The organism is Sulfitobacter sp. HI0027 (genome assembly GCF_001634775.1).
Lineage (GTDB): Bacteria > Pseudomonadota > Alphaproteobacteria > Rhodobacterales > Rhodobacteraceae > Sulfitobacter.
In genome coordinates, this window is record NZ_LWER01000339.1 from 1 (window position 1) to 55757 (window position 55757).

General features: G+C 61.9%; 57 protein-coding genes (1 of these 57 running past the window's edge). 25 read left to right on the forward strand and 32 right to left on the reverse strand.

All coding sequences use genetic code 11. The features are described 5' to 3' along the window. Nucleotides 1–268: 268 nt before the first annotated feature. Nucleotides 269–1054, reverse strand: a complete 786-nt coding sequence (locus A3722_RS16270) for an enoyl-CoA hydratase (protein WP_082849520.1) — start codon at nucleotides 1052–1054, stop codon at nucleotides 269–271. A gap of 58 nt (nucleotides 1055–1112) precedes the next feature. On the opposite strand from A3722_RS16270, the gene A3722_RS16275 reads away from it, so the two are divergent. Then, nucleotides 1113–1541, forward strand: a complete 429-nt coding sequence (locus A3722_RS16275) for a PaaI family thioesterase (RefSeq protein ID WP_067629887.1) — start codon at nucleotides 1113–1115, stop codon at nucleotides 1539–1541. A gap of 235 nt (nucleotides 1542–1776) precedes the next feature. Here A3722_RS16275 and A3722_RS16280 read toward each other — a convergent pair whose 3' ends face one another. Continuing rightward, nucleotides 1777–2007: a DUF1127 domain-containing protein gene (locus tag A3722_RS16280; protein ID WP_067629884.1), complete on the reverse strand. Its 231-nt coding sequence runs from the start codon at nucleotides 2005–2007 to the stop codon at nucleotides 1777–1779. A gap of 110 nt (nucleotides 2008–2117) precedes the next feature. On the opposite strand from A3722_RS16280, the gene A3722_RS16285 reads away from it, so the two are divergent. The 3 genes from A3722_RS16285 to rpsI all read left to right on the forward strand — a co-directional run bounded on the left by A3722_RS16285 (nucleotide 2118) and on the right by rpsI (nucleotide 4658). Continuing rightward, nucleotides 2118–3533: an aminotransferase-like domain-containing protein gene (locus A3722_RS16285; protein ID WP_067629881.1), complete on the forward strand. Its 1416-nt coding sequence runs from the start codon at nucleotides 2118–2120 to the stop codon at nucleotides 3531–3533. Between the two features lie 160 nt (nucleotides 3534–3693). After that, on the forward strand, nucleotides 3694–4155 hold the full coding sequence (rplM, locus tag A3722_RS16290) for a 50S ribosomal protein L13 (protein WP_067629878.1): 462 nt from the start codon (nucleotides 3694–3696) through the stop codon (nucleotides 4153–4155). A gap of 2 nt (nucleotides 4156–4157) precedes the next feature. Further along, a complete protein-coding gene (gene rpsI / locus A3722_RS16295; RefSeq protein WP_067629875.1) occupies nucleotides 4158–4658 on the forward strand; it encodes a 30S ribosomal protein S9 in 501 nt (166 codons plus the stop codon). Between the two features lie 135 nt (nucleotides 4659–4793). Here rpsI and A3722_RS16300 read toward each other — a convergent pair whose 3' ends face one another. Both A3722_RS16300 and A3722_RS16305 read right to left on the reverse strand, forming a co-directional pair. Next, the gene (locus A3722_RS16300) at nucleotides 4794–5054 is read right to left on the reverse strand and encodes a hypothetical protein (protein WP_150120310.1); all 261 of its coding nucleotides are present in this window, start codon (nucleotides 5052–5054) and stop codon (nucleotides 4794–4796) included. An 80-nt stretch (nucleotides 5055–5134) separates the two neighbouring features. Beyond that, nucleotides 5135–5482, reverse strand: a complete 348-nt coding sequence (locus tag A3722_RS16305; RefSeq protein ID WP_067629870.1) for a hypothetical protein — start codon at nucleotides 5480–5482, stop codon at nucleotides 5135–5137. A 236-nt stretch (nucleotides 5483–5718) separates the two neighbouring features. Between A3722_RS16305 and A3722_RS16310 the strand changes: the two genes are divergently transcribed. Further along, nucleotides 5719–6714, forward strand: coding sequence for an LLM class flavin-dependent oxidoreductase (locus A3722_RS16310; RefSeq protein WP_067629867.1), 996 nt, complete (start codon nucleotides 5719–5721; stop codon nucleotides 6712–6714). A gap of 302 nt (nucleotides 6715–7016) precedes the next feature. On the opposite strand, the gene A3722_RS16315 is transcribed toward A3722_RS16310, so the two are convergent. The 10 genes from A3722_RS16315 to guaA form a co-directional block, all read right to left on the reverse strand. After that, complete coding sequence (locus tag A3722_RS16315; protein WP_067629863.1) at nucleotides 7017–7634, reverse strand: TetR/AcrR family transcriptional regulator; 618 nt, start codon at nucleotides 7632–7634, stop codon at nucleotides 7017–7019. Then, entirely contained in the window at nucleotides 7627–8496 is an 870-nt protein-coding gene (gene ppk2 / locus A3722_RS16320) for a polyphosphate kinase 2 (RefSeq protein WP_067629861.1), read from the reverse strand. Before ppk2 ends, A3722_RS16315 begins: the two co-directional genes overlap by 8 nt. Before the next feature lie 48 nt (nucleotides 8497–8544). Then, nucleotides 8545–9525, reverse strand: coding sequence for an alpha/beta fold hydrolase (locus tag A3722_RS16325; protein WP_067629859.1), 981 nt, complete (start codon nucleotides 9523–9525; stop codon nucleotides 8545–8547). Beyond that, entirely contained in the window at nucleotides 9509–10426 is a 918-nt protein-coding gene (metA, locus tag A3722_RS16330) for a homoserine O-acetyltransferase MetA (RefSeq protein WP_067629856.1), read from the reverse strand. Before metA ends, A3722_RS16325 begins: the two co-directional genes overlap by 17 nt. A 56-nt stretch (nucleotides 10427–10482) precedes the next feature. Beyond that, complete coding sequence (locus A3722_RS16335; RefSeq protein ID WP_067629853.1) at nucleotides 10483–11343, reverse strand: ATPase; 861 nt, start codon at nucleotides 11341–11343, stop codon at nucleotides 10483–10485. A 12-nt stretch (nucleotides 11344–11355) separates the two neighbouring features. Beyond that, on the reverse strand, nucleotides 11356–12288 hold the full coding sequence (locus tag A3722_RS16340) for a DMT family transporter (RefSeq protein ID WP_067916305.1): 933 nt from the start codon (nucleotides 12286–12288) through the stop codon (nucleotides 11356–11358). 111 nt (nucleotides 12289–12399) lie between these two features. Continuing rightward, nucleotides 12400–13488 carry an OmpP1/FadL family transporter gene (locus tag A3722_RS16345; protein ID WP_067628685.1) on the reverse strand — a complete coding sequence of 363 codons (1089 nt, stop codon included), beginning with the start codon at nucleotides 13486–13488 and terminating at the stop codon, nucleotides 12400–12402. A gap of 121 nt (nucleotides 13489–13609) precedes the next feature. Continuing rightward, nucleotides 13610–14479, reverse strand: coding sequence for a DMT family transporter (locus tag A3722_RS16350; protein WP_067628682.1), 870 nt, complete (start codon nucleotides 14477–14479; stop codon nucleotides 13610–13612). Next, the gene (locus A3722_RS16355) at nucleotides 14476–14817 is read right to left on the reverse strand and encodes a putative quinol monooxygenase (RefSeq protein ID WP_082849521.1); all 342 of its coding nucleotides are present in this window, start codon (nucleotides 14815–14817) and stop codon (nucleotides 14476–14478) included. Before A3722_RS16355 ends, A3722_RS16350 begins: the two co-directional genes overlap by 4 nt. Nucleotides 14818–14819: 2 nt before the next feature. After that, nucleotides 14820–16382: a glutamine-hydrolyzing GMP synthase gene (gene guaA / locus A3722_RS16360; RefSeq protein ID WP_067628681.1), complete on the reverse strand. Its 1563-nt coding sequence runs from the start codon at nucleotides 16380–16382 to the stop codon at nucleotides 14820–14822. A 199-nt stretch (nucleotides 16383–16581) separates the two neighbouring features. Between guaA and A3722_RS16365 the strand changes: the two genes are divergently transcribed. Beyond that, entirely contained in the window at nucleotides 16582–18120 is a 1539-nt protein-coding gene (locus A3722_RS16365) for a trimethylamine methyltransferase family protein (RefSeq protein ID WP_067628679.1), read from the forward strand. A gap of 36 nt (nucleotides 18121–18156) precedes the next feature. Here the strand turns inward: A3722_RS16365 and A3722_RS16370 are convergent, their stop codons facing one another. Further along, complete coding sequence (locus A3722_RS16370; RefSeq protein ID WP_067628677.1) at nucleotides 18157–18453, reverse strand: DUF6477 family protein; 297 nt, start codon at nucleotides 18451–18453, stop codon at nucleotides 18157–18159. Nucleotides 18454–18733: 280 nt separating this feature from the next. Here A3722_RS16370 and A3722_RS16375 point away from each other — a divergent pair, with 280 nt between their 5' ends. Continuing rightward, entirely contained in the window at nucleotides 18734–19822 is a 1089-nt protein-coding gene (locus A3722_RS16375) for a DUF6456 domain-containing protein (RefSeq protein WP_067628688.1), read from the forward strand. Nucleotides 19823–19863: 41 nt separating this feature from the next. On the opposite strand, the gene A3722_RS16380 is transcribed toward A3722_RS16375, so the two are convergent. Further along, a complete protein-coding gene (locus A3722_RS16380) occupies nucleotides 19864–21360 on the reverse strand; it encodes a catalase (protein ID WP_067628674.1) in 1497 nt (498 codons plus the stop codon). Nucleotides 21361–21455: 95 nt separating this feature from the next. Here A3722_RS16380 and A3722_RS16385 point away from each other — a divergent pair, with 95 nt between their 5' ends. Continuing rightward, entirely contained in the window at nucleotides 21456–22373 is a 918-nt protein-coding gene (locus A3722_RS16385) for a hydrogen peroxide-inducible genes activator (RefSeq protein WP_067916307.1), read from the forward strand. 67 nt (nucleotides 22374–22440) lie between these two features. Here A3722_RS16385 and A3722_RS16390 read toward each other — a convergent pair whose 3' ends face one another. Beyond that, the gene (locus tag A3722_RS16390) at nucleotides 22441–22989 is read right to left on the reverse strand and encodes a peroxiredoxin (protein ID WP_067630582.1); all 549 of its coding nucleotides are present in this window, start codon (nucleotides 22987–22989) and stop codon (nucleotides 22441–22443) included. Nucleotides 22990–23231: 242 nt separating this feature from the next. Here A3722_RS16390 and lipA point away from each other — a divergent pair, with 242 nt between their 5' ends. Then, on the forward strand, nucleotides 23232–24185 hold the full coding sequence (gene lipA, locus A3722_RS16395; protein WP_067630585.1) for a lipoyl synthase: 954 nt from the start codon (nucleotides 23232–23234) through the stop codon (nucleotides 24183–24185). Between the two features lie 21 nt (nucleotides 24186–24206). Here the strand turns inward: lipA and A3722_RS16400 are convergent, their stop codons facing one another. From A3722_RS16400 to hpt, 4 genes are all read right to left on the reverse strand, one after another. Continuing rightward, complete coding sequence (locus tag A3722_RS16400) at nucleotides 24207–25094, reverse strand: c-type cytochrome (protein WP_067630588.1); 888 nt, start codon at nucleotides 25092–25094, stop codon at nucleotides 24207–24209. 3 nt (nucleotides 25095–25097) lie between these two features. Then, on the reverse strand, nucleotides 25098–25577 hold the full coding sequence (locus tag A3722_RS16405) for a c-type cytochrome (protein ID WP_161487677.1): 480 nt from the start codon (nucleotides 25575–25577) through the stop codon (nucleotides 25098–25100). A 93-nt stretch (nucleotides 25578–25670) separates the two neighbouring features. Next, nucleotides 25671–25847 carry a hypothetical protein gene (locus A3722_RS24590; protein WP_201722055.1) on the reverse strand — a complete coding sequence of 59 codons (177 nt, stop codon included), beginning with the start codon at nucleotides 25845–25847 and terminating at the stop codon, nucleotides 25671–25673. Next, nucleotides 25844–26380, reverse strand: a complete 537-nt coding sequence (gene hpt, locus A3722_RS16410; protein ID WP_067630594.1) for a hypoxanthine phosphoribosyltransferase — start codon at nucleotides 26378–26380, stop codon at nucleotides 25844–25846. The genes A3722_RS24590 and hpt overlap by 4 nt, the downstream gene beginning before the upstream one ends. A 68-nt stretch (nucleotides 26381–26448) precedes the next feature. Between hpt and A3722_RS16415 the strand changes: the two genes are divergently transcribed. Then, nucleotides 26449–26901 (forward strand): type II toxin-antitoxin system RatA family toxin, encoded by a 453-nt coding sequence (locus tag A3722_RS16415; protein WP_067630597.1) that lies wholly within the window; start codon nucleotides 26449–26451, stop codon nucleotides 26899–26901. Here the strand turns inward: A3722_RS16415 and A3722_RS16420 are convergent. The 3 genes from A3722_RS16420 to A3722_RS16430 are packed head-to-tail and all read right to left on the reverse strand — an operon-like array spanning nucleotide 26898 to nucleotide 28990. Then, a complete protein-coding gene (locus A3722_RS16420) occupies nucleotides 26898–27371 on the reverse strand; it encodes a CinA family protein (RefSeq protein ID WP_067630600.1) in 474 nt (157 codons plus the stop codon). The two genes, A3722_RS16415 and A3722_RS16420, sit on opposite strands and share 4 nt — an antisense overlap. Next, on the reverse strand, nucleotides 27372–27863 hold the full coding sequence (locus A3722_RS16425; RefSeq protein ID WP_067630602.1) for a phosphatidylglycerophosphatase A family protein: 492 nt from the start codon (nucleotides 27861–27863) through the stop codon (nucleotides 27372–27374). After that, entirely contained in the window at nucleotides 27860–28990 is a 1131-nt protein-coding gene (locus tag A3722_RS16430) for a bifunctional 2-C-methyl-D-erythritol 4-phosphate cytidylyltransferase/2-C-methyl-D-erythritol 2,4-cyclodiphosphate synthase (RefSeq protein ID WP_067630605.1), read from the reverse strand. The genes A3722_RS16425 and A3722_RS16430 overlap by 4 nt, the downstream gene beginning before the upstream one ends. 232 nt (nucleotides 28991–29222) lie before the next feature. Between A3722_RS16430 and dusB the strand changes: the two genes are divergently transcribed. The 5 genes from dusB (at nucleotide 29223) to ntrX (ending at nucleotide 36386) form a co-directional block, all read left to right on the forward strand. After that, entirely contained in the window at nucleotides 29223–30167 is a 945-nt protein-coding gene (gene dusB / locus A3722_RS16435) for a tRNA dihydrouridine synthase DusB (RefSeq protein WP_067630622.1), read from the forward strand. Next, nucleotides 30164–31249 (forward strand): two-component system sensor histidine kinase NtrB, encoded by a 1086-nt coding sequence (locus A3722_RS16440; RefSeq protein ID WP_067630608.1) that lies wholly within the window; start codon nucleotides 30164–30166, stop codon nucleotides 31247–31249. Before dusB ends, A3722_RS16440 begins: the two co-directional genes overlap by 4 nt. Before the next feature lies 1 nt (nucleotide 31250). Beyond that, nucleotides 31251–32630, forward strand: a complete 1380-nt coding sequence (locus tag A3722_RS16445; RefSeq protein WP_067630610.1) for a response regulator — start codon at nucleotides 31251–31253, stop codon at nucleotides 32628–32630. A 95-nt stretch (nucleotides 32631–32725) separates the two neighbouring features. After that, the gene (locus tag A3722_RS16450; RefSeq protein ID WP_067630613.1) at nucleotides 32726–34981 is read left to right on the forward strand and encodes a sensor histidine kinase NtrY-like; all 2256 of its coding nucleotides are present in this window, start codon (nucleotides 32726–32728) and stop codon (nucleotides 34979–34981) included. After that, nucleotides 34974–36386, forward strand: a complete 1413-nt coding sequence (gene ntrX / locus A3722_RS16455) for a nitrogen assimilation response regulator NtrX (protein WP_067630616.1) — start codon at nucleotides 34974–34976, stop codon at nucleotides 36384–36386. Before A3722_RS16450 ends, ntrX begins: the two co-directional genes overlap by 8 nt. A gap of 45 nt (nucleotides 36387–36431) precedes the next feature. On the opposite strand, the gene A3722_RS16460 is transcribed toward ntrX, so the two are convergent. Beyond that, a complete protein-coding gene (locus A3722_RS16460) occupies nucleotides 36432–36926 on the reverse strand; it encodes a hypothetical protein (protein ID WP_236627460.1) in 495 nt (164 codons plus the stop codon). Nucleotides 36927–37052: 126 nt separating this feature from the next. On the opposite strand from A3722_RS16460, the gene trkA reads away from it, so the two are divergent. The 6 genes from trkA (at nucleotide 37053) to A3722_RS16490 (ending at nucleotide 42698) form a co-directional block, all read left to right on the forward strand. Then, on the forward strand, nucleotides 37053–38429 hold the full coding sequence (gene trkA, locus A3722_RS16465; RefSeq protein ID WP_067630619.1) for a Trk system potassium transporter TrkA: 1377 nt from the start codon (nucleotides 37053–37055) through the stop codon (nucleotides 38427–38429). A 16-nt stretch (nucleotides 38430–38445) separates the two neighbouring features. Further along, nucleotides 38446–39996, forward strand: a complete 1551-nt coding sequence (locus A3722_RS16470; RefSeq protein WP_416153237.1) for a TrkH family potassium uptake protein — start codon at nucleotides 38446–38448, stop codon at nucleotides 39994–39996. A gap of 130 nt (nucleotides 39997–40126) precedes the next feature. Next, nucleotides 40127–40366, forward strand: coding sequence for an RNA chaperone Hfq (hfq, locus tag A3722_RS16475; RefSeq protein ID WP_007119530.1), 240 nt, complete (start codon nucleotides 40127–40129; stop codon nucleotides 40364–40366). Next, a complete protein-coding gene (gene hflX, locus A3722_RS16480; protein WP_067628174.1) occupies nucleotides 40363–41661 on the forward strand; it encodes a GTPase HflX in 1299 nt (432 codons plus the stop codon). The genes hfq and hflX overlap by 4 nt, the downstream gene beginning before the upstream one ends. Before the next feature lie 33 nt (nucleotides 41662–41694). Continuing rightward, nucleotides 41695–42186: a GNAT family N-acetyltransferase gene (locus A3722_RS16485; RefSeq protein WP_067628171.1), complete on the forward strand. Its 492-nt coding sequence runs from the start codon at nucleotides 41695–41697 to the stop codon at nucleotides 42184–42186. Between the two features lie 110 nt (nucleotides 42187–42296). Continuing rightward, entirely contained in the window at nucleotides 42297–42698 is a 402-nt protein-coding gene (locus tag A3722_RS16490) for a DUF2177 family protein (protein WP_067628167.1), read from the forward strand. On the opposite strand, the gene A3722_RS16495 is transcribed toward A3722_RS16490, so the two are convergent. Both A3722_RS16495 and A3722_RS16500 read right to left on the reverse strand, forming a co-directional pair. Beyond that, nucleotides 42695–43261: a pseudouridine synthase gene (locus A3722_RS16495; protein WP_067628164.1), complete on the reverse strand. Its 567-nt coding sequence runs from the start codon at nucleotides 43259–43261 to the stop codon at nucleotides 42695–42697. The genes A3722_RS16490 and A3722_RS16495 overlap by 4 nt on opposite strands. Next, nucleotides 43258–45726 carry a penicillin acylase family protein gene (locus A3722_RS16500; RefSeq protein ID WP_067628161.1) on the reverse strand — a complete coding sequence of 823 codons (2469 nt, stop codon included), beginning with the start codon at nucleotides 45724–45726 and terminating at the stop codon, nucleotides 43258–43260. Before A3722_RS16500 ends, A3722_RS16495 begins: the two co-directional genes overlap by 4 nt. 96 nt (nucleotides 45727–45822) lie before the next feature. Here A3722_RS16500 and A3722_RS16505 point away from each other — a divergent pair, with 96 nt between their 5' ends. Further along, nucleotides 45823–46695, forward strand: coding sequence for an NAD(P)-dependent oxidoreductase (locus A3722_RS16505; protein ID WP_067628158.1), 873 nt, complete (start codon nucleotides 45823–45825; stop codon nucleotides 46693–46695). Between the two features lie 75 nt (nucleotides 46696–46770). On the opposite strand, the gene A3722_RS16510 is transcribed toward A3722_RS16505, so the two are convergent. Together A3722_RS16510 and hemB are read right to left on the reverse strand one after the other, a co-directional pair. Beyond that, entirely contained in the window at nucleotides 46771–47337 is a 567-nt protein-coding gene (locus A3722_RS16510) for a YSC84-related protein (RefSeq protein WP_067628155.1), read from the reverse strand. A gap of 126 nt (nucleotides 47338–47463) precedes the next feature. Beyond that, nucleotides 47464–48468 (reverse strand): porphobilinogen synthase, encoded by a 1005-nt coding sequence (hemB, locus tag A3722_RS16515; protein ID WP_067628183.1) that lies wholly within the window; start codon nucleotides 48466–48468, stop codon nucleotides 47464–47466. A 119-nt stretch (nucleotides 48469–48587) separates the two neighbouring features. Between hemB and A3722_RS16520 the strand changes: the two genes are divergently transcribed. Then, nucleotides 48588–49115 (forward strand): component of SufBCD complex, encoded by a 528-nt coding sequence (locus A3722_RS16520; protein WP_150120204.1) that lies wholly within the window; start codon nucleotides 48588–48590, stop codon nucleotides 49113–49115. Nucleotides 49116–49146: 31 nt separating this feature from the next. Then, nucleotides 49147–52617 (forward strand): transcription-repair coupling factor, encoded by a 3471-nt coding sequence (mfd, locus tag A3722_RS16525; RefSeq protein WP_067628149.1) that lies wholly within the window; start codon nucleotides 49147–49149, stop codon nucleotides 52615–52617. 18 nt (nucleotides 52618–52635) lie between these two features. Here mfd and A3722_RS16530 read toward each other — a convergent pair whose 3' ends face one another. Beyond that, nucleotides 52636–53841, reverse strand: coding sequence for a multidrug effflux MFS transporter (locus A3722_RS16530; RefSeq protein WP_201722057.1), 1206 nt, complete (start codon nucleotides 53839–53841; stop codon nucleotides 52636–52638). Between the two features lie 148 nt (nucleotides 53842–53989). Next, nucleotides 53990–54634 carry a DsbA family oxidoreductase gene (locus A3722_RS16535; protein WP_067628143.1) on the reverse strand — a complete coding sequence of 215 codons (645 nt, stop codon included), beginning with the start codon at nucleotides 54632–54634 and terminating at the stop codon, nucleotides 53990–53992. Nucleotides 54635–54736: 102 nt separating this feature from the next. On the opposite strand from A3722_RS16535, the gene A3722_RS16540 reads away from it, so the two are divergent. Beyond that, nucleotides 54737–55360: a helix-turn-helix domain-containing protein gene (locus A3722_RS16540; protein WP_067628140.1), complete on the forward strand. Its 624-nt coding sequence runs from the start codon at nucleotides 54737–54739 to the stop codon at nucleotides 55358–55360. Here the strand turns inward: A3722_RS16540 and A3722_RS16545 are convergent. Continuing rightward, nucleotides 55349–55757, reverse strand: the 3' end of a protein-coding gene (locus A3722_RS16545) for an extracellular solute-binding protein (RefSeq protein WP_067628180.1). The gene runs 1322 nt beyond the window's last position; the window shows 409 of its 1731 coding nt (coding positions 1323–1731); the start codon falls outside the window, past its right edge; it ends in the stop codon at nucleotides 55349–55351. The two genes, A3722_RS16540 and A3722_RS16545, sit on opposite strands and share 12 nt — an antisense overlap.

Here is a 55757-nt window from a genome sequence, read left to right on the forward strand (position 1 = left end):
TAGGGCAGGGCGGGTTCGCGCGCAACAGGCAAGAGCGGGGGCGGGCTGATGCGCGCTGAAATATCGCGGCACGCGCGCTTGGCCGGGCATGGTTTTGGGGTCGCCGCTGCGGGAATAGTCGGTCAGTGAGAGGCTAACCCGGAGGGACCTTCCGCCGTCGGCGACCCAAAAATCATCAGGGTTTCTATACCCTAATATAACAGTGCCCCGATTTTGCCAGATTTGCCAGCCCCTGCGCGGCAACACTGTTGCGCGGATTTGGAAACAATCACTGCTTCCAATCAGGGGTACGTTTTTCCAAGAAGGCGTCGATGCCTTCGCGGGTTTCTGCATCGAGCATGTTGCGCACCATAACCTCGCCGGTGAAGGCATAGGCTTGGTCGGTGGGCAGGTGCATCTGTTGGTAGAAGGCGCCTTTGCCGTGGGCGACGGCGGTGCCGAGTTTGGCGGCGATCTTTTCGGCTAGGGCGTTGGTTTCAGTAGCCAGTTGGTCGTCCGGCACGGCGCGGTTGATCAGGCCCAGTTCTGCAGCGCGGGGGGCTGAGATGAATTCGCCGGTGGTCAGCATCTCAAGCGCTTGTTTGCGCGGGATGCTGCGGGTCAGGGCGACCATGGGGGTTGAACAGAAAAGGCCGATGTTCACGCCGTTGACGCCAAAGCGGGTGTCCTCGGCGGCGATGGCCATGTCGCAGGTGGCGACAAGCTGGCAGCCAGCGGCGGTGGCGATGCCGTGGACTTGGGCGATGACGGGCTGCGGCAGGCTTTGAATGCGGGCCATGAGGGCAGCGCAGCGGTCGAAGAGGTCTTTGAAGGCGGCGGCTCCGCCGTCTTCGGCTTGGCGCATGGCGGTCATCTGGCGCAGGTCGTGCCCCGCGCAAAAGGCTTTGCCCGCGCCCGATAGGATAATGACACGGGTTTGCCGATCTTCGGCCAAGGCGTCGAGTTTGCTGTGCAGGGCGGCCAGCATTTCGTCCGACAGTGCGTTCAGCCGCTCGGGTGCGTTCATGCGCAGGTGGGTCACCGGCCCTTGTGCCGTAACGTCAAGAATTGTCACCTTGCCCTCCCAAGCTGGTCGCGCCAACGTTACGCCGAGGAAAGCAGGGAGGACAAGTATGGCCGTGGTGATGGATGCAGAGGCGTTGGAAGCCTTCATGCGGGAGGTTTTCGATCAGGTGGCGGATGATTTCGCCGTGGATCACGTGGCCGAGAATGAGATCACCATGCGTCTGTTGACCAGCCGCCGCCATCTGCGGCCCGGAGGGACGGTGTCGGGCCCGTCGATGTTCGCGCTGGCGGATGTGGCGGCCTATCTCGCGACGCTTGCGATGATCGGGCCCAAGGCGCTGGCGGTGACGACGAATTGCTCGATCGATTTCATGCGCAAGCCGCTGGCGGATGTGCCGCTGGTCGCCCATGCCAAGTTGCTTAAACTGGGGCGGCAGTTGTCGGTGACGGATGTGCTGATCTATTCCGAAGGGTCGGATAAGCCGGTGGCGCGGGCGAGCCTGACCTATGCGATTCCGCCTGCGTCGATGGGATAAGGGAAGGCCCGGAATCAAGCCGTAGGCGCCGGGCCATCGCCTGCCCGTTCGGGCGGGTAGGCGATTTGGTTGGCCTATGCTCGACCTAGAGAGCGCTCATCATAGCTGAGAGATAAAGTGGTACAAGCCGGGGTTGGTTCGCCGACCCACGGGCAGGCGATGGCCCTTGGTTTACACGAAAAAGGGGCCGGGAAAACCCGGCCCAGGAAGAGGTCTGGCGAACGCCACAGGGAAGTTACGCCTGCCAGAACACGCGGGAAGCCTCGGCTGAGGCTTGTTCCGGTGTAAGTCCCGCATCATCAAGCTCCCACGGCTCAAGCGCAGCAAGCGCGAGGCGGGTGCGTCGGCGGGCCGCCCATGTGGTCACGACCGCCGCAAAGCGCAGCGCGATCATCGCAGGGACCGGCAGAGCGCGGTATGTCATCAATGTCATTGCATCGGCGCTGATAGGGCGAGCCTGTGTCATGGGAGAACTCCTTGAATTTGTATTGGCGAAATTGTATTGACACAAAGTGTAGAAAGCCTACAGGTGTAAGGGTACAAAGTGCGATACAATTTGACCACAGGAATATTGTAATGGGTACAATTTGGCAGCCAACCCTCGCCGAAGGGCAGGGACCGAAGTACAAACTCGTCGCCCTCACGATCCGCGAGGGGGTCACATCCGGTGCACTGGCCGTGGGGGACAAGCTGCCGCCTGTGCGCGAGCTAGCGTGGCAATTGGGGATCACCCCCGGCACCGTGGCGCGGGCCTATACCATTCTTACGGACGAAGGTTTGCTGGAGGCCGAGGTCGGCCGGGGCACTTTTGTCGCCCCGCCGCAGGCCGCCATTCGCGAAGATGTCTGGAACCGCGAACAAGATAGCTGGATCAAAGAGTTAGAGATCTCAGATACCGATGCGGTCAGCCTTTTTAGCCCGCGCTTACCAGACATGGGGCAAGTGGCCCTGATCCGCAGCGCCCTGCGGCAAGTGGCGGATGTGCCGGGCGAAGACCTGATGAATTATCCCACCCGCGATGCCTATGCCCCGGTGCGCCAAGCGGTGGTCGACTGGCTGTCGCATCTGGCCCTCGGGCCGCTGAGCGAGCGCGACGTTGTGCTGTCACACGGCGGGCAAAGCGCGATTGTATTGGTACTTCAGGCCATCTTGTCGGGGCCAAAGCCGGTGATGCTGGTCGAAGACCTCTCCTACGCCGGGTTCCGCCGGGCTGCGGAGGTGCTGCGCGCCGAAGTGGTTGGCGTGGCGATGGACAAAGACGGCGTGTTGCCCGAGGCGTTGGACAAGGCCGCGCGCGACAGTGGGGCGCAGGTGTTTTGCACCACGCCGGAGGTGCACAATCCCACCGGCAGCCACACAAGCCTCGAACGGCGGCGCGCGCTGCTGGAGGTCGCCAAGCGGCACGGGTTGGAGATTTTGGAGGATGATTGCTACCGCATGGGCTCTGCCCGCGCGCCGAGCTACCGCTCGCTCTGGCCGGAACATGTCTGGCACGTCTCTTCGATTTCAAAGGAACTGACCCCCGCGCTGCGTGTCGGCTTTGCGCTGGCCCCGGCGGGGCGCTCGGCGGACCTGCGGCGGGTGGCGGAATACGGGTACTTCGGCCTTGCCCGCCCTTTGGCCGAGGCGACGCGGATTCTGCTCACCGATCCGCGGCTGAAGGGCATCTGTGCCGACATCCGCGAAAGACTGGCGGAATATGTCGAGGTCGCGGTCAACCATCTGGGCGGGCATGAATTGCAATGGTCGCGTGACGTGCCCTTCTTATGGCTGCACCTGCCGCCGGGTTGGCGCGCAGCGGGCTTCTGCCGCGCGGCAGAGGCGCAGGGCGTGCAGATCCGTTCCGCCGATGAATTCGCCCTGCGCGATGGCCGCGCGCCCCATGCGGTGCGCATCGCGGTGAACGCCCATGTCTCTCTGCGCTCATTTGAGGCGGCGATGCAGCGGCTGCGCTGTCTCTTGGACAATCCGCCAGAGCAGATCAGCGTGTAGAAATATGGGGTATTATTGTACCTAAATCATAAGCCACTGATTTTGCTTACGTAATCCGTGATTGCTGCGCTTGACCCGGCGATGCAGGTGGTTATAACCCCTCCATCAGACACCGGGCGGGGATTCCTCGTTCCGACCAACCTTAAACGGGAATTCATCCATGAAAACCTTTTCTGCGACACCGGCAGATATCGACAAGAAATGGATCATCATCGACGCCGAAGGCGTCGTGCTGGGCCGTCTCGCTTCGATCATCGCCACGCGCCTGCGCGGCAAGCACAAGCCGTCCTTCACTCCGCATATGGATTGCGGCGACAACGTGATCGTCATCAACGCCGACAAGGTGCAGATGACCGGCAAGAAGCGCGAAGAGCACTTCTACTGGCACACCGGCCACCCCGGTGGCATCAAGTCGCGCACCAAGGCACAGATCCTTGAGGGCGCGCATCCTGAGCGTGTTGTGACCCAAGCGGTCAAGCGCATGCTGCCCGGCAACCGCCTGAGCCGCCAGATCATGACCAACCTGCGCGTCTATGCAGGTAGCGATCACCCCCATGAGGCGCAGAGCCCCGAAGTTCTGGATGTTAAATCCTTGAACAAGAAAAACACGCGGAGTGCATGAGCATGGCTGACGAAATCAAATCCCTCGACGGTCTCGAAGCAGCCGTGACCGAGAACATCGGCGGCGTGCAGGGCACCGAAACCGAAATGACCCCGCGTGAGCCGGTTCGTGACGAACTGGGCCGCGCCTATGCCACCGGCAAACGTAAAGACGCGGTCGCCCGCGTTTGGATCAAGCCCGGCTCCGGCAAGGTTATCGTGAACGGCAAGCCGCAGAACGAATACTTCGCGCGCCCCGTGCAGCAGCTGATCCTCGCGCAGCCTTTCGGCATCACCAACACCGAAGGCCAGTTCGACGTGTTCGCAACTGTCAAAGGCGGCGGTCTGTCCGGTCAAGCGGGCGCGGTCAAGCACGGCATCTCCAAAGCGCTGCAGCTTTACGATCCCTCCCTGCGCGGTGCGCTGAAAGCGGCAGGCTTCCTGACCCGTGACAGCCGCGTCGTCGAGCGGAAGAAATACGGTAAGGCCAAAGCGCGCCGGAGCTTCCAGTTCTCCAAGCGTTAAGCTTACCGATCAGATTTGCGAAAGGGCTGCCCTCCGGGGTGGCCCTTTTTCGTTGGGGGCGGGCAGTGGGCATGGCTGGCCACGGGGTCATGAGAAAAGGCCGCTGCGGTTTCCCGCAACGGCCCTTGGTCAAGATCAGGGATGATCCCTTGCGGGATTAGCCGCCGATTTCGTAGCTCGCGGTGAAGCCCAGAACGCCGTCACCATCGTTGGTGTCTTCGTAGAGCGCTTCAAAGCTGACGCCATCGCCGAAGTCATAGACGGCACCGCTTCGGCATAGATATTATCATCGCGGTCGCTGTTGCCGATCAGGCCAACGGCGGTCCAACGCTCGGACAGGGGCGCCTCGAACGCCACTTCTTGATCGCTTTCGCCATTGTCGGGGTCGATGATCACGGCGAATGCGCCCGTCACGTCACGGCCAACAGGGAAACCCAACGTCGCGGTGATTTCTTCGCCGTGGTCTTTGGACCCAATCAGCCAGGCGTAGTGCCCTGACCAAAGTCCGCGCCATAGCCGAGGTCGACTTCGATTTCGACATCATCTGTGGGGTCTTGGTACAGCGAAGTCGCGCTGAGACCAGTGTGGAAGCCGCCGTAGGTCAGCTCAACGAAACCTTCGACCTCGTTGTCGAGGTGGTCAAAATCATCCGACGTGTTGAAACGTGTCGCAGCGGAAACGCCGGCGGTCCAGCCGATGGCCGATACGGAAGGACGGTCTTCGATCACCGGGTCAAAGCCCGTGGTGATGTTGTCCTGCGCATAGGCGGCAGAAGAGAGCAGTCCAGCGGTGATGCCGAACCCGATAAGGTGTTTAATGTTCATGGCTTTGCCTAGTTTTGGACCGTGACTTGTCGGAGACTGGCGAGGTCTGGTTGTGAAGGTCTTTCGGATATGCCCGCCATGGGGGAGCCGCAAGGACCGTCTGCGCATAGCTGGCATGCGTTATAATATAACATTGGGAATGTCGCTAAATTCGCCCAAGTGTTTGGTTTTTCTGCGCCTTGCGGTTCCGGGCGGGGGGGAGGCTGCCTATATCAGGCGGAACACAGGAGACAGACATGCAATATTCGGTTCTAGACCTTGCCCCGGTGCCCGAAGGGTCAGACACCGCCACCGCCATCGCCAATTCCGTCGCGTTGGCCCAATTGGCCGAAGCCAAGGGCTATCACCGCTTCTGGATGGCAGAGCATCACAACATGCCGGGCATCGCCTCGGCGGCGACATCGGTTTTGCTGGGGCATGTGGCGGATCACACGCAGCATATTCGCGTTGGGGCGGGCGGGGTGATGCTGCCCAACCACGCGCCTTTGGCGATTGCCGAGCAGTTTGGGACCTTGGCGGCGATCCATGGCGACCGGATTGATCTGGGACTGGGCCGTGCGCCGGGCGGCGATCAGGCGGTGATGCGTGCCATGCGGCGCGGCATGAGTGGCGGCGATCATTTCCCCGATGATGTGGCCGAGTTGATGGCCTATCTGGGCGACGCCGATCCGCGCTCGCCCGTCCGTGCGCATCCGGGTGAGGGGACGCATGTGCCGATCTGGATCCTCGGGTCCTCGCTATACGGTGCGCAACTGGCGGCGCATTTTGGGCTGCCTTATGCCTTTGCCTCTCACTTTGCGCCCGATGCGTTGGAGGAGGCCACGGCCATCTACCGTCGTGATTTCAAACCTTCCGAAGCCTGCCCCGCGCCGCGCTTCATGCTCGCGGTTAACGTATTCGCCGCCGATACGGATGAAGAGGGCGCCTATCTGCGCACCACCATGCAGCAGGCATTCGCCCGTCTGCGCACTGGCCGCCCCGGCAAGCTGCCACGGCCGGTGCGTGACATAGACGCCGAGATTGGCGCAGGGATGCGGCAGGGGGTGGATCATGCGCTGCGGGTGTCCGCCGTGGGCAGTCCTGAAACCGTGAAACGTCAGCTAGAGGCGATGATCGCGCAGCACCGCCCGGATGAGTTGATCCTGACCGGGCAAATCCACGATCACGCGGCGCGGTTGCGCTCGTTTGAGATTGCGGCGGATGTGATGCAAGACATGAGGGTGGGTCAGTGAAAGACGGCCCGGAAATAAGTCCTGTCCCGAAAAGAACTACAGGATGCGCCAGATTACATCTATTCTTACTATTTTAGGATCTTCTAGGTAGTGAAATGCATCGTAACGAACTGTGACTTGGTCAACCACTGTTGTCCGTTCAATGCAGTTCGGTAGCATGATTTGGGATCCTGGTCTCAGACTTCGTCCGAATGCTAATTCAGACGGTGTCTGCAATTTGGTTAAGATAGGCATCTCTCATCTCCTTGTGGTGAGAATCAGAGATTAAAGGCTTCGATGATACCTGTGCGGCAGATCGACCGTCACTCGTCGGGGCTGACCAATCCCAGCCCGCGCAGGTAAATCCCGATCCCGGTTTCCAGCAGGTCGTCTGCTGGGAAGGGCGAGGCGCGGCCGGGGGAGTTGCGGGCGAAAAGTTCGACCACGCCGTGGCTCATCGCCCAGATATGGGCCGAAAACATCGAAGCTGGCGGGCGTTTGTCTGCCGGGATATGCTGGCTGAGGTCGGATGCTGCGCGCTCCAGCACGCCGTTGGCGCGGTTGGCGGCATGGGCCAGTTCCGGGGTGCGGTTGACCGAGATGCCGGATTCGAACATGGCGATGTAATGGCCGGGGTATTTGCGCGCGAATGCCAGATAGGCGCGGCCCGTGGCCTCGAAGGCTTTGAGGGCTGAGGGCTGGCCGGATTCGTAAGCAAATTCCATCAATTCGGCAAAGATATCATAGCCTTGATGCGCGGCCTCGGCGATCAGGTCTTCGCGGCCTTCGAAGTGGCGATAGACCGCAGCCGGGGTGACGCCCGCGCGTTTGGCGGCCTCGGAGAGGGTAAAGCCCGTGGGGCCGCGCTGCTCGATCAACTCAAGTGCTGCGTCGATCAAGGCTTGGCGCAGGTTGCCGTGATGATAGCCGCGCTTAGGCATCCCAGATGTCCGGCCCGCCGCAGATTTCATCGTCGATTTTGCCAATCGCTTTGGCGTCTTTCTGGGGATAGTCGAAGCGGTTCAGCAGGTGGCGCATGGCGGCCAGACGGGCGCGGCGCTTGTCGTCGGATCGGATCACCGTCCAAGGGGTCTCATCCGTATGGCTGCGCAGCAGGGTCTCGGCGATGGCGCTCGAATATTCTTCCCATTTGGCAAGACCTTTGACGTCGATCGGGCTGAGCTTCCATTGCTTCAACGGATCGGATTCGCGCGACAACATGCGGCGCAACTGCTCGGCCCGGCCCACGTTGAGCCAGAACTTGATCAGGTGAATGCCGTCTTCGACGAGCATCTGTTCAAACGGGGTGACTTGTTCAAAGAAATGCGCGCGCTGTTCGGGGGTGCAAAAGTCGAAAACCTTTTCCACCACCCCGCGATTGTACCAAGAGCGGTCATAAAACACCATCTCGCCCGCGGTGGGCAAGTGTTTGATATAGCGTTGAAAATACCATTCGCCCTGTTCCGTCTCAGTGGGTTTCGACAGGGCGACGACACGGGCGGAACGGGGGCTTAGGTTCTCGCGCATACGGCGGATCGTGCCGCCTTTTCCGGCGGCGTCGCGGCCCTCAAACACCATGACGACGCGCTGGCCCGTTTCGCGCACCCAAGATTGCAATTTGACCATTTCGATCTGCAACCGCTCATAGTCGCGCTCATAGGTTTTGCGCGACAAGCGCTCGTCATGCGGATAGCTGGGCGAAAGGATATCGTCCTTGTCGGAGCGGCGGATCGCTTGGCGGATGTCCTCGGGGGCGTCATTGTCGAAAAAGGCGCTGATTGCGCCGTCAAAGGGCAGGTCCATGGGCGCTCCTCGCGGGTGTTCTTGTTTCAATATGGGATGTTAAGGCGCTTAACGCAAACCCGCACGGGTAGCGGCGCGGTCGATTGTGTCGACCACGGCCTGCGGGTCGGCATGATGGGGCATATGGCCCATGCCGGGCAGTCGGGTGAGCGCGCCGTTCGGGATGTCTTTGATCAATTCCTCGGCGTGGATATGCATTGGCACAATGGTATCGGCATCGCCATGAATGATCTCAACCGGCATGGTCAGGCGGTCATATTGTGCGGCCATTTCAACAACATGGGGGCGAAGCTGGTGCACCTGCTGGGCGTTGGCGCGACTGGCGCTGCGGCGCAGGGTCAGACCGGTGCCGATGTGTTCGGCATAGCCTTCGGGCGCGGTCTGCGGGGCAAAGATCGCCTCAATACTGCTTTGCACCACGCTTTCGGGGACAAAGGCGGTGACGGCAGGGACAAACAGCGCACCGCCAAGCCGTGAGGCGCTGACGTTATAAAGCCAGCCCAGCCCGCCCGGCCAAGGCTCGGACACGGCAGAGACAAGCACCAGTGCGGCGGTGTCTTTAGGGCGCTGAAGCCCCCAGGCCAGCGCCACAGCGCCGCCAAAGGAATGGCCCAGAACAATGGGGTTTTCGACGCCCAGTTGATCGGCGGCCTTTTGCAGCAGCGCGGCCTGCTCTTGCGGCGATTCCCCCAACGGGTTCCACGCGCCGCGCGCGCCGGGTAGGCGGGCGGTATAGCCCATGCCGGGCCGGTCGAAGATGATGACGCGGTAGCGATCGCTCAGCCGTTCCGCGAACCCCATGGTGAAATCACGCAGGTTGCCGCTGGCCCCGTGGATCAGCACCAGATCCGGCCCGCTGCCGATAACCTTGGCATGGACCGGCAAGCCGTCCACCTTAATGATCTCACCCTCGGGCGGATGGCTCGCCTCGGCCCGCGCCTCATGCCGCGCGGCGCGCCATTGGACAAGCGCCACCAGCAGCGCCAGCCCGAGGAGGAGGGCGAGCAGCAGTTTAATGGCCAATCTCATTCATATCGAAGGGGGTGGTCTGGTATATCTCGTTGATCCAATTGCCATAAAGCAGATGCGCGTGGCTGCGCCAGCGGTTCACCGGCGTGCGCGATGGGTCATCCTCGGGGTAGTAATTGCAGGGCACGTTGATCGGCACGCCATTCTCAACGTCGCGGTCATACTCTTGTTTCAGCGTGTCGCGGTCGTATTCAAAGTGGTTAAAGACATAGAGCGCGCGGTGCGCGGGGTCTTCGATCAAACAGGGGCCGACCTCATCACTGCCCAGAAGCGTGGTGAGGCCGGGATGGGCGTCGACTTCGTTTTGGCGCATCTCGGTCCAGCGAGAGACGGGCACGGTACAATCATCCGAGAACCCGCGCAGATAGGGCGAGGCGGGCGCGAGATTGCGGTGCCGGAAACAGCCGAAAGCCTTGTCGGGCAGGATGTGTTTCTTGACCCCATGAAAATGGTTGATCATCGCCATGCCGCCCCAGCAAACGCCAAAGGTGGAGTGGATGTTGGTCTGGGTCCATTCCATCACCTCGCGCAGCTCGTCCCAATAGGTCACTTCGTCGAACTCAAGATGCTCAATTGGTGCGCCGGTGATGATCAGCCCGTCGAATTTCTCGGCCTTCATTTCCTCGAAGGGGCGGTAGAAGCTTTCCATATGCTCTGCTGCCGTATTGCGGGCTTGGTGGTCGGACATGCGGATGAGGCTCAGTTCGATCTGCAAGGGGGTGGCGCCGATCAGCCGGGCGAACTGGTTCTCGGTCTGAATTTTCTTAGGCATCAGGTTCAGCAGCGCGATGCGCAGGGGGCGGATGTCCTGCCGCGATGCCAGTTCCTCGTCCAGCACCATGACCCCTTCGTTGCGCAGAACGTCGAAGGCGGGCAGGCGGGAGGGGATCTTGATGGGCATGAGACAGGTCTTTCAGGGGTAGCCAGTGCAGTCAGATAATCTTGGACGGGGCGGGTTCAACCGCCCACAGGCAGGTGGCGGGCGATGAGGTCGGTAAAGTCTTCGGGAGCGTTCAGTGCGTCGATGTCGGCAGGGGTGATGGTGACGCCCCATTTCGACATGGCAGCATAGCGCGGTTGGCGGTGCGACAGGGCGGCGGCATAGGTCCAGCGGATGAAATCATCGGGGTTTACCGTGTCTTCGCGGATATTCTTTTCCACAAGATAGTCGGCCCACGCACGCGCGAGGAATTCAGGCTGGTAGGCCATCGGCTTGGGGGCTTTGTCGAAGCGGCGGATGAGTTCCTCGGTATGGGCCTCATCGCCTTTGATCCAGACCAGCAGGCATTCCTCGGCCAATTGCTGCAACAGCGGGTCGTTGGGGTCTTCGGGGTCGACCCATTCGCAGATCGACCCACCGGTGTCGCAGATGAAATGCGGATAGCCGTAGAGCGCTTCGGCGCGGGTGGCGAAATAGGCAGTGTCTTGCAGGGCGTTGATCTCGGCCCGGCGAAAGGCCTCTTGGCGTTTAGCGTATTCCTCCATCGGCAGACCGCCGCGCGCGGGATCGCCGGGTTTGCCAAGCCACGTGGCCACGGGCGAGAGGTTGTCGAAGGTGATGTTGGACCCGATGTAAATGCTATCGCTGAGCAGCAGATCGCGCAGAAATGGCACCTTCATCGCCTCGGCCTTGGCGTTGTCGGCGATAAGCTCGCCCAGATAGCGGGTGCCGATGCGGTAGTCGATGGAGTAGTGAAACCAATCGCCGCTGGCGCGCAGCAGGCTGGACAGATGGGTTTTGCCCAAGCCCGACATGCCAAAGATCAGAACTTTGCGGCGCGGGGCCGCGCGCCAGTCGTCAGCCGTGGGGTAGAGCATGTATCACCAAGGTTAAGTGCTTCGTTTCCCCTGACTACCCCAGTGTTTGACCAGACGCCAGATGCGGCCATCCAGCACCAAAAGCCCAAGCGCCAGAAGGGCAAAGCCGCTGTAGGCGGCAGAGCGCAGAGTTTCATCGCGCAGCCAAGCGCCCAGCAGGATCGCCACGGGCGCAACCAACAGCGTCACCAGCATCAGGTTGCTGCTGCCCGCCATGCCCAGCACCCGGTAATAGAGCAGATAGGCCAGCGCCGTGGCAGCCAGCGCGTAATAGGCAATGGCCATGAGCGTGGCCGGGGCAAGGTCGAGCGTCAGCGGCCCTTCGACCACCCATGCCAGCGGCAGCATGATCAGCGTGGCCCCTGTCAGCATCCCGGCGGCGGCCAGTTGCGGCGGCTGGCCCGGCAGCAGTTTGCGCGCACAGACACCGGCCATGGCATAGGACATTGCCCCGCCCAGCACGGCAAGCTGCGCAAGGCTGCCGAGGTCGAAATTCGTGAGGTTTTCCAACCCGATGGCGGTGCTGACCCCGGCAAAGCCAAGGCAAACGCCGATCGCCTTACGCAGGGTGATGCGCTCATCCGCGAGAAAGATCGCGGCGGCCAGCACGCCAAAGACCGCCGTGGCGGCATTGAGAATTGAGGTCAGGCCAGAGGGGATATGCAGCTGCCCCCATGCCATCAGCGAGAAGGGGATCACATTATTTAACAGCCCCATCAGCAGGAAGGCTGCCCAGATGCGCGGGTCGCGCGGCAGCGGCAGGCGCATAACGGCGACCGCGCCCCAAAGCACCAGCATCGCCCAGAACACCCGATGCGCGACTGAGGTCAGCGGCCCGATCTCATCCAGTGCCACCCGCACGGCGACAAAGGACGCGCCCCAAAGCAGAGCGAGAAAGCCCATTTCGATCCAAGCACGCGGGGGAATGGTTTTTTGTGTGATCATGACCTCGGGTTTAGGGCGTTCCACGGATCGGGACGACCCGAAAGATGCGCATGCATAAAAAACGCCGCCCGAGGGGATCGGGCGGCGTGATCTCGACAGCTACGGTGTGGATTAGAAAGTGAAACCTACTTTGACACCAAAGGCCACGGCATCGTTGTCTTCGAAGTCCGCGGCCGGTGCAAAGCCCGGAATGGCCGTCTCTGCGTCGCCGATGTTGACGTAGCGCACGCCGGTGGTGATTTTCATATTGTCGCGGGTATAGACGGCGGCCAGCGCGAGGCTTTTGTTGCCATCGGTTGGCCCGAGGTTGGAAGCAAAGCCGCCTTCGGACTTCTCATAGCCGACGGAAGCAGAGACCGACCAGTTGTCGTTCAGACGGCGGCCCACACCCAGCGAGTAGGTGAAAACATCGTTCTCATAGCTCACGAGGGAAGCGCCACCCGTGGCGCCTGCATAGGCAGCCGGAGAGATGTCGAAGGAAGACCAATCAACCCAGCGGATGCCACCGAACAGAAGCGTGTCAGCCGCGATACCGGTCTGGAAATCGAGGTTAACCGACTGCGGCGTTTCGATTTCGGTTGTGCTCATGACTGCGCCGAACTCGGTGGTGTCAACGTCATGGTCGATGCTGGAATTATAGGTCAGCGCCACGCGCATGGCGATGTCGGGGCGCTCATAGGCGACACCAGCGACATAGCCGACGCCTGTGTCGCGATCCCCATCAACCGTATAGCCGCCCACGAAGGGGACAGCTGCCGTGGCTTCGATGGTTTGCACGCGCAGACCGCCGTGAACGCTGAAGTTGTCGTTCATCCGGTAGCGCAGCAGGCCGGTCAGAGCGTGCGCGTCAAGATCAGCCTGCGCCCCTGCGGCGTAGTAGCCGGTCCCTGTGGGATAATCGATGTCAGCGCCAAAGGGCTGGTCATAGATGATCGCATAGGACAGCTTGTCGTTGATGTCTGCCTTATAGGCGGCGCCAAACTGCATGTAGCTTTCTGTGGCATTGCCTGAATTGCGGCTGCCGAGGGCCGCGACCGAGGTGCCCGAGGTGTCGGGCGAGATATGCCCGAAGCTGAACTCGGCATAGCGCCCGTTTTCAAACAGGGCGTTGATGGATTGGCCGGACCGATCGATGCCGCCAGCGTGAACGAGTGCCGTAGATGCCAACAGTGCCGGAATTGCCAAGAAATAGGTTTTCATTTGCTTTCCTCCCAAGACTTCTGTGCGGTTCCTCCCCGGCACAGGTTAGAAATAATCTAAGCGGATAGCTGCCGTTTGCGTCAATCACTGACCTTGGGTCAGGTTGAAATCTGGGCAAACATTACTTGGGGTGTGCTTTGCGGGTCTCAAACCAGATGTTGAGGTAATTGCCCGCAAAAATGATCGCGGCCCCGACGAAGACCCAGACATCGAGCGCTTCGGCATAGAGGAGCATCCCGACGACCGCGATCGCCGGAAGGCGGACGAAATCAATCGGCACCACCACGGTCGCGGGGGCAAGGCTCAGCGGGTTGGTTAGACAGTAATGCGCAAGCAACCCACAGGCGCCGACGAGCAACAGAAAGGGCATCGTCTCGACCGTAGGTCCGGCGATATCGCCGTCGTAGCCCGCAGAGATCAGGCCAAAGATCAGTTGCAGCGTTGTGAGGTAGAACAGGATCGTGGTGATCCCTTGGCTGCGCGTCAGCCGCTTGGTCAGCACATTGGTCAGGGCGAAGAAGACCGCACAGCCCGCCGCCGCCAGAATGCCGGTGTTGAGGTTGCCAATATCGGGCCGTGCGACGATCAGAATGCCGATGAACCCCATGATGGCGGCCAGCGCCCGCGTGGCGGTCAACCGTTCGCCCAGCAGAAAGATCGACAGAACGATGACCCAAAGCGGTGAAGTGAACTCAAGCGCGAAAACCTGCGCCAGCGGGATCAGCGACACGGCGAGGAACCATAGGTTCTGCCCGGTGAAATGCGCGAGGTTGCGGATAAGTTGTAGGCCAAAGTTGCGGGTGTTGATCTGCCGCCACGCCCCGGTGGCCCAAGCGAGCGACAGGACGATGATCACGCCGATCACACTGCGGTAGAGCATCACCTCAAAGGTATCGAACCGCGCCGAGAGTTCACGCCCCGCCACAGCCATGGTCGAGAAAGAGCCGATGGAGCCGATCATCCAGAGTGCAGCGCGGACGGTGGGGGTCATGTGGGGTCGATCAAGTGGTCATCGCCCTTGGCCTCGTCGCCGATGATCTGGCGGTCGGTGATCGGAATGTCGGTGATCTTGTAGTCGCGTGTGATCCCGGCGGTGAGCCTTGCCCAGTCTGAAGCCGCCGTGCGGTTCTGATGCGCCGCAAAGGCTGCGCGGTCGGTGAAAAGTTCCGATACCTGCCACAAAAGGGGATCGTCGGTTGGGGTCACGTCGAAGCGTAAACATCCCGGCTCGGCACGGGTGAGGCGCAGATGCGCGTCAAGCCCCGCGCGCACCCGGTCCGCCTCGGCCCGGGTGGCGCAGCGAAGGTGGCCGTTGAGGGCCACCCGCATGTTTATTCCCACTCGATGGTGCCCGGAGGTTTCGAGGTGATGTCATAGGTGACGCGGTTGATGCCCGGCACCTCGTTGATGATCCGCGTGGCGGTTTCACCAAGGAAGTCATGGGAGAACGGGTAGTAGTCCGCCGTCATGCCATCCACAGAGGTCACCGCGCGCAGGGCGCAGGCGAAGTCGTAAGTACGGCCATCGCCCATCACGCCCACCGTGCGCACAGGCAGGATCGCCACAAAGGCTTGCCAGATATCGTCATAGAGACCGTGGCGGCGGATCTGATCGATATAGACCGCATCGGCCTCGCGCAGAATCGCCAGCTTCTCGCGGGTGATCTCACCGGGGCAGCGGATCGCAAGGCCCGGCCCGGGGAAGGGGTGGCGGCCAATGAACGAAGGCGGCAGGCCCAACTCGCGGCCCAACTCGCGCACCTCGTCCTTGAAGAGTTCGCGCAGCGGTTCGACCAGTTTCAGGCCCATCTTTTCGGGCAGGCCGCCGACATTGTGGTGGCTTTTGATCGTCACCGAAGGACCACCCGAGAAGCTGACGCTTTCGATCACATCCGGGTAGAGCGTGCCTTGGGCCAAGAAAGTCGCATCGCCCACGTCTTTCGCGTGTTTTTGGAACACGTCGATAAAGAGCTTGCCGATGATCTTGCGCTTGGTCTCGGGGTCCGAGACACCGTCGAGCTCGCCCAAGAACAACTCTTGCTCGTCAGCGTGGATCAGCGGCATGTTGTAGTGGTCGCGGAACATGGTGACGACCTCTTCGGCCTCACCCTTGCGCAGCAGACCGTGGTCAACGAAGACGCAGGTCAACTGATCGCCGATGGCTTCGTGGATCAGCACGGCGGCGACGGAGGAGTCCACGCCGCCGGAAAGGCCACAGATCACCTTCTGGTCGCCAACCTGCTCGCGGATCGCGGCAATGGCTTCCTCACGGTAGGCGCTCATCGTCCAGTCGCCTTTGAACCCTGCCAGACGCACGAAGTTCTCATAAAGGCGCGGGCCGTTGGGCGTGTGGTGCACCTCGGGGTGGAATTGCACCGCGTAGAAGTGACGTTCAACATCCGCGGTAATGGCGAAAGGCGCGTTGGGGGAGGTGCCGTAGACCTCAAACCCCGGAGCGATCTTGCTGACGTGGTCGCCGTGGCTCATCCAGACCTGTTCGCGGTCGGTGGCAAACCAACCCTCCAGCAGATCAAGCTGTTGGCCTGTGGGGGTTACGAAAGCCCGTCCAAATTCGGCGGTGCCGTGACCACGCTCCACATGACCGCCAAGGCAATGCATCATGACCTGTTGGCCATAGCAGATGCCCAAGATCGGCACGCCCAGTTCAAACACAGCCTGCGGCGGACGCGGTGCGCCTTCGGCAAACACAGAGGACGGGCCGCCCGACAGGATCACCGCCTTAGGCGCGAATTCCTTGAGGAAGGCTTCGTCCACCGTGTTGAACGGGTGGATTTCGCAAAAGACGTTCAGCTCCCGCAGGCGACGCGCGATAAGCTGCGTGACCTGGCTGCCGAAGTCGATGATGAGGAGGCGGTCATGGGTGATATCTGTCATGGGGGTGTGATTAGGCCCGAGAGGCCGCTGTGGCAAGTCTCAAGCGGGCTGAAGACAGGCACCTGCGGCGTTTAATCCGCGGAGGAGGCGCGCGGGCGGCACGCGATGTCGCTTTTTGCCGCTAGGGGACGTTATCCGCGCGAAGGGGGGGCTGGGAATGGGCTAGTGACAGGTCAAGAGTTGCGGGAAGGAATGAGCAATGGCGGAATCAGCACGACGGGCACGCGGCGGCGGAGGTGCGGCACGGCGCGCGGCACGCACAGCGGTCTCCTTTGAGACAGCCCGCTATATCGAGCGGAACATCCCGAACTTCGAAGTGCTGACCGAAGAAGCGTTGCAGATCATCGAGCATAACGCCGACACGGTGCTGGAAGAGATCGGTGTGAACTTTCCCGACAACCCCGATGCGCTGGCACTGTGGCGTGACGCCGGGGCCGATGTGCAGGGGGAGCGGGTGCGCATCCCACGGGGGCTGGCCCGCAAGCTGTGCTCTACGGCACCGTCAACGATTACCCAAGTGGCGCGCAACCGGGAGCGTGATGTTGTCATAGGGGGTAAGAGCCTCGTCCTAGCTCCGGTCTATGGCCCGCCTTTTGTGCGCGATGCCGCCGGGGGACGCCGTTATGCTACGATGGCGGACTTCGAGAAATTCGTGAAGCTGGGCTATATGTCCAAATGGCTGCATCACTCGGGGGGGACGGTATGCGAGCCGACCGACATCCCTGTGAACAAGCGCCACCTTGATATGCTGCACGCGCATATGACGCTCAGCGACAAACCCTTCATGGGGTCGGTGACCGAGCCGTCGCGCGCGCAGGACAGTGTGGATATGTGCGGCATCCTTTTCGGTAAGGACTTCGTACAGGAAAACACGGTGATGACCTCGCTCATCAACATCAACTCGCCGATGACGTTTGACGATGTGATGATGGGGGCGCTCAAGGTGTATGCCGAGAACAATCAGGCCTGCATCATTTCGCCGTTTATTGTTGGGGGGGCGATGGCGCCGGTAAGTGTGGCCGGGACATTGACGCAGGTCTTGGCCGAGACTTTGGCAGGCATCGCCTATAGCCAGCTTGTCCGTCCCGGTGCGCCTGTCATCATGGGCGCCTTCGTGACCTCCATTGACATGAACAGTGGTGCGCCCACATTCGGCACGCCTGAGGCTGCGCATATCACCTATGGCGCTGGGCAACTGGCCCGCAGGCTGAACCTGCCTTACCGGAGCGCCGGGTCTTTCAACGGCTCGAAACTGCCCGATGCGCAGGCGGCCTATGAGACCTCCAACAGTCTGAACATGGGGCTTCTTTCCGGGGTGAACTTCATGCTGCACGCCTGTGGCTGGCTGGAAGGGGGGCTTGTGTCTTCTTTCGAGAAATTCGTCATGGATGCCGACCAACTGGGCACGTTGCATCACCTCGCCCGCGGGGTAGAGATAGACGAGAACGCGCAGGCCATGGACGCAATCCGCGAAGTCGGGCCGGGGGGGCATTACCTTGGCTGCGCCCATACACAGAACAACTTCCGCGAGGCGTTTTGGAAATCCGACCTGCTGGATTACAAACCCTTCGAGACATGGTCGGATGAGGGCGCGCGCGATACGCAGACCCTTGCCACTGCGCGGGTCGAAAAGATGCTTGCCGATTATCAGCAACCCGCGCTTGACCCGGCCATTCGCGAGGCGCTTGATGCCTTTGTCGCGACCCGCAAGGCAGCGGAGCCGGATAGCTTTACCTAAAATAGGACTGCGGGGGGCGTTGCCCCGCCGCGGCCTTTACGCGCTGGGGGTCTGCGCGGCTCTCAGAAAACGCGCTTCGCCGACCATGGCGATCAGCACATCCACATGCCGGATCAGGCTATAGCTTGCATCTGCCGTCTTGCGCTGGGTGTCCAACTCGGCCTCGATCTCGGTCAGTTTGATCAGCGCCGTGCCGTGGCGCGGCAGTATGCCAAAGCCCAATATGCGCGGCAGATGGGTGCCGCGCCGGTAATCCTCGGCTCCGATACGGGCGGCGCGCATCAACAGGCGCGGGCGGTGAAGTCTTTGCAGCATGGTCAGTAGATCTTGCATCACAACTCTCCGGTGAACGGGGGGGTGAATCACCCCGGATCATCGAAGCATGGCACAACCTTTCCGGGTGTTGCGCGTCATGGCTTCGCGGCGCACGGCGCATACCGGTGCTGTTTACCTTTTGGAAACAATCATTGCCAAATGCGACGATTTTAACCAACGGGTAACCAAAACATCCATAGGTTGTGAATAACTCTGGGGATAACTCTCCGGCTTGGGGACCCGCCAAAATGGAAGTGGCAGTCAATTGAAGGCGCATCACCAAATCCAACAGACCGTCCTGCCGGGATGGGTGCCGCACGGAGCCCTGCATTACCTCGCACATACGGAGACCGGCGCACCGATCCGGGCTTTGGCACGCCAAGCTGGCTGCCATGCCTCGACCATCATGCGCCAAATCCGCCGTATCGAGACAAGGCGCGACGATCCGCTGGTGGATGCCGCCCTGCGCAGGCTCGGGGCGGTGCGGCGCGCTTTGGATTGTACTGCTGGCCCCCCAGCAGGAAAGGCAGCGACAATGACCAAACCCGCCACCCCCCTTCTTGACGAAGACACTTTCGCCGCCGAGGCGCTGCGCGTCCTTCGGCGCCTGCATGAGACGGGCGCGATCCTCGCCGTGGCCGAGGGCATGGAGAAGGCCATTGTCCTGCGCGAGACGGACACCGGCCCCGGCGCACGCACCGCTGTGGTGGACAGCGCCGTGGCGCAGGCGATGGCCCTGAAAGATTGGATCGCCCCCGGCAGCGCAGGCAGGGTAACGCGCTACCGCATCACCAGCGCAGGGCGGGCTGCGCTGCGGCGGATGGTAGAAGACCAAGGCGCGGGCGCACATGGCTTTGCCGAAGATCAGACCGCGTTTCTGGGCATGGCCAGCGACCCCGAGGCGGAAGAGGGCGCAGATGCCGATGCGGTCCCGCGCCGAGGCCGCTATTGCCTATCGGAAAGCCCGCTCTCTGCGCTTGCTCGGCGGCGCGATAAATCCGGTGCGCCTTTTCTGAACGAGGGGCTGGTCCATGCCGGTGAAAGGCTGCGTGAGGATTTCGAACTGGCCCAGATGGGCGGTGAGGTGACCCAAAATTGGGATCATTTCCTGACGCCGGGCGCAAAACCCAGCGGGCGGCGTGAGGGCTCGGGCAGCATGGCCGCGGCAGAGGCGCGCAAGCGGGTGGCAGATGCCATGGCCGAACTCGGCCCCGGCCTGTCGGACGTGGTGCTGCGCTGTTGCTGCTATCTGGAAGGGTTGGAGACCACTGAAAAGCGGCTGGGATGGTCGGCGCGATCAGGCAAGATCGTGCTGCGGATCGCGCTGATGCGGCTCAAACGTCATTACGACGAAACCGTAGGCCCGGGCGGCCCGATGATTGGATAAAGAAAGGGCGGCAGGGTGATGATCCTGCCGCCCCGGTTGTTTTAGTCTGCGACCTTCGTCGGCGTCTCATCGGTCACTGAAATTGCCACTTCGTCTTTCTCACAAGCGTTACGCACACCGGCGGCATAGTCGGGGTGCACTTTCTCAAGCACTGCATACCAGCGTTCTTTTACCTGCTGCGAGCAAGGCGCCATGGCAGCGGCCATGTTCTCATGCAGACGGTCGCGCTGCGCCTGATCGAACACCTCGGTATAAAGCTTGCGCGGCTGGACGTAATCGGCATCCGTCTCCTCTTGAACATAGCGATCCGCATCGCCCGAGATGCGCAGCGGAGGCTCTTGCACCGACGGGTCGGGGCGGGCCGATTCCTCATATTGGTTCGGCTCGTAATAGGCATCCGGGTGGCCGGTCTGCTGCGGGAAGAACCGCATGGAGCCGTCCTTGTGGTAGTGGTGCATCGGCGCGGCTTTGGGCGCGTTGGCGGGCAGGGCCTCGTAATGCGTGCCAAGACGGTAGCGGTGCGCGTCCGCATAGGAAAAGACCCGCGCTTGCAACATCTTATCGGGCGAGAAACCGATGCCCGGCACCTTGTTCGAGGGCGAATAGGCGGCGTTCTCGATGCTTTGGAAGTAGTTGTCGGGGTTGCGGTTGAACTCCAGCATGCCGACCGGGATCAGCGGGTAATCCGCATGCGGCCAGACTTTGGTCAGGTCAAAGGGGTTAAAGCCGCAGGTCTCGGCCTCTGCCTCGGGCATGACTTGGATATTCAGCTCCCATTTCGGGAATTCGCCGCCTTCGATCGCGTTGAAGAGATCCTCTTGGAAGTTCTCGCGGGTCGAGCCGATCAGCTTTTCCGCGTCTTCATTGGTGCGGTTGCGGATTTCCTGCTGGCAGCGGAAGTGGAACTTCACCCAGTGACGCTCGCCCTTGGCATTCCACATCGAATAGGTGTGGCTGCCGTATCCGTGCATGTGCATCGGGTTCACCGGAATGCCGCGGTCCGACATCAGGATGGTCACCTGGTGCACGCATTCAGGCTGAGCCGCCCAGAAGTCGAACATTGCCTCGGGCGAGCGCAGGTTGGTGCGCGGGTGGCGTTTCTGGGTGCGGATGAAGTCCGGGAATTTATAGGCGTCGCGGACAAAGAAGATCGGGGTGTTGTTGCCAACCACGTCCCAGTTGCCTTCTTCGGTGTAGAATTTCACCGAGAAGCCGCGCACGTCACGCTCACTGTCGGCGGCACCCAATTCGCCTGCCACGGTGGACCAGCGCGAAAGGATTTCGCAGGTCTTGCCCACTTCGGAGAAGATCGCCGCACAGCTGTATTCGCTGATGTCATGGGTCACGGTAAAGGTGCCTTCGGCGCCCCAGCCCTTGGCGTGAACGGCCCGCTCGGGGATGCGCTCGCGGTTCTGATGGGCCAGTTTTTCGATCAATTGGTAATCGTCCAGCAAGACCGGGCCACGGCTTCCGGCGGTTTTGCTGGTTTCATTGGTCGGCATCGGCGCGCCGGCGGTGGTGGTGAGACGCTTGCTCATCTTGGGTTCCCCTCGGTTATTGTCTGAGGGGAAGATGATCCATTTCGCCCATAATTTCCAATTGCAGTTTTGTAAAATTGCGATAGGTAAAAGTTATGAACTTCACCCTAAAGCAACTTGAATATTTCCGCGCGCTGGCGACCTTGGGCAACTTCGGGCGGGCGGCGGAGGCCAGCAATATCTCTCAGCCTGCGCTTTCCGTGCAGATCCGCACCTTGGAGGAGTCGCTGGGGGGGCGGTTGATCGAACGGCAAAGCCGCGCCTCGGTCCTGACGCCCTTGGGCCGCGAGGTGCTGACCCGCGCCGAGGATATTTTGCGCCGCGCCAAACTGTTGGAGGCCACCGCGCGCGAGCAAGTGGGGCTTGCAGGCACGTTGAACCTTGGGCTGATCCCGACGGTAGCACCCTATCTGTTGCCCGGTGTGCTGGCCGCCCTGCGCGCGCAGGATATTTCCCTGCGGGTCGAGGTGCGCGAGGCGCAGACCGATCAGCTGTTGGCCGATTTGCGGGCCGGGGCGCTGGACGCGGCGGTGATGGCGGTGCCAACAGGCGAAACCGGTCTGGCCGAAATGCCCCTGTTCGAAGATCGCTTTTTGCTGGCAGGCTCTGCCGAGCGGATGGCGGGGGCGGATGTTGTCCGTCCGACCGATCTGGCCCGCACGCCGTTGATGCTGCTGGAAGACGGTCACTGCCTGACTGATCAAGCGCTAGAGGTTTGTCAGCGGGACCGGACGCAGGCGGGCATCCACACGGGCGCTTCATCCCTCGCGACCCTGTCGCGGCTGGTGGAGGCGGGGTTTGGCATGACCTTGATGCCCGAGATCGCCGCCAAGACTGAGCTTGATGCCGCGCCGGGCCTGCGTCTGCACCGCTTCGGCAAGCCGGAGCCTGCGCGGCAGATCGGGCTCGTGCGCCGGGCGGGCACGCCGGGGGGCGGTTGGGCGGCGCAATTGGCCCAGACGCTGAAAGATGTGGGGGAAGGGCTGACCGGGCAGCTGCGCGCGAAATACTAGGCGCGGGCGGGGCAGCGGGGTCAGAGGGACCGGGCCAAATGGCCCGATCCGGTCACTCAAAGGGCGCTTAGGCCGCTTCGGTCTGTTTCTGGTTTTCGAGGTATTCCAGCAAGTTCTCAGGGCTGGACACGCCGTAAGGGTCATCACTGTGGTTGTCGCTGATGCCAGGCTCTTCGAACCATGCTTCGATCTGACCGTCGTTGACGATCGCGGCATAGCGCCAGCTACGTGCACCGAAGCCGAGGTTGTCTTTGGCGACCAACATGCCCATGCGGCGGGTGAATTCGCCGGACCCATCAGGGATCACGTCGATATTCTGGACGCCCTGCATCTCTTTCCATTTGTTCATGACAAAGCTGTCGTTGACCGACAGGCAATAGATCGCGTCGATGTCATGCTCTTGGAACGCGGCAAAGTTGTTCTCAAAACCGGGCAGCTGGTAGGTGCTGCATGTCGGCGTGAAGGCACCGGGGAGCGAGAACAGGACAACGCGCTTGCCTTTGAAGAAATCTTCGCTGGTCTTGTCTTCCCAGCGGAAGGGGTTGGAGCCTTCGATGCTTTCGTCGCGCACGCGCGTTTTGAAGGTGACGTTGGGAACTTGAATACCGGGTTTCATCGCGTCTCTCTTTCTCGGATTGGAATCTTTGTCGGTTGGTAGCCCATATAGGCAGCCTGAGCAACTCTCGCAATGCTGCAACTGCATTGTAATTTTCCGGTTATAAAACAAAGCACTAAATCATTGGCAAGGGGTGATGCCGCTGGTGCATGGCAGCCTTGTCTTGGGGGCGCATGCTGTAGGTGGTCATCGGGTTAAGGACTGTGATAAACAGGGTGCGACACAATGATCAGAGGCCCCCGATGCGCGATCTGAAGATACCCGAACAGCGCCACCCCGAAAAGGCGCGCAAGCCCGACAACGCCCAGCCAAAAAAACCGAGCTGGATCAGGGTCAAAGCGCCCGGCGGCAAGGGCTATGCCGAGACGGCGCGCATCATGCGTGATAACAAGCTGACCACGGTCTGCGAAGAGGCGGGCTGCCCCAATGTCGGCGAATGCTGGTCTCAGGGTCATGCCACGATGATGATCATGGGTGAGGTTTGTACACGCGCCTGTACCTTCTGCAACATCGCGACCGGCAAGCCGCCTGAGGATTTGGATGTGTTCGAGCCGGGCCGCGTGGCCGATGCGGTTGCCAAACTGGGGTTGAACCACGTCGTCATCACTTCGGTCGACCGCGACGATATCAAAGATGGCGGAGCCGAGCATTTTGCCCAAACCATCCGCGCCGTGCGCCACCGGAGCCCCGACACGACGATCGAAATTCTAACACCGGATTTCATCCGTTGCGGTCCCGAAGCCCTTGAAAAGGTTGTCGAAGCGCGACCGGATGTGTTTAACCACAACCTCGAAACCGTACCGGGCCTCTACCCCGAAGTGCGCCCCGGCGCGCGTTACTTCCATTCTTTGCGCCTGCTTCAGCGGGTGAAGGAGTTGGACCCGTCGATGTTCACCAAATCGGGCATCATGGTGGGCTTGGGCGAAGACCGCCAAGCGGTCATTCAGGTGATGGAAGACATGCGCGCCGCCGACATCGACTTTTTGACCATCGGCCAATACCTGCAGCCGACGCCGAAACACCACGCGCTGGACCGTTTTGTCACGCCGGAGGAATTCACCTCCTACGAAAAAGCGGCCTACGGCAAGGGCTTCCTCATGGTCTCGGCCACGCCCCTGACCCGGTCGAGCTACCACGCAGGCGACGATTTCGCGCGTCTGCGCGAGGCGCGGAACCGCAAACTGGGTATCGCCTGATCGAAAAAGAAGTGCCCGGCGTTACCCGCCGGGCAGGGCCTTAAGGTAGGCAGCAATCGCTTCGCGGTCGCTCTCAGGCAGTTGTGCAAGATTGCTGACCACCTCGGCCATCTCACCGCCCGCGCTGTCATATTCCGGCGTGAAGCCAGAGGTGAAATATTCCACCAGATCGGCCTGCGACCACTCAAGCTTTGTGGGGGTGATTGCGGGGATGCGGCCCTTTCCCGAGGGGTTCGGTGCGCCGGTCAGCCAGGCCTCGCGCTCCAACGCGCCCAGAGCGTTGCGCGGCGTATGACATTCCCCACAATGGGCCAGCCCTTCGACAAGGTAGCGCCCCCGCGCGACCTGTGCATCTGACGCGTCTGCCAGCACGAAATCCTCGTCAGAAAACAGCATTTTCCACGCGCCGAGGCCGCGCCGCACATTGAAGGGAAAGCTCACCTCATGCGGCAGGCTCGGCACCTCTGCGGCGGGCAGGGTTTGCATATACGCAAAGAGATTAACCACGTCCTGCGGGGCGAGATGCTGGTAGGCGGTATAGGGAAAGACGGGGTAGTAATGCTGGCCTTCGGGCGAGACGCCGCGCGTCACGGCGCGGGCAAACTCTGGCAGGGTCCAATCGCCGATGCCCTGTTCTGCATCGGGCGAGATATTGGGCGCGTGGAAGGTGCCGAAATCGCTGGGGAAGGGCAGGCCACCGGCCAAAACCAGCATCTCCTCCCCCTCACTCTCAGGCGCGGCATGGCATGACACGCAGCCCCCGGCGGCAAAAACGAGCGCGCCCGCTTCCGGGTCAGGCGTCAGACCTGTGCCATAAGACTGCTCAAGCGGATCGGGCCGGGTTGCGACCCAGCCAAGGGCCGCGCCGAGAACGGCACAGCCCAGCAGTACAGGGACGATAGGGCGCAAGGATCAGTTCTTGGGGCCGCGGTAATCGTCGTGGCAGGCGCCACAAGCCTTGCCCACCGCACCCATGCCCGCTTTCAGGGCGTCAAGATCGGTGCCTGCGGCCTCGATCATATCCGCGCTGGCGGTCTCCAGCGCCATGAAGGCGTCGTTGAACCCTTCAGAATCGCTCCAGATTTCGGCCTTGGCGCGGGACCCTTCAACGGCGCCTTGCTCAGTGCCCTCAAGCCAAAGCGTGCCGGGCTCAAAGCCCGCGGCGGCATGAAGATTGGTGGCGGCGGCGGTTGCCATTTCGGCGTTATATTCCGTTTCGCCTTTGGCCATCCCGCCCAGAATGCCGGTGTGATAAGCGATCAGTTGCATCTGCGCGTGGCGCGCGTTGACGGCGTCGCTGGCGGCTTTTTCACTATGGCTGGCGGCGAATCCTGCGGTCGCGATCATCGCGGCTCCGATGCCGATGGCGGTAATGCTTTTGGTCAAATGCATGGTCATCTCCCTTTTCTTGTCGCAGCGTAACATGAGCGCGGCTTGCAACAAAAAACAAAAACGTGATCAGCGGGATAACTTGCGCGCTTCGGCTTAGAACCGGCGGGGGATGCGCTCTGCCGTGGCCCAATCGGGCCAATAGCCCAGCCATTCGATCAACCCGATGCCCAAGGCCGCCGCGATGATTGCAAAGACCACGATCACCCGTTTCGTGGACGGTGGATTGCGCGCCCATTGGGACATGCGCATCAGCCACCGTGGGTCCATCACGTAAAGCGGACCTTGCCGATGAAGGGCAGGTTGCGGTTGCGTTGGGCAAAGTCGATGCCATAGCCCACGACGAATTCGTCCGGGATTTCAAAGCCAGTCCAGTCTGCTTTCAGGTCCACTTCGCGCCGGGTGGGTTTGTCGAGCAGGGCGATGGATTTTAGCCGCGCAGGTTCGCGCGAGCGCAGCAGGTTGGTGACATGGTGCAGGGTGTGGCCGGTGTCGACGATATCTTCGACGACCAGCACGTCGCGGCCTTCGATGGCGCCGCGCAAGTCCTTGAGAATGCGCACTTCCCGGCTGCTCTCCATGCCGTCACCATAGCTGGAGGCTTCGAGGAAATCGACCTCGATCGGCAGGTCCAATTCGCGCACCAGATCGGCGATGAACACAAAAGACCCGCGCAGCAGGCCGACCACGACCAATTTATCGGTGCCGTTGAATTCGTCATGGATCTCACGGCAGAGATCCTCGATCCGCGCCGCGATGGCCTTGGCCGAGATCATTTCGTCGATGACATAAGGCCCGTGTGCCATGGTTTTGCCCTTGAATCTGCGGGGTTGAGACGTGAAATAGGGGGTAACCTGCAACGCAACGGAACGCAATGCCCACCCATTCAGAGACCCGCCAACTGCCCTATAGCGCGCAACAGATGTATGATCTTGTCGCCGATGTGGCTCGCTATCCCGAATTCCTGCCTTGGACCGCTGCTGCGCGCATTCGCAGTGACGAAGACCGGGGCGATCACCGGGTGATGGAAGCCGATCTTGTGATCTCTTTCAAAGTGTTTCGGGAGCGGTTCACCAGCCGCGTCGTGCTCTGGCCCGAGGCCAAGAAGATCGACACCGAATATCTGGATGGGCCGTTCAAGTATATGAAATCAAACTGGCATTTCGAGGATAATCTCGAAGGCTGTCAGGTGCATTTCTTTGTCGATTTCGAATTCAAGAACATGATCCTGCAAAAGGTCATCGGCGTGGTTTTCAACGAGGCGATGCAGCGTATCGTGCGGGCCTTTGAGAACCGAGCGAAAGAGCTTTACGGCCCCAAAGGCTAAAGCGCCGCGAAGCCTCGCAGTAAGAGACCGAGCGCGTGGTCGCGGGCGGCCAAGCGCACAGCATCGCGGCCCTGGGCGCCGAACTCGATCGTTTCCGTCTGAACGCCCGCCGCTGTGGCAAGGCCAAAGCAAACGCGGCCTTCGGGTTTATGCTCTGATCCGCCGGGCCCGGCGATGCCTGTGATCGATACGGCGATCTGCGCCTCAGAGTTCGCCAATGCGCCCGCCGCCATCTCTGCGGCAACCTGTTCAGACACCGCACCCCATTGCGCGAGCGTCGCCTCTGACACGCCCAACATCGCGATTTTCGCGGCATTGGTATAGGTCACGAAGCCCCGGTCGAGCAGCGCCGAAGACCCCGGCAGGTCGGTCAGTGCGGCAGCTACTATTCCGCCCGTGCAACTCTCCGCACAAGCAACCATTGCGCCGGTTTCGCGTGCCTTTTCCAAGAGTTGCGCCGCGAGGATCATTTACAGGGCCCCGTGGTAAAGCGCCGCCAAGGCCATGACGCCAAGGGCGGCGAAAATCCCGGCAAAGATATCGTCGAGCATCACGCCCCATGGCCCGCCCTGACGGTCGGCCCAGCCGATGATCAATGGTTTGGTGATGTCAAACAGCCGGAATAGCGCGAAGGCGGCGATCCAACCGGGCCACATGGCAAGGATCGGGATCTGCATCGACCATGCGGCATAGGAAAGCGGCAACAGCGCGATCCACTGGCCGACCAACTCGTCGACCACGACCTCTCCGGGGTCATGATCCGGCCCGCCCGCCGTATAGCGCGCGGTTGCCCACCAGCCCAAAGGGATCGCCACGAGGATCCCGATCACCAGGAGCGGAAAGCCCCCCAACACATGCAACAGCCACGCATAGGGCAGGGCGATGAGCGACCCCCAAGTGCCCGGCGCGGGGCGGATGAGGCCGACGCCCAGAAGCGTCGCGATCAGATGAGCAAGGGTCATGTTTTCACCAATGTTGCTGTGGCCATACAGGCAATGCCTTCGCCGCGCCCGGTAAAGCCGAGGCGCTCGCTTGTGGTCGCTTTGACGGATACGCGGTTGATCTCGATCCCCAGCATTTCAGCCATCGAAGCGCGCATCGGTTGCACATGGAGGCCGATCTTGGGCGTCTCGCAGATCAATGTGCAATCGACATGGGTCAACGTAAACCCCATGTCGCGGGCCATCTGTGCGGCATGACGCAGGAAGATATCGCTGCGCGCGCCTTTCCACTGCGGATCGCTCGGGGGGAAATGCTGGCCGATGTCGCCGCGTGCCAGCGCGCCATAGATGGCATCGGTCACCGTGTGCAGCGCCACATCGGCATCGGAATGGCCGACCAGCCCGTGGGTGTGGGGAATGTCGACGCCGCAGAGGGTCACGTGGTCTCCGGGGCCGAAGGCGTGCACGTCAAATCCGTTGCCGGTGCGAATGTCCATGCGGGTCTCCAATATGCGGGCGGCGCGGGCGAAATCCTCGGGCCGGGTGATTTTCAGGTTATCGGCGCTGCCTTCGGTGATGGCAACGGTCAGGCCTGCGGCGCGGGCGACTTCGACATCATCTGCCGCTTGGCCGTCGTAGGTGGCGTGGGCCGCGCGGATCGCGGCAAGGTCAAAGCCCTGCGGCGTCTGCGCGGCGAAAAGGGCGCTGCGGTCTTGCGTGCCGGTGACGCGGCCATCCGCGCCCTGCCAAAGCGCATCGGTGACCGGCAGGCCCGGTGCGGCGGCTTGATACTGGTCGAGCGCATCAATCACGCCAGCAATGATCTGGGCCGAAACGCAGGGCCGCGCGGCGTCATGGATCAATACCTTCTCCGCTTGCCGGATGGCCGCAAGCCCGCGTTGGACCGAGGCCGCACGCTCCGCCCCGCCGGTGGTGACGGTAACGCCTTGGGCCGCAAATGCCTCGGCTTGATCCATGTCGTCTTCGTGCAGCACCAGCACGATTTCGGTGATCTGGGGTAGGGTGCGAAACACGGCGAGGGTGTGATCAATCACACGCGCCCCCGCCAGCGCCTGCCACTGTTTTGGCTGCGGACCGCCTGCGCGGCTGCCGCGCCCTGCGGCAACGATCAAAGCTGCGATACTCATGCGGGCAATCTGGAAAACGTGGTGAACATGGCCCTGTCTAGGCAATGCGGCGGCGGGGTGCAATCTGGGGTGGCTGCCTAAAAATTGAGCAGTTGCTTGGCGCATAGCTGCTTTTCAGGCTAGTTTCATTGAGGTCACCCCGTGGCAGAGCTACACAGCAAGGGACCGCACAAGGATTAAGCATGTGACCGCCGACCCCCTGACATTCGACCCGCCGGTATTCCTCGCCCCGATGGCGGGGATCACCGATCTGCCCTATCGCAGCCTTGTGGCGCGATTCGGGGCCGGATTGGTCGTGTCCGAGATGGTCGCCAGCCAAGAATTGCTCAGCCGCCGCCCCGGCACGCGGGAGAAAGCGGAGTTGGGGCTGGATGTCATCGGCACCTCCGTCCAGCTCGCGGGGCGCGAAGCCGAGCCGATGGCCGAAGCCGCACGGATGGTCGAGGCGATGGGTGCGCGGATCATCGATATCAATATGGGCTGCCCGGCCAAGAAGGTGACGCAGGGCGCTTCGGGCTCGGCGCTGATGAAGACGCCCGATCACGCGCTGCGGCTGATTGAGGCGGTTGTGGGCGCGGTCAATGTGCCTGTGACGTTGAAAACCCGGCTCGGTTGGGACGACAATATGCTCAACGCCGCACCTATTGCCAAGCGGGCCGAGGACGCGGGCGTGCAGATGATCACCATCCACGGGCGCACGCGCTGTCAGTTCTACAAGGGCCGCGCCGATTGGGCCGCGATACGGGCGGTGAAAGAAACGGTGCGCGTCCCCGTCATCGCCAATGGCGATATCACTGGCAGCGATGAGGCACGCCAAGCCCTGCGGCTGTCGGGCGCAGATGGTGTGATGGTCGGGCGCGGCGCGCAAGGCAGGCCTTGGCTGCTGGCGCAAATCGCGCATGACCTGCACGGACGCGCCAAACCGATGATCCCCAAAGGGACCGCAATGGCCCAGATGGTCGCCGAACATTACGACGAGATGCTGCGTTTTTACGGGGTCGGTCTGGGGGCCAAAGTCGCCCGCAAGCATTTGGGCTGGTATATGGACCATTGCGCCACCCCCGCCGATCTGCGCCGCGCCCTGCTGACGGCGCGGGAGGTGAAAACCACCTTTGATCTGATCTCAGAGGCCATGCAGTACAACGCCGCAGCGGCTCAACCCCCGGTCGCGGCATGAGGGCCGAGATACCTGAGCGGCAGGTTTGGACCTCTTTGCCGGTGCCTGCCTTTATCGTCAGCGCCGACGACCGGGTCGCGGATTTGAACCCTTCCGCCGAAGGTTTCCTCAATGCCTCGGCCCGCGCCACGATTGGCCAGTCGATCTGGAAGTTGATCGCGGTGGACCACCCGCTTGAGGCCGCTTTTGCCCGTGCGCGGCTGCAGGGCACGCCGCTGTTCGTGAATGACGTGGATGTGGGCGCGATGCAGCGCGCGCCTTTGCAATGCGGCCTGCAGATTGCGCCGCTGGTGGGCGGGGCGGGGGAGATGGTTCTGATGATCACCCCGCGCGAATTGGCCGGGCGCATCACCCAAGATCACAGCGTGAAATCCGCCGCCAAATCCGCCATCGGCATGGCCGAGATGCTGGCCCATGAGATCAAGAACCCTTTGGCCGGGATCACCGGCGCAGCGCAGCTTTTATCGATGAACCTGTCCAGAAGTGATCTGGAACTGACCGATCTCATCGTTGCCGAAAGCCGGCGCATTGTGAAACTGCTGGAACAAGTCGAGCAATTTGGCAACCTCATGGCGCCCGAGCGCAAACCGGTGAACCTGCATGATGTGCTGGACCGCGCGCGGCGGTCGGCGCTGTTGGGCTTCGGCTCAAAGATGAAAATCACCGAGGATTACGACCCCTCTCTGCCGCCCGCGCTTGGGGATAAGGACCAGCTTTTGCAGGTCTTGCTGAACCTCATCCGCAACGCGGCTGAGGCGGCGGGCGCGGCGGGGGGCACCATCCGGCTGCGCAGCTTTTATGAACACGGGTTCCAGTTGCGCCGCGCCGATGGGGATGGCCAGCCGCTGCCCCTACAGATCGAGGTGATTGACGATGGCCCCGGCCTGCCGGACCATATCCGCGCCGATGTTTTCGATCCCTTCGTCTCGGGCCGGGAGAATGGCACCGGGCTGGGCCTCGCCTTGGTGAGTAAAATTATTTCAGACCACGGAGGCTGGATTTCAGTCAGTTCCGCCCCCGGTCGAACCGCATTCCGCATTTCGCTGCCGCGCGCAGGCGCCGCTGCCCTCAAGGAGAATTGACATGGATGGCACCATCCTCGTCGCCGATGACGACCGTACAATCCGCACCGTTCTGACCCAAGCGCTGACCCGCGCGGGCTGCAAGGTTCATGCCACTTCAAGCCTAACCACCCTGATGCGATGGGTCAGCGAGGGCAAGGGCGACGCGGTGATCTCTGACGTGGTCATGCCCGATGGCAATGGGTTGGAAATGCTCCCGAAAATCGCGCAGGACCGACCCGGCCTGCCGGTGATCGTGATCTCGGCGCAGAACACCATCATGACGGCGATCAAGGCGGCAGAGGCCGAGGCCTTTGACTATTTGCCCAAACCCTTCGACCTGCCGGACCTGATGAAACGCACCGCCCGTGCGTTGGAGCAGCGCACGACGCTCAGCCGTAAGGCCGCCGCCGACGACAGTGCCGAGATCGACGCCGAACGTGATGACCTGCCGATGATTGGCCGGACCCCGGTGATGCAGGCGCTCTACCGCACCGTGGCACGGGTGATGAACACCGATCTGCCGGTGCTTATCTGGGGCGAAAGCGGCTCAGGCAAATCGCTGATCGCGCGGGCCATTCACGACTTCTCAGACCGGCGCAGCCTGCCGTTCGTGACCGTGACGGATGCCGATCTTGCCGATATCGAAGGCCCCTCGCGGGTGTTGGCGCGGGTCGGCGGTGGCACCCTGATGATCGACGAAATCGCGGATTTCCCCCAAGATATTCAGGCCCGTTTGGTGCGGATGATGGATGCACCGGGCGAAGACGCGCCGCGGTTCATGGCCACCAGCCAAAGTGACTTGGATGCGGCGATGCAAGAAGGCAAGCTGCGCCGCGATCTCTATTACCGCCTGTCGGGGGCAACCCTCGAAGTGCCTGCGCTGCGGGACCGGGTAGAGGACATCCCGCTTTTGGCCGATCACTTCTTGGCCCGTGCCAACCCCGGGCCTGCGTCACCGCGCAAACTCTCGGACAAGGCCGCGCAAATCTTGCTGAAGTTTCCATGGCCGGGCAATGTGCGCCAATTGGAACATGCCATGCGGCAACTCGCACTGGCCAGCCAAGCGGCCGAGATCACGGCGAGCGAGGCCGAGCAGTTGCTGGGCGCACAAAGTGGTCCGGCACCGATGCAGACCGAGGCCGATACCGAACGGCTGGGCGCCTCGGTCGAGCGGCACTTGCAACGGTATTTCGATCTGCACGGCTCCATGCTGCCGCCTCCGGGGCTTTACGCGCGGATCCTGCGCGAAGTTGAACTGCCGATGATCGAAATCGCGCTTGCCGCGACGGCAGGGAACCAAGCTAAATGTGCCGCTTTGCTGGGAATTAACCGAAATACTTTGCGCAAGAAGATCACCGACCTCGATATTGAGGTGACACGGGGCCGCAAGATGATGTAAAAGAGCCACATAACAGTGGCCATCGGGGTACTCTCCCGTTCAGGACCACATAATATGGCGGTTGATGCAGCAATGCATCACAACATCGGTGAGGTATGCGGGTGGCAACCCGGTCACGCAGGTTCAAGCTCGAGCGGTTGGGGCGTCTCAGGCGAGTCAAGCGGCTGCGCAATTGGTCCACCTTTGGGCTGGTGGTGCTGGGGCCGGTTTTGGCGCTTGCGACCTATCTGGCACTCGGGCCTTTGGGGCAGGGGGCGGATACGCTCAACCTGCGGCTCATTCTGTTGTCCGATCTGGTCTATGTGCTGCTGGTGGCGGCGCTGGTTCTTATCCAAGTCGGGCGGCTGATCTCGGCGCGCCGCGCCAAATCGGCGGGCTCTCGGTTGCACCTGCGGTTGACGGGCGTCTTTGCCCTGATGGCGCTGATCCCGACCGTCACGGTGGCGATTTTTGCAGGGCTCACGGTGAACGTGGGGCTCGAAGGCTGGTTCTCTGACCGGGTCAGCGGCGTGGTCGGCTCATCGCTCGCGGCGGCCGAAGCCTATGAGGCCGAGCAGCGCGAGGCCCTGATATCGGACGCGCAGACCCTTGCCCGCAGCATCGACAGCGCCCGCGCGCAGGGCATCAACCTAAGCGACAGTGAGCTTTTGGGCGAGGGCCAGCGGCAAATTCAGCGCGGCCTGCGCGAGGCGTTTCTGATCGACAGCACCGCGCAGATCCGGGCGCGGGGGGATCGGTCCTATCTCTTTGATTTCGAAGCACCCACCGAGGTGCAGCTTGAGACCGCCAGTGACGAGGGCCTTTTGGTCATCGAGGACTGGCCCAACAATGAATTCCGCGCGCTGGTGCCGATGGACGCCTATGTCGATCGTTTTCTCTATGTATCCCGCGCGGTGGATGGTGAGATTCTGGCGCTGCTGGATGAGACCAAAGAAACGGTGCGCCTGTACCAACAGCTTGAATCCGAACGCGGGCGGCTGCTGTTCGAATTTGCCCTTGTTTATCTGGGCTTTGCGGTGATCCTCATTCTGGCCGCCGTTTGGCTGGGCCTGTGGTTTGCCGAACGGCTTTCCGGCCCGGTTGGGCGCTTAACCGGCGCCGCGCAACAGGTGGGTGCGGGTGATCTGAACGTGCAGGTCCGCGAAGAAGAGGGCGATGACGAAATCGCCATGCTGGGGCGTTACTTCAACCAGATGACCCGGCAGCTGAAGGGCCAGCGCGAGACGCTGTTGGAAAATACCGATCAGATCGAGCGCCGTCGCCGGTTGTTCGATTCCGTGCTAAGCTCGGTGACCTCGGGCGTTGTGGGGCTGGACCCCGAGGGGCGCGTGACCTTCGTGAACCGCTCTGCCATGCGGCTGCTGGACTGGTCGGAAGATCAACAAAGCCTGCCGCTGACCCTTGCCGTGCCGGAGTTCGGCCCGCTGTTCGAGACGGTGAAGGCCGCGTCTGACGAAGTGGCGCAGGCGGAGATCAAAGTCTCGCGCCAAGGGGCGATGGAGAACCTCTTGGTGCGCATGGCGACCCGGCGGTCCAAGGATGGCGATCTTGAGGGCTATGTGGTGGCCTTTGACGATGTGACCGATCTAGTCTCGGCGCAGCGCATGGCTGCTTGGGGCGACGTGGCGCGCCGGATTGCCCATGAGATCAAGAACCCGTTGACGCCGATCCAACTGAGCGCCGAGCGCATTCGCCGCAAGTTCGGCCCCAAGATGGCCGAGGGCGATGATGACGCGCTGGAGCAGATGACCGGGGTGATCATCCGCCAAACCGGCGACCTGCGGCGCATCGTCGACGAATTCTCGAAATTCGCGCGGATGCCAGAGCCGGAAACCAGCCGTCAGGACATCCGGCAGTTGCTGCGCGATGCCGTGTTGCTTCAGCAAAGCAGGCAGGAAGAGGTGGCGATCAAGCTTGACCTTCCCGCAGAGCCGGTCATGGCCAATATCGACGGCACGATGATTTCGCAGGCGCTGACCAACCTGATCAAGAACGCGGGCGAAGCCATTGATAGCTTAAAGAAAGACGGCGCGCCCGAGGGGCATGTGCCGCAAATTCGCGTGGTCCTGACGCCTGAGAACAGGCTTTTGCGGCTGACCATCGCCGACAATGGCATCGGCCTGCCCGAAGACCGCGCGCGGCTGTTCGAGCCCTATGTGACCACGCGCAGCGAGGGCACCGGGCTGGGCCTGCCCATCGTCAAAAAGATTATCGAGGAACACGGCGGCAGCCTGACGCTCGAAACCGCGCCCGCATTCGACGGGCAAGACCATCACGGTGCCATGGCAGTCATTTCACTGCCCTTGGCCATCGACGCAACGACAGACCAAGGGGATAAGGCAGATGAGTGACATTCTGATTGTAGACGACGAACGCGACATCCGTGAGTTGATCTCGGACATCCTTGAGGATGAAGGCTTTGCCACGCGCTTGGCCAGCAATTCTGATGAGACGATGGCCGAGATCAACACCGAGGCGCCCGCGCTGATCATCCTCGACATTTGGCTCAAAGACAGCCGGATGGACGGGATCGACATTCTCAAGACCGTCAAACGGGACAATCCCGATGTGCCGGTGGTGATTATCTCGGGCCACGGCAATATCGAGATTGCCGTGGCGGCGATCAAGCAAGGGGCTTACGATTTCATCGAAAAGCCCTTTAACATCGATCAATTGCTGGTGGTGATCCGCCGCGCAATGGAAACCTCGCGCCTGCGCCGGGAAAACCAGAACCTCAAGCGCCGCGATGTGGCGACTTCGGAGATGATTGGCACCTCCGCACCCTATCGCGCCTTGCTGGGCCAGCTTGACAAGGTGACCAAATCCAATGGCCGCGTGATGCTGACTGGCCCCGCGGGGTCGGGCAAGGAAGTGGCGGCGCGCTATATCCACGCCCATTCCGCCCGCGCCTCGGCGCCCTTTGTCACCGTCAACTGCGCCGGGGTGGCGCCTGATCGGATGGAAGAGGTGCTCTTTGGCCGGGAGACGCCGGACCGCGGGGTCGAGCCGGGGCTGCTGGAGCAGGCCCACGGCGGGGTGATCTACTTTGATGAGGTCGCGGACATGCCGCTTGGCACCCAGTCCAAAATCCTGCGGGTGCTGGTGGACCAACAGTTCACCCGCGTGGGCGGGACCGACAAGGTGCGCGTCGATCTGCGGGTGATCTCTTCGACGAACCGCGATCTGGATCAGGCGATCAAGGCAGATACCTTCCGGCAGGAACTCTATCACCGTCTGAACGTCGTGCCGATTGCCGTGCCATCCTTGGAAGAGCGGCGCGAGGATATTCCGCTGCTGGCCGAACATTTCATCGCCGAGTTCAACACCTCCCAAGGTCTGCCGCAGCGTGCGTTGACCGAAGATGCCGTTGCTCTGATGCAGACGATGGTTTGGCCCGGCAATGTGCGTCAACTCAAGAACCTTGTTGAACGGGTGCTGATCCTCGGCGATGGCACCGGCCCGATTGAGGCCCGTGAACTGCCCGGCGAAGAGGAAAACGGCGGCGATGAGGGGCGTGTCGTGCTTTCGGGCGCATTGGCAACGCTGCCGCTGCGCGAAGCGCGCGAGGCCTTTGAGCGGGAGTATCTGCTGACCCAGATTAACCGTTTCGGCGGCAACATCAGCCGCACCGCGAATTTCGTCGGCATGGAACGCAGCGCCTTGCACCGCAAGTTGAAATCGCTTGGCGTTGTGACCTCGGCCAAGGCAGGTGTGCGCGTGGCCCATGTGGACGAGGAAGTGGAGGCGACGGGCTAAGCCGCAAGGCTCAGGCGCGAGGGGTGGCACCCCTCGCGATCCCAGTTAGCCGCGCGTAACGATCTGGAAAGACCCGTTCTTGTTGCGGATCACGCAGGAATTGGAGTTCAGGGCCGGCAGCGTCGTGGTCGCGCGCGGTGGTGCGGCGCGGGCGATATTGTTCGGGCAAGCGGGGATCGACACCGGGGCAAAGCCCTGATCGGCCATACATTGCCCCTCAACCCGGTTGCGCAGATCCTCGTTAGGATCAAATGTCACCAGTTCACCGGGGACATAAAAGCCGCCCGTAACCCTGCATTTATTGTCGGCATTACAGTGGCGCCGCTCGGGCACATAGCGCGGTGGTTCGCGGCGGACTTGAGTAGAGATCGGCACATCGCGCAGTGCCTTAACTTCGCAGGCGGTGGTCGCGCGATTGACCTGCGCGACACTCGCGCCCGGTTTGTAATAGGTATTTAGCGGCGCGCAGGCGGCAGCCCCCAAGGCGATAAGCGTTAGGGCAAAGGCGGCGCGAGAGGGGCGAAGCGATATCGGTTTCATAGCGCCATCATGCCGCTGTTGCGGGGGAAAGACAATTGATTTGACCCTTGCCAACCCATCTGTCATGCCCTCTAACCGACCCAAGACAACCCTCACACGATCTTTGCTCAGGGTAAGGAAGCCTTCATGAAAATCATCATTTGCGGCGCAGGGCAGGTGGGTTGGCAGATTGCCCGTCACCTCAGCGGAGAGCGCAACGATGTGACCGTGGTCGATAGCAATGCCGAATTGATCCGCCGCGCCACCGATACGCTGGATGTGCAAGGCATCGCCGGATTCGCCAGCTACCCTGATGTGCTGGACCGTGCGGGCGCGCGGGACGCCGAGATGATCATCGCCGCGACCCACTCGGACGAGGTCAATATGGTGACCTGTCAGGTCGCGCATTCGGTCTTTGGCATCAACCGCAAGATCGCCCGTCTGCGCAGCCAGTCCTATCTGGATGCGATTTATTCCGACCTTTACCGGCGCGATCACATGCCGATCGACGTGGTGATTTCCCCTGAGAAAGAGGTCGCCACCGCAGCGCTCCAGCGCCTCAGTGCGCCAGCGGCTTTCGACACCGAGATTTTCATGGACGGGCAGGCGCAGCTTCTCGGGATTTCCATCGACAGCGATTGCCCTGTGGTGAACACGCCGCTGCGGCAGCTTACCGATCTCTTCTCGACCCTGCGTGCGGTCGTGGCGGGCGTGCGCCGCGATGGCACGCTGTTCGCGCCCGAGGCGAAGGATCAGCTTTTTGTTGGCGACGACTGCTATGTCTTTTCGCATCACGACGACATCGCCCGCACGATGGAGATTTTCGGCAAGCAGACCACCAAGCAAGAGCGTGTCGTGCTGGTGGGCGGCGGCAATGTCGGCCTGACCGTGGCGCAGCACCTTGAGGCCGGACCGCTGCGCGTGCGCACCAAGATGATCGAGAAAAACCGCAAATGCGCCGAACGTGCCGCCGAAGGGTTGGAGCGGACGATCGTGTTGAATGGCGACGGGCTTGATGCCGCGCTGCTGGCCGAGGCGGGCATCAGCCGCGCCGATGCGATGCTGGCGGTGACCGATGACGACAAGACCAACATGCTGTCTTGTGTGCGTGCCAAGGCCGAGGGCTGCCCCTATGTCATTGCGCTGATCAACGACCCGACGCTGGTGCCGCTGATGACCCACCTTGGCATCGACGCCTATATCAACCCGCGCGCCACCACCGTCAGCTCGATCCTGCGCCACATCCGCCACGGCCGGGTGCGGGCGGTCTATTCCATCGGCGATGCCGAGGCCGAGGTGATCGAGGCCGAAGTGCTGTCGACATCGCCCCTCGCGGGCAAAAAAGTGTCGGAAATTGACTTCCCCGAGGGCGTGTTGATCGGCATGCTGCGCAAAGAAGGCAAGGTGATCCGTCCCATGGGCAGCACACGGATTGACGAAGGGGATGTTGTTGCCCTCTTCGCTCTGGCCGAGGATGTGCCGCGGGTTGAACAGCTTTTGCAGGTCTCGATCGACTTTTTCTAAGCGCAGGAGCGCCTTTGTGACGCAAACGACCAGCATAGGGCCGACCGGCATCCGCCGGGAGATCGTGCAGCTGCCGCTGTTCTTGCAATTGTTCGGCGTCTCTGCCCTGTCGATGATCCTGCCGTCGATCCACGGGCTGGTGATGAATGACCATCTGGCCAGCCGCGCCTTTCTCTATGCTGGTCTGCTGGGGCTTGTGGCCTTCACGCTTATCGCCATCGCCCATGCCGGGCGCAAACCCTTGGACGGCGCGCTTGGGCCGCTATTGTCGCTGCTGTCGGCCTTTGTGTTCCTGCCGGTCTTTTTCGCGGTGCCCTTCCTTGAGGCGCTGCCGACCACGCGGTTTATGAACGTCTATTTCGAAATGGTGAGCGCCCTGACCACCACCGGGGCCACGATGTTCAACCCCGAACGGTTGAGCGACACCCTGCATCTGTGGCGCGCGCAGGTCGGTTGGATGGGCGGGCTGCTCATGTGGGTCACGGCCTCGGCCATTCTGGCCCCGCTGCATTTGGGCGGCTTTGAGGTGACGGCGCAGGCCGAACCGGGACGGCCCGATGACCGTATCGGCGCCCGCATGGGCCGGATCACCCCGCGTCAACGGCTGCTGCGCACCACGCAGGCATTGTTGCCGATCTATTTCGGGCTGACGCTGCTGCTTTGGCTCTTGCTGGTCATCGGCGGAGAGACGGGCTTGGTGGCGCTCTGTCATGCCATGTCGGTCATGGCGACCTCGGGCATTTCGCCCATCGGCGGCGTGGCCGAAGCGCAGGTCGGCGTCACCGGCGAGGCGGTGATGATGCTGTTTATGCTCTTCGCCCTGTCGCGGCTGACCTTTTCCAAAGATACCGTGACCGCGACCCAAGGCGGGCTGATGACCGACCCAGAGTTCCGCATCGGTCTTTTGGTGGTGATCGGCGTGCCTTTGCTGCTCTTCGCACGCCACTGGATCGGCGCCTTTGAGGTTGAGGTCGAGGTTGACGGCACCCGCGCTTTGCACGCGCTTTGGGGCGGACTGTTTACCGTGCTGTCCTTCCTGTCGACGACCGGTTTCGTCTCTGAACATTGGGCCGAGGCGCAGAATTGGTCGGGGCTGCGCACGCCGGGGCTGGTGCTGATGGGACTTGCACTGATCGGCGGCGGGGTGGCCACCACGGCGGGCGGGGTCAAGCTTTTGCGGGTCTTCGCGCTCTATCAAAACGGGGTGCGGGAGATGGACAGACTGGTCTATCCCAATTCGGTCAGCGGCGCGGGGGCCGCCGGGCGTCGCTTGCAAAGCAACGGGGCCTTCATCGCGTGGATCTTCTTTATGCTCTTCGCGATGTCACTCGCCGGGGTGACCCTGCTGCTGACCCTGACTGGCGCGTCCTTTGATGCGGCGGTGGTCATGTCGGTGGCCACGCTCTCCACCACCGGGCCGCTGATCGAACATGCCGCGGACAAACCGATCCATTTGATCGAACTGGGCGTGGCCGCGAAAATCATCCTCAGCGGAGCAATGGTGCTGGGTCGGCTGGAAACCTTGGCGATTATTGCGCTGATGACCCCGAATTTGTGGCGCGCTTGACACGTTTAGCGCTAGAACCGCCCTAGTCCGCTGATATTGGGGCTGGAAACTCACGCTTTCGCACTCCATACTTGAGGCGATGGGGGGGTCCGGTACGCGGACGCCAGCAAGAACAAAAGGCGAGACTACCATGGCGTCAGACAGACAGAACCTTCAGGATGCGTTCCTAAACCACGTCCGCAAGACCAAGGTCCCGGTGACAATTTTCCTGATCAATGGCGTCAAATTGCAGGGTGTGATTACCTGGTTTGACAACTTCTGCGTTCTGCTGCGCCGCGACGGTCAATCGCAACTTGTCTACAAGCACGCGATTTCGACCATCATGCCAAGCCAGCCGATCAGCCTTTATGAGGGCGAAGACGCTTCTTGAGCCGTCCAGCATTTCAGATCGACAACAGCGATGGGCCCCGCGTAACGCGCGCTTGGGTGCTGCATCCTGATATCAAGACCGACAACGACCGGCGCGCGCCTGAGCCCGCGCTGGCCGAAGCCGTTGCATTGGCCGAAGCGCTGCCAGAGTTGCAGGTCGTGGGCTCCGAAGTGGTGCCGCTGCGCACCGTCCATGCCGGTATGCTTTTCGGCAAAGGCAAAATCGACGAGCTTGAGCAACGCATGAAGGCGGCGGAGGTTGACCTTGTGCTGGTCGATGGCCCCGTGACGCCCGTGCAGCAGCGCAACCTTGAGAAGGCTTGGGGCGTGAAACTGCTCGACCGCACCGGGCTGATTCTTGAGATTTTCAGCGACCGCGCGGCGACCCGTGAAGGGGTGCTTCAGGTCGAGATGGCCGCGCTGAACTATCAGCGCACGCGCCTTGTTCGCGCGTGGACCCACCTAGAACGGCAGCGCGGCGGTTTGGGCTTTGTCGGCGGACCGGGGGAAACCCAGATCGAGGCGGACCGCCGCGCCATCGACGACCAGTTGGTGCGTCTGCGCCGCCAGTTGGAAAAGGTCGTGAAAACCCGCGCCTTGCACCGCGCCGCCCGTGCCAAAGTGCCGTTCCCGATCGTCGCGCTTGTGGGCTATACCAACGCCGGAAAATCCACGCTTTTCAACCGCCTGACCGGGGCCGAGGTTATGGCCAAAGACATGCTCTTTGCCACGCTCGACCCGACCATGCGCAGCCTTGTCCTGCCCGATGGGCCAGAGATCATTCTCAGTGACACGGTGGGGTTCATCAGCGATCTGCCCACCGAACTCGTCGCAGCCTTCCGCGCCACGCTGGAAGAGGTGCTTGCCGCCGATATCATCTGCCATGTGCGCGATGTGTCCCATACCGAGACCGAAGAGCAGGCGCAGAACGTGCGCGATATCCTCGCCTCACTGGGCGTCCCGAAAGAGACCCGCAGTTTCGAGGTTTGGAACAAGCTGGACCTGCTGCCCGAAGACCGCGCCGACGCCATGCGCGCGCGGGCTGCGCGCAACGACGACGTGCTGGCAATCTCGGCCATTACCGGCGAGGGGCTTGAGGCGTTTCAGGAAACCATTGCCGAGGCGTTGCAAGGTGCGGTACGCGAGGCCGAATTGACCCTTGGCTTTGCCGAAGGCAAGAAACGCGCGTGGCTGTTTGCGCAGGATGTGGTCGAAGGTGAGCGTCAGACCGAAGACGGGTTTGAGATCACCGTGCGCTGGTCCGCGCGCCAAGAGGCTGAATTCCAGCAGATTTGATCGTTTGGGCGTAAGCTGGGTGGATCGGAAAGGATGCAAATTCGGAAACTTGAGGCCCGTGATGCCGCTGCCTTTCATGCGCTCAGGCTCGAAGGATTGCGAATCCACCCAGAGGCCTTTGGTGCATCCTTTGAGGAAGAAGCCAACCTGACACTTGCCGATGTGGCAAAGCGGTTGGGATCGGGCTGCGTATTTGGTGGCTTCAGTGATGCCGGTCACCTTGAGGGCATCGTTGGGCTTGCCCAGTCACAATCGCCAAAAATTCGTCATATCGCGACGATCTGGGGCATGTTCGTGCGACCAAGGGCACGAGGGGCCGGGCTGGCGGTGGCGCTGATGGAGGCAGCCATAGCGGAAGCCTTTGCCGATTGCACTTCAATCCGTCTATCGGTCGTTTCCAGAAACCAGGCCGCGCTGCGCCTTTATGAGCGGATGGGGTTTACGACATGGGCGGTGGATACCGAGGCGCTTTATGTAAACGGTGTTTACCATGATGAGGTTTTGATGCGGCGGTCGCGGTCCTAGGCGGCAATTGGTCGGGTCGAGGTGCCGGAATCCCATTATTCACGGCCAACCCCTCGAATTTTGTACGTCCTGCCGCATATGGTCATACGATCAGTAACGGAGCGCGCCGAATGACACTCGTCATCCTTTATATTTCAACGGTCGTTGTCTTCCTCGGGTTGGACTACCTTGGGTTGACCTATCTCATCAAACCTGTGTTTGAGCGGGACATTGGCGGTTGGCTGCTTGACGAGTTTCGCGTGGCCCCGGCGCTGATTTTCTACGCCTTCTTCGTGGCGGTGGTGCTGTGGTTCGTGTCTTGGCCTGCGATGACAGGGGATCATTCGCTGCTTTGGGTCTTTGGCAATGCGCTGCTGATCGGCGCGATGGGCTATGGCACCTATGAGTTCACCAATCTGGCGACGCTCAAGGATTGGACATGGGCCATGGTGGCGCGAGACTTCGCCTGGGGGTCGGTCCTGACCGGCACGGCGGCAACCGCAGGCGTGGCGATCACCCGCGCGCTGACCTAGCGGCCATTCTCGGTCGACCAGCGCCAAGCGCCGGGTTGCAGACCGGCCAGTTCCCAATCGCCCACGCTTTCGCGGATCAGCCGCAGCGTGGGCAAACCGACATGGGCCGTCATGCGCCGCACTTGCCGGTTGCGCCCCTCGCGGATGGTGATGCGCAGCCAAGCGTCGGGCACCGTCTTGCGAAAACGCACGGGCGGGTCGCGCGGCCAAAGCGCCTCGGGCGTGTCGATCTGATCTACCTCTGCAGGTTTCGTAACGCCGTCTTTCAGTTCCACCCCCTTGCACAGTGCTTCAAGGGCCGCGGCATCCGGCGTGCCTTCGACCTGCACCAGATAGGTCTTGGGCCGTTTGTACTTAGGATGCGCGATACGGGCCTGTAGGGGGCCGTGATCGGTCAGCACCAATAAGCCTTCGCTGTCACGGTCCAGCCGCCCGGCGGGATAGAATCCCTTTTCATCGACATAGGCCGAGAGTGTGGGCCGCGTGCTGCCCTCAGTGCCTCTATCGGTGAATTGCGACAGCACGCCGTAGGGTTTGTTCAGCAGGATCACACGGGCGGTCATTGGGCAGGCTCCAGACGGGTCACGCCCACGGCGGCGGCGCGGGCCAGTTCGGCGTCGAGTGACATCGGGATATATTCGCCCCGCCGCCAGAGTTGCGCCATGTCGTCGTAATGGCGCGACAGGAAATGCCCCGATTGCCCGGTGGAGGTGACAAAAACCGAACTGTCGGGATCAGCGAAATCGTAAACCCCGCGGTAGCCTGCACCATGCACATTATAGAACGGGTCTTTGCCGGTGCCGCGGGTCAGCCCCCGTTGCAGGGTATTGTCCCCGCCAGAGGTCGATTGGCGGATGTTCACAAAGTAGCGCAACAGCGGCACGTCGCCCAAGACGGGGTGATCATGGGTCGCCTGATGCGCATCGCCCCAGCGGAGGGATTCCAACTGCGTGCCCCAAGTCTCTTTGATCCAGAGCAGGGCGTCGTCCAGTGCCAGCCGTGCCATGTCATGGCACGTCTCGACTGGCGCGGATTGGCGCACGTCGCACCATTTCGCAGCGCCTTGCACATCGCGGAAAGCGCGTTCGATAAAGAGCGGCTGAACGTGAGTGAATTCTTCGGCCAGTGGCCCCAGTTCATCCCGGATAAGTCGGTCCTGCAGGGCGCGGATCCATGCGGCATAGATCAGCGGCTCGGGCAGGTGTTCGTTCATCTCACCCGACCAGCCTGCCAGCAGATCCAGTGCGCGCTGGCGCTGGCGTTCGGGTGTGCCATCGGGGGCAGCCTCTCCGGTGAACCAAAGCTCAGCTCCGATGAGCGGCAGGAGCGCGCGGGCCGTGGGGCTGACCGTATCAAGCTGCGCTTCGATGAAGCTGTCGCGGGTATGTACCTCGCGGTTCTGCATCAGCCGCTGCCAGCGTTGCACCCGCTGCGTGTCGCCCCAGACAAAGGAGACGTGGTTGGGGAAGGGGCGGTCGACCGTTTTGTTGTTGGTGTTGCCAAGGATGCCGCCCGCGGGGGCGATGAACTCAGGGTTGGCGGTATAGGGCAGCATTCCATCCCAGCGATTGGCGGCGATCCAGCCGGGGCTGGGCATGCGCCCTTCGCTTTGGTGATTGGCATCGCGGCGCGGCATGGCGCCGATGGTTTTCATGGCGATGGTGTCACGGTCCACCAGTGTGAGGTTCTGTGCCGGGGCCACATAGTCGGTCGCTGCATTGATCGCCTGCTGCACCGATTTCGCGCGCATCACCTTCATCGCGGCGGCAAGCGAGGTGTCTTCTTCGGTAAAGAGGGTCGAGGCGACAGAGGCCACATGCCCCGGCGGCGTGATGCTGCCAAGGTTGTAATGGCTGCCCGGCAGCACCGGGCCGTTGTCGGTCCAACGCAGGGTGACGGTGATCGGATCGGCATCCGCGATGTTGATGATGGATGAGCGTTTGCGGAATTTCTTGAACCCGTCGGGAGTGCGGTATTCCTCGGTATTGTCGGGGTTCAGCTCTTCGATATAGACGTCTTGGTCGTCGACATAGGCGGTGGTCAGCCCCCAGCCCAGATCGGCACTGCGGCCTGTCAGAACCACGGGCATGCCCGGGATGGTGCCACCGATCACGCCGCCGGTCTCAAGCTCCAGCCGGGCCAGATACCAGATCGCCGGGGCGGTGAACCCCAAGTGCGGATCATTGGCCAAAAGCGTGCCGCCCGCGGCAGAGCGCGACGGCGCTGCGGCCCAAGCGTTGGACGCACCGGCGAAGGCCTGCCGTTTGAAAGGCGACAGCGGATGACTGTCCATGGGCGCTGCGGCGGCGTGGCGCGTCGTCACGTCAGGAAAGAGGGCGGCATATTCAGGCAGGGCGGCGACCCCGCTGCCCGGCGCATCCGGCAGGATGTCGCGCAGGCGATCTTGGTCGCTCAACTCCAATGATACCCGCGCGCGCAGCACTTCGGCCTCTAGGTGGCCCGACATCTGCAGGCCCATCAGCTTGGTCACGGCCAATGAGTCGGCGGGCCGCCACGGGGCCATGGGCGCATTGAACAGCCACATCTCGGGCGCGCCACGGCCCAGGGCTTCGGTGTTGATCTGATCTAGGCGGGCGTTGATCCCGGCGGAATAGGCCTCAAGTGCCGCGTCGGTTTCGGGGTCAAGCTCACCTGCCGCTGCCACGGCAAGACGGTAAATGTCATAGCGCCGCATCAGCTTGTCGGTGGTGACGGTGGCGGTGCCGAAAACCTCAGACAGACGCCCCTGTGCAGTGCGCCGTAGGGTGATCAACTGCCACAGCCGGTCTTGGGCATGAGCGAAGCCAAGGCCATAAAATACGTCTTCGTCGGTTTCGCCAAAGATATGCGGCACATTGGCGTTGTCGCGCACGATCTCGACCGGGGCGGTGACGCCTTGAACCTGAACCGTATCATCATAGTCGGGCAGCGACCGCGCGGCGAACCAGTAGACCAGCAACAAAACCACGACGCTCAACGTGACGAGAAACACCGCCAATCGGATAAGCCAGCGAAACATCAATGCCATCGGGAGATCCTCAGCTGGCGCGCAGATTGACCGGAGCGCGCAGGGTGGTAGGTGTTGTGACAGGGAATAACGCAACTGAATGATAAGGAAAAGCACATGGCAAAGCTCGCGTTTTTGGGACTGGGGGTCATGGGGGCTCCGATGGCGGGGCATCTGCAAAAGGCCGGCCACGAGGTAACCGTCTACAACCGCACCGAAGCCAAGGCCGAAGACTGGGTTAAAACCTATGGCGGCGCCATGGCCAAGACCCCGCGCGCGGCGGCAAAGGATGCGGATTTCGTGATCGCCTGCGTGGGCAATGACGATGACCTGCGCTCGGTCTGTCTGGGAGAGGACGGGGCCTTTGGCGGCATGACGGCGGGGGCGATCTTTGTCGATCACACGACCGTTTCAGCGGCCGTCACGCGCGAACTTTACGCCGCTGCCGATGACGCACAGGTGAGCTTTGTCGACGCGCCGATTTCGGGTGGTCAGGCAGGAGCGGAAAACGGCCAATTGTCGATCATGTGCGGCGGAGATGAGGGCGCCTTTGACCGGGCGCTCCCGATCATGGAGGTCTATTCCAAGATTTGCCGCCGCATCGGCGAAAGCGGGGCGGGCCAGATGACCAAGATGTGCAACCAGATCGCCATCGCCGGGCTGGTGCAGGGCCTCTCTGAGGCGCTGCATTTCGCCGAGAAGGCGGGCCTCGATGGCCGCGCGGTGGTTGAGGTCATCAGCCAAGGCGCGGCAGGCTCGTGGCAAATGGAAAACCGCTATGAAACCATGCTCGACGACAAGTTCGAGCACGGCTTTGCGGTGGATTGGATGCGCAAGGATCTCGGCATCTGTCTGGATACGGCGGATGAGACAGGGGCCAGCCTGCCGGTCACGGCACTGGTCGATCAGTTTTACAAGGATGTGCAAAAGCAGGGCGGCGGGCGTTGGGATACATCGAGCCTGATCAAACGCCTGCGCGCCATGGGCTAAGGCTGTTTGCAAAAGAAAAGGGCGGCGCAGGATGAAACTGGCGCTGCCCTTCAAAGACCATCGGTCGACCCTGCGTTAGGGGATGATCCGCGTGTATTTCGTGCCTTCCAGCGTCGCGCCGATCCGCAGCCCCGCGCGCCCAAAGACCGCTGCGAGAACGGGGGCCATGACGGTGGTTGTGTCGGCGCTCACGCTGTCGCCCTTGTCGGAGATCACATACTCCAGACCGGCGCCAGCCGCCCAACCCGGCGAGCTGCGGAATTCGCGCAGCGCGGGCTCGGTCATGAAGAACAGCACATGCGCATATTGCTGCGCGCCAATCTGCAAACCGCCCGATGCCTTGGTCACCGAATAGTAGTCCACCGTCACGTCGTTGACGCGCAACGCGCCGCGCCCGTAAGCGCCGCCAAAGCCAAGGCCCGCTTCGGTCACCAGCGGCATGACCAGCATGCCATTGGCTTTTTCGGCCAACTGCCGGGTGTTGGGATAGCCGCGGTACATTTCGGCCAGGGTCGCATCGACGCGCGCGTCGATCATGGCGCCGCCCCGTCCGCCAACGCCGTTGCCGCAAGCCGCGGTTGCGCCAAGCGCCGTAAGGGCACCCAAAGTCACAAAGCGCCGGTTATATGTCTGATTGCTCATCTTTTCTGCCTGTATGTTCAAGATCGGTTGCCTGCTGCCGGTTTTCCCGACTTATGCGCGAGATTACGCATAATCACGCGCTTTGTCATGTCGGTTAGACCCTTTGCGCAGATTTACGCCCTCAGGTCACGCGCTTTTGGCCAAAAGCCGGGCAACATCGGGGGCAAAGTAGGTGAGCACCCCATCACAACCTGCGCGCTTAAAGGCCAAAAGGCTCTCCATCATTGCGCGTTCGCCGTCGATCCACCCTTGGTCCGCCGCGCCCCGGATCATGCTGTATTCTCCCGAGACCTGATAGGCAAAGGTCGGCGCGCCAAAGGCGTCTTTCACACGGCGGCAGATATCAAGGTAAGGCATGCCGGGTTTGACCATGACCATATCCGCGCCTTCCGACAGGTCGCGCGCCACCAGCCGCAGGGCTTCGTCGCTGTTGGCGGGATCCATTTGATAGGTCTTCTTGTCGCCTGTGAGTGCCGAGGAGGCACCCACCGCATCGCGGAACGGGCCGTAAAAGGCGCTGGCGTATTTGGCGGCATAGCTCAGGATCATCACGTCATGATGCCCGGCCTGCTCAAGAGCGTCGCGGATCGCGCCGATGCGCCCGTCCATCATGTCCGACGGTCCGATGATATCGGCACCGGCTTCGGCTTGGGCCAGCGCCATCTTAACCAGCGCCTCAACCGTGCGGTCATTCACGATGATGCCATCTTCGACAAAACCATCGTGGCCGTTGATGTTATAGGTGTCCAGCGCCACATCGGTCATCACCACCATCTGCGGCATGGCCTCTTTGATCGCCGCGATGGCGCGGTTGGTCGCGTTTTGCGGATCCCAGGCGCGGGCGCAATCCTCGGTCCGGTCCTCGGGGCCGGTATAGGGAAAGACACAGACCGTACCGATGCCGAGATCCGCCGCCTCGCGCACCGCCGCGACCAGCGTGTCGACCGAGCGGCGCATGACCCCGGGCATGGAGGGGATCGGTTCTTCCACGCCTTCGCCTTCGCGCACGAAAACCGGCCAGATCAGATCGCCCAGATGCAGGTCATTCTCGCGGACCAGCGCGCGAATACCGGCGTTGGCACGGGTGCGGCGCAAGCGTGTGGCGGGGAAGGGGGCGTGGACGGGTTGCATCAAAATTACCTCAGAATGGCTTGGCATGGGCTTGCCATGTATTTTTGAACGCCTCAACCCTATGAATTGTCGCGCCGGACCGCTAAGAGATGCGAACTTAAATTTCGGACGAGCACGCCTTGGACTGGTACCAGACCCTTTTCGAAATGATTGACATGCGCTCTTTCTCGAACCTTTGGTTCTGGATCGCGCTGGCTGTGATGTGGTCGACCGCAAGCCATTGGGTGCTGGGCGTGCCCTTTGACATGGTGCTGCGTGCCCGACGTTATGGGGGCGAGGCGCAGGCCGATCTCGAAGACATCGTGCGGATCAACGTGAACCGGCTGCTCTATATCTCGCAGGTCTCGGGGCTTTGGCTTTTGGGGCTGGGTTTTTTCGTGCTGACCTCTCTGGTGCTTTTGGGGTTCGTCTATGCCATCGAATTCGCCCAGGCCCTGCTGCTGCTGGGGTTCCCCATGTCGCTGGTCGGGCTGCTGAGCCTGTCGACCGCGCGGCTTATCCGCATCGAAGGCTCCACCGGCGACGTGTTGCAGCGGCGCCTGATGCGGCACCGGCTTTATACCCAGATCATCGGCATGTTCTCGATCTTCGTAACCGCCCTTTGGGGAATGTATCAAAATCTAAGCATTGGCCCGCTGGCGGGTTGACAGGCCCCCCATGAGGCCCAATTGAGACCCGATGAACGATCCGCGCAATATCACCCTCTCTGGCGTTCCCGAAGGCTATGATGCCCGCGCCATTCTTGATGAAATCGCCAAGGGCGGCCAGCCGGTGGTCCATGTGGCGCGCGATGACAAACGCATGGCGGCGATGCAGGCCGCTTTGCGGTTTTACGCGCCCGACATGCCGGTCGTCACCTTCCCAAGCTGGGATTGTCTGCCCTATGACCGCGTATCGCCCAACGCCGATATCTCGGCGCAGCGGATGGCGACACTGGCCGCGCTGGTGCATGGGATGCCCCAGCAGTTCGTTCTGCTGACGACGCTGAACGCGGCCAGCCAACGTATCCCCGCACGCGAGACCCTGCGTGACGCGGCCTTTGCAGCGCGCGTGGGCAGCCGGATCGACGAAAAAGCCCTGCGCGCCTTTCTGGTGCGCATGGGCTTTGTGCAAAGCCCCACGGTTATGGAGCCGGGCGACTACGCCGTGCGCGGCGGGATCATCGACATCTACCCGCCCGGCGACCTTGGCCCGGTGCGGCTTGATCTTTTCGGGGACGTGCTGGACGGGGCGCGGCGGTTTGATCCGGCCACGCAGCGCACCACGGAAAAGCTTGATCTGGTGGAGCTTGCCCCGGTCAGCGAGGTCATCCTTGACGACGCGGCGATCACCCGTTTCCGGCAGAACTACCGCATCGAATTCGGCGCAGCGGGCACCGATGATCCGCTCTACGAGGCGATCAGCGCAGGCCGCAAACATCAAGGCGCGGAACATTGGCTGGCGTTTTTCCACGACAACCTGGAAACGCTCTTTGACTATTTGCCCAAAGCCACGATTACGCTGGACGATCAACTGACGCCGATGCGTCTTGCCCGATGGGAGACCATCGCCGACCAATATGAGACGCGCAAACTGGCGATGAAGACGCGCTCTAAGATGGACAGCGTCTATAAACCCGCGCCGCCCGAGGGGCTGTACCTGACCGATGATGCATGGACCCAAGCGCTGCTGGATCATCGGGTGATACAATTTAACCCGCTGCCACAGCCCACGGGGCCGGGGGTGCTGGACGCAGGGGCCCGGCTCGGGCGCAATTTCTCCCCCGAGCGCCAGCAGGAATCTGTCAGTCTTTTCGGGGCATTGGCTGCGCATATTAAAGCAAAGCTTGAAGTTGGTCCGGTGTTGATCGCCAGCTACTCCGAAGGCGCGCGCGAACGCCTGACTGGGCTCATCGAAGACGAAGGTCTGGCCGAGGCGATCCCGGTGATGGACGCCACCCGCATCGGAAAACGCGGGCTGCATCTGGCGGTCTGGGCGCTGGAACACGGGTTCGAGGCGCCGGGCATGACGGTGATTTCCGAGCAGGACGTGCTGGGGGACCGGTTGATCCGCGCCCCGAAACGCAAACGTCGGGCCGAGAATTTCCTGACCGAAGCCCAAAGCCTCAGCCCCGGCGATTTGGTGGTTCATGTCGATCACGGCATTGGGCGCTATCACGGAATGGAGGTGGTCACCGCCGCAGGTGCTGCCCATGAATGTCTCGTTTTGGAATATGCCGAACAATCAAAGCTTTACCTGCCGGTAGAGAATATCGAATTGCTGTCGCGCTACGGCCATGACGAAGGGCTGCTGGACAAGCTCGGCGGCGGGGCGTGGCAGTCCAAGAAAGCCAAGCTCAAAGAGCGTATCCGCGAGATGGCGGACAAGCTCATCCGCATAGCGGCCGAACGCGCGCTGCGCAAAGCGCCGGTCCTCGACCCGCCACCGGGCATGTGGGATGCCTTCTCAGCCCGTTTTCCCTATACGGAGACCGACGACCAGCTGCGCGCCATTGCCGATGTGGTGGATGATCTGACCAGCGGCAATCCGATGGACCGTCTGGTTTGCGGCGATGTGGGCTTTGGGAAAACCGAAGTTGCGATGCGCGCGGCCTTTGTCGCGGCGATGTCGGGTGTTCAGGTGGCGGTGATCGCGCCGACGACACTGCTCGCCCGGCAGCACTACAAGAGCTTTGCCGAACGCTTTCGCGGCTTCCCGATCGAAGTGCGCCAACTCAGCCGCTTTGTCTCGGCCAAAGAGGCTGCGGCGACGCGCGATGGGATGGCTAAGGGAACGGTCGATATCGTCATCGGCACCCATGCGCTGCTGGCCAAAGGCATCCGGTTCAAAGACCTCGGCTTGCTGGTGATCGACGAAGAGCAGCATTTCGGCGTGACCCACAAGGAACGGCTGAAGTCCCTGCGCACCGATATCCACGTGCTGACCCTGACCGCCACACCGATTCCCCGCACGTTGCAACTGTCGCTGACGGGCGTGCGCGATCTGTCAATCATCGGCACGCCGCCCGTCGACCGCCTCTCAATCCGCACCTATGTGAGCGAGTTCGACGCGGTTACCATCCGCGAGGCGCTGCTGCGTGAGCATTATCGGGGCGGGCAGAGTTTCTATGTGGTGCCCCGCCTGAGCGATCTGCGTGAGATCGAAGATTTCCTTCAGGCGCAGCTGCCGGAACTCTCATACGTCGTCGCCCACGGTCAGATGGCACCGGGGGAGTTGGATGACCGGATGAACGCCTTTTATGATGGCAAATTCGACATTCTGCTGGCGACGACGATCGTCGAATCCGGCCTCGACATTCCTACGGCCAACACCATGGTCGTGCACCGCGCCGATATGTTCGGTCTTGCGCAACTGTATCAAATCAGGGGCCGCGTGGGCCGCTCGAAAACCCGTGCCTATGCCTATCTGACCACCAAGCCGCGCGCGAAGCTGACGGATACGGCGCAGAAACGTCTGCGGGTATTGGGCAGCCTTGATACGCTCGGCGCGGGCTTCACCTTGGCCAGCCAAGACCTTGATATTCGCGGGGCGGGCAACCTGCTCGGCGAAGAGCAATCCGGCCAGATGCGCGATGTGGGCTTTGAGCTTTACCAGTCCATGCTGGAAGAGGCGATCGCCAAGATCAAGGCAGGCGAGATGGAGGGCCTTAGCGAGGCCGACGAACAATGGGCGCCGCAGATCAACCTCGGCGTGCCGGTGCTCATTCCTGAGGATTACGTGCCTGACCTTGATGTGCGTCTTGGCCTCTACCGCCGCCTGAGTGAGCTATCGACCAAAGTGGAACTCGAAGGCTTTGCCGCTGAATTGATCGACCGGTTTGGCAAGCTGCCAAAAGAGGTGAACACCCTCATGCTGGTGGTGCGGATCAAGGCGATGTGCAAGCGCGCCGGGATCGCCAAGCTCGATGGTGGGCCGAAGGGCGCGACGATCCAGTTCCACAATGACAAATTCGCCTCGCCCGAGGGGCTGGTGCAGTTCATTCAAGACCAGCGTGGGCTGGCCAAGGTCAAGGACAACAAGATCGTCGTGCGCCGGGATTGGAAGACGGATGCCGATAAGATCAAAGGCGCCTTTGCCATCGCACGCGATTTGGCCGAACATGTGATCGCAAAAGAAAAGACCGCAAAAAAGGCTAAGGCAAAGGGCTAAGCCCCGAAAGGGCGGCGGTTATTCCGCCGCCGCCGGCTGTCGGTTTTCCATCCGCCCCATATAGAGCATCAGAGCGTAAGCTCCGCAGGCCATGAGCAGCATCGCCAGCGCCAATGGCTTGGTCGTGCCGTCGAACATCAACCCCACGGGCGAGGCGATGAGCGCGGCCAGCACAGTTGAAATCGCCCCCACGACCGAGGCGGCCATGCCCGCGATATGGCCCATCGGCTCCATCGCAATGGCATTGAGGTTGCCCAGCGTCAGTCCCGCTTGGAAGAACAGGCAGGTTTGGAAGAACACAAAGGCGGCAAAGCCGTAAGGGTCGGGCAGGGCGCCAAGGTTCAGGAAATACATGGCTCCTGACAGCACGATTTGAAAGCCAAAGGCGATGCTCACCAATCGGCGCATGCCATAGCGCACGACCAGCAGCGCATTGATCAGGCTGGCGCTGGCCGCCACGACGGCGATACCGCCGAACCAGAGCGGGAAGCTTTCGCCCCGGCCATAGACGGTGTCATAAATCGGCTGCACCAGCATGATCATCGAAAATAGCATCGCCAAGGCCAGCGATTGCACGAGGATCGACAGGCGCACCGTGCGGTGGCCGACCAATTCGCGCACTGCGCCGATGATCAGCCGCGCGCGCAGGGGGCGACGGTTTTCCGGCGGCAATGTTTCGGGCAGGCGCAGGCCCATCCAAACTACTGAGATGATTGAAAACGCCATGAAAGCGATGAAGATCGCCCGCCAGCCCGCCGTGTGAATGATCCCCGCGCCCAACATGGGTGCCATGGCGGGCACCAGTGCGAAGACCATCATCACCACCGACATGATCCGCGCCATCTCGCGCCCGGCATAGAGGTCACGAATGATCGCCACGGCCACCACGCGGGGACCAGAAGCGCCGAACCCCTGAAAGATACGGGCCACGAGCATGACTTCCAGTGAGTTGCTCATCCATGCCACGAAGGCCGACACCGAATAAAGTGCTGCGCCGCCAAAGACCACGTTGCGCCGCCCGAATGCATCCGACAACGGCCCGCTAAAGAACGTGCCCAACCCCATGCCCAGCACGAAGGACGTGAGGATCAGCGGGGCGCGGTGGGCGATCTCGGGCGAGAGTTCTGCCGCGATCTCGGGCAGGGCGGGCAGCATCGCATCAATGGAAAAGGCGATGGTCGCGGTCATCATCGCGATGAGGGCGACGAATTCGATCCGCCCCATGGAGAATTTTGGATTTTCGGTGGTCACGAACGCGCGCTCCGGCGATTGTCCCGAACGGCGGATCCGTCTGGGCAGGCTTCAGGGAATAACTTGTGGTTGCGCTCTCGATAATTGAGAACGCTTAACTTGGCAATGATTGCCGCCCTGTTTAGCTCTGCTGTTTGGTCAGATCGGCAATGACCTGCGCCCATAGCTCGGGCGGCTGTGCACCGGGCACGGCATGGGCATTGGCGATGATGAAAGTGGGGACCGAGTTCACCCCCATCTTGCGGCTATGGGCATCGCGGTCGCGAATGTCCTGCGCGTCGACATCGGATTTCAGCAAGCGGGTGACCACGGCGGCGTCCATCTCAATGCTATCGGCGATATCGGCCAGCACTTCGGCATCGCCTATGTCGCGGGCCTCGACGAAATAGGCTTTGAAAAGCGCGGAGACGGCGGCGGTTTGGCGGCCTTCGATCCCGGCCCAATGGATCAGACGGTGCGCGTCCAGCGTGTTGGGCGTGCGCTGCATGGCCTCGAAGTTGATGTTCAGACCGGCCTTTTCGGCATGTTCCACGACCGGTGCATAGGCGCGTACGGCGCCCTCTTTGCCGCCGAACTTGCCTTCTAGATAGGCGCGACGGTCCATGCCCTCGCGCGGCATCTCGGGGTTCAGCTGGAACGGGTGCCATTCAATTGCGAAAGGATGGTTGGGGTGATCCTGCAAGGCGCGGTCCAGATGCGCCTTGCCGATATAGCACCATGGGCAGATCGGGTCTGACATGATATCGAGTTTGATCGCTTCGGCCATGGTAAACCCCATCTGTTGCTGCGCAACGGGCATAGCGGGCCGGGGCGGGTATCGCAAGCGGGCAGCGTTGCAAGCGCCTTTGGGCGCGGCTATAGCAGGTCCATGACAGACACGCCGCCCCGTTCCATGATCCAGATCGCCCGCGAAAGCGGCGCGAACGAGACCGCCCCGCCGGTCGACCTTGGTGCGCGGGTGCGCGAGCTGCGCAAGGCGCGCAACTGGACGTTGGAGCAGGCGGCGCGGCAGGCCGGGCTGGCGCGCTCAACCCTTAGCAAGATCGAAAACGGGCTGATGTCGCCCACCTATGACGCGCTGAAAAAGCTCGCCGTGGGGTTGGAGATCACGGTGCCGCAGTTGTTCACCCCGCCTGCGGGGGAAAAGATCACTGGCCGCATGGCCGTGACCCGCGCCGAAGAGGGCGCGGCCAAGGCCACCGGCACCTATGAGCATGTTCTGCTGGCCGACGCCCTGCGCAAGAAACAGATGCTGCCCTACCGCGCCCGCATCCGCGCGCGCCGGATGGAGGAATTCGACGGCTGGGTGCGCCATGACGGGGAGGAATTCCTCTATGTGCTGACCGGCATGGTGCGGCTTTTTACCGAGTTCTACGAACCCGTCGACATGCGCCGGGGCGATAGCGCCTATTACGACGCCACCATGGGGCACAATGTCGTCTCGCTCAGCGATGAGGATGCGACGATCCTCTGGGTGACCTCACTGGTCTGAATTCTCTGCCGGTTTCCACCACCAGACTTCGGGCATGAAGTTCGGCCCGTCGCCATATAGCGGGATCGTGTCTGGGTAAGCCATGCGGGCGTCATGGGCGATCAGCCCCTCGTCGAACTGCCAGAACGGAATGACATAGCGCCCGGCGGTCAGGATACGGTCGAGCGCGCGGGTGGCGGCGACGAAATCCGCTGTCTCGCGGGCCTGCAGCATCTGGTTGATCATCGCATCCACCGCCGGAGAGCGCACGCCCATCAGGTTGCGCGTGCCGGGCAGGTCGGCAGCCTCCGACCCCCAATAAAACCGCTGCTCCGTGCCGGGGCTGAGCGATAGGGCGCGGCGGAAGAAGGTCATGTCGAAGTCATATTCGTTCTGACGCGCCACGAATTGCGCGTCA

What these genes read in the sequence shown, in the direction of transcription:
- A3722_RS16505 (WP_067628158.1), top strand. Translation starts at nt 45,823, where the DNA reads ATGGCAAAGCTCGCGTTTTTGGGACTGGGGGTCATGGGGGCTCCGATG.
- lipA (WP_067630585.1), top strand. Translation starts at nt 23,232, where the DNA reads ATGCGCGATCTGAAGATACCCGAACAGCGCCACCCCGAAAAGGCGCGC.
- A3722_RS16535 (WP_067628143.1), bottom strand. Translation starts at nt 54,634, where the DNA reads ATGGCCGAAGCGATCAAACTCGATATCATGTCAGACCCGATCTGCCCA.
- trkA (WP_067630619.1), top strand. Translation starts at nt 37,053, where the DNA reads ATGAAAATCATCATTTGCGGCGCAGGGCAGGTGGGTTGGCAGATTGCC.
- A3722_RS16285 (WP_067629881.1), top strand. Translation starts at nt 2,118, where the DNA reads ATGGGTACAATTTGGCAGCCAACCCTCGCCGAAGGGCAGGGACCGAAG.
- A3722_RS16500 (WP_067628161.1), bottom strand. Translation starts at nt 45,726, where the DNA reads ATGGCATTGATGTTTCGCTGGCTTATCCGATTGGCGGTGTTTCTCGTC.
- A3722_RS16280 (WP_067629884.1), bottom strand. Translation starts at nt 2,007, where the DNA reads ATGACACAGGCTCGCCCTATCAGCGCCGATGCAATGACATTGATGACA.
- dusB (WP_067630622.1), top strand. Translation starts at nt 29,223, where the DNA reads ATGGCGGGGATCACCGATCTGCCCTATCGCAGCCTTGTGGCGCGATTC.
- A3722_RS16350 (WP_067628682.1), bottom strand. Translation starts at nt 14,479, where the DNA reads ATGACCCCCACCGTCCGCGCTGCACTCTGGATGATCGGCTCCATCGGC.
- hfq (WP_007119530.1), top strand. Translation starts at nt 40,127, where the DNA reads ATGGCGTCAGACAGACAGAACCTTCAGGATGCGTTCCTAAACCACGTC.
- hpt (WP_067630594.1), bottom strand. Translation starts at nt 26,380, where the DNA reads ATGGCACACGGGCCTTATGTCATCGACGAAATGATCTCGGCCAAGGCC.
- rplM (WP_067629878.1), top strand. Translation starts at nt 3,694, where the DNA reads ATGAAAACCTTTTCTGCGACACCGGCAGATATCGACAAGAAATGGATC.
- A3722_RS16310 (WP_067629867.1), top strand. Translation starts at nt 5,719, where the DNA reads ATGCAATATTCGGTTCTAGACCTTGCCCCGGTGCCCGAAGGGTCAGAC.
- A3722_RS16340 (WP_067916305.1), bottom strand. Translation starts at nt 12,288, where the DNA reads ATGATCACACAAAAAACCATTCCCCCGCGTGCTTGGATCGAAATGGGC.
- A3722_RS16325 (WP_067629859.1), bottom strand. Translation starts at nt 9,525, where the DNA reads ATGAGATTGGCCATTAAACTGCTGCTCGCCCTCCTCCTCGGGCTGGCG.
- A3722_RS16335 (WP_067629853.1), bottom strand. Translation starts at nt 11,343, where the DNA reads ATGCTCTACCCCACGGCTGACGACTGGCGCGCGGCCCCGCGCCGCAAA.
- A3722_RS16540 (WP_067628140.1), top strand. Translation starts at nt 54,737, where the DNA reads ATGACAGACACGCCGCCCCGTTCCATGATCCAGATCGCCCGCGAAAGC.
- rpsI (WP_067629875.1), top strand. Translation starts at nt 4,158, where the DNA reads ATGGCTGACGAAATCAAATCCCTCGACGGTCTCGAAGCAGCCGTGACC.
- A3722_RS16345 (WP_067628685.1), bottom strand. Translation starts at nt 13,488, where the DNA reads ATGAAAACCTATTTCTTGGCAATTCCGGCACTGTTGGCATCTACGGCA.
- guaA (WP_067628681.1), bottom strand. Translation starts at nt 16,382, where the DNA reads ATGACAGATATCACCCATGACCGCCTCCTCATCATCGACTTCGGCAGC.
- A3722_RS16405 (WP_161487677.1), bottom strand. Translation starts at nt 25,577, where the DNA reads ATGCATTTGACCAAAAGCATTACCGCCATCGGCATCGGAGCCGCGATG.
- A3722_RS16415 (WP_067630597.1), top strand. Translation starts at nt 26,449, where the DNA reads ATGCCCACCCATTCAGAGACCCGCCAACTGCCCTATAGCGCGCAACAG.
- hemB (WP_067628183.1), bottom strand. Translation starts at nt 48,468, where the DNA reads ATGCAACCCGTCCACGCCCCCTTCCCCGCCACACGCTTGCGCCGCACC.
- A3722_RS16440 (WP_067630608.1), top strand. Translation starts at nt 30,164, where the DNA reads ATGAGGGCCGAGATACCTGAGCGGCAGGTTTGGACCTCTTTGCCGGTG.
- A3722_RS16315 (WP_067629863.1), bottom strand. Translation starts at nt 7,634, where the DNA reads ATGCCTAAGCGCGGCTATCATCACGGCAACCTGCGCCAAGCCTTGATC.
- A3722_RS16490 (WP_067628167.1), top strand. Translation starts at nt 42,297, where the DNA reads ATGACACTCGTCATCCTTTATATTTCAACGGTCGTTGTCTTCCTCGGG.
- mfd (WP_067628149.1), top strand. Translation starts at nt 49,147, where the DNA reads ATGAACGATCCGCGCAATATCACCCTCTCTGGCGTTCCCGAAGGCTAT.
- A3722_RS16370 (WP_067628677.1), bottom strand. Translation starts at nt 18,453, where the DNA reads ATGCAAGATCTACTGACCATGCTGCAAAGACTTCACCGCCCGCGCCTG.
- A3722_RS16390 (WP_067630582.1), bottom strand. Translation starts at nt 22,989, where the DNA reads ATGAAACCCGGTATTCAAGTTCCCAACGTCACCTTCAAAACGCGCGTG.
- A3722_RS16510 (WP_067628155.1), bottom strand. Translation starts at nt 47,337, where the DNA reads ATGAGCAATCAGACATATAACCGGCGCTTTGTGACTTTGGGTGCCCTT.
- A3722_RS16380 (WP_067628674.1), bottom strand. Translation starts at nt 21,360, where the DNA reads ATGAGCAAGCGTCTCACCACCACCGCCGGCGCGCCGATGCCGACCAAT.
- ntrX (WP_067630616.1), top strand. Translation starts at nt 34,974, where the DNA reads ATGAGTGACATTCTGATTGTAGACGACGAACGCGACATCCGTGAGTTG.
- A3722_RS16485 (WP_067628171.1), top strand. Translation starts at nt 41,695, where the DNA reads ATGCAAATTCGGAAACTTGAGGCCCGTGATGCCGCTGCCTTTCATGCG.
- A3722_RS16425 (WP_067630602.1), bottom strand. Translation starts at nt 27,863, where the DNA reads ATGACCCTTGCTCATCTGATCGCGACGCTTCTGGGCGTCGGCCTCATC.
- ppk2 (WP_067629861.1), bottom strand. Translation starts at nt 8,496, where the DNA reads ATGGACCTGCCCTTTGACGGCGCAATCAGCGCCTTTTTCGACAATGAC.
- A3722_RS16420 (WP_067630600.1), bottom strand. Translation starts at nt 27,371, where the DNA reads ATGATCCTCGCGGCGCAACTCTTGGAAAAGGCACGCGAAACCGGCGCA.
- A3722_RS16305 (WP_067629870.1), bottom strand. Translation starts at nt 5,482, where the DNA reads ATGAACATTAAACACCTTATCGGGTTCGGCATCACCGCTGGACTGCTC.
- A3722_RS16450 (WP_067630613.1), top strand. Translation starts at nt 32,726, where the DNA reads ATGCGGGTGGCAACCCGGTCACGCAGGTTCAAGCTCGAGCGGTTGGGG.
- A3722_RS16430 (WP_067630605.1), bottom strand. Translation starts at nt 28,990, where the DNA reads ATGAGTATCGCAGCTTTGATCGTTGCCGCAGGGCGCGGCAGCCGCGCA.
- A3722_RS16495 (WP_067628164.1), bottom strand. Translation starts at nt 43,261, where the DNA reads ATGACCGCCCGTGTGATCCTGCTGAACAAACCCTACGGCGTGCTGTCG.
- A3722_RS16460 (WP_236627460.1), bottom strand. Translation starts at nt 36,926, where the DNA reads ATGAAACCGATATCGCTTCGCCCCTCTCGCGCCGCCTTTGCCCTAACG.
- A3722_RS16275 (WP_067629887.1), top strand. Translation starts at nt 1,113, where the DNA reads ATGGCCGTGGTGATGGATGCAGAGGCGTTGGAAGCCTTCATGCGGGAG.
- A3722_RS16445 (WP_067630610.1), top strand. Translation starts at nt 31,251, where the DNA reads ATGGATGGCACCATCCTCGTCGCCGATGACGACCGTACAATCCGCACC.
- A3722_RS16355 (WP_082849521.1), bottom strand. Translation starts at nt 14,817, where the DNA reads ATGCGGGTGGCCCTCAACGGCCACCTTCGCTGCGCCACCCGGGCCGAG.
- A3722_RS16530 (WP_201722057.1), bottom strand. Translation starts at nt 53,841, where the DNA reads ATGGGGCGGATCGAATTCGTCGCCCTCATCGCGATGATGACCGCGACC.
- A3722_RS16385 (WP_067916307.1), top strand. Translation starts at nt 21,456, where the DNA reads ATGAACTTCACCCTAAAGCAACTTGAATATTTCCGCGCGCTGGCGACC.
- A3722_RS16365 (WP_067628679.1), top strand. Translation starts at nt 16,582, where the DNA reads ATGGCGGAATCAGCACGACGGGCACGCGGCGGCGGAGGTGCGGCACGG.
- metA (WP_067629856.1), bottom strand. Translation starts at nt 10,426, where the DNA reads ATGCCCATCAAGATCCCCTCCCGCCTGCCCGCCTTCGACGTTCTGCGC.